The 56,122-nt window shown below is 68.9% G+C and carries 57 protein-coding genes and 1 tRNA gene; 48 read left to right on the top strand and 10 right to left on the bottom strand.

Going from position 1 to position 56,122, the window contains the following annotated elements:
• Positions 1 to 87: 87 nt before the first annotated feature.
• A complete protein-coding gene (locus ACIHCL_RS06590) occupies positions 88 to 1,530 on the top strand; it encodes an MFS transporter (protein ID WP_399857615.1) in 1,443 nt (480 codons plus the stop codon).
• A gap of 79 nt (positions 1,531 to 1,609) precedes the next feature.
• The gene (locus ACIHCL_RS06595; RefSeq protein ID WP_399857619.1) at positions 1,610 to 2,755 is read left to right on the top strand and encodes a UDP-N-acetylmuramate dehydrogenase; all 1,146 of its coding nucleotides are present in this window, start codon (positions 1,610 to 1,612) and stop codon (positions 2,753 to 2,755) included.
• 207 nt (positions 2,756 to 2,962) lie between these two features.
• On the opposite strand, the gene ACIHCL_RS06600 is transcribed toward ACIHCL_RS06595, so the two are convergent.
• Positions 2,963 to 3,985, bottom strand: a complete 1,023-nt coding sequence (locus ACIHCL_RS06600) for an adenosine deaminase (RefSeq protein ID WP_399857621.1) — start codon at positions 3,983 to 3,985, stop codon at positions 2,963 to 2,965.
• Between the two features lie 143 nt (positions 3,986 to 4,128).
• Complete coding sequence (locus tag ACIHCL_RS06605) at positions 4,129 to 5,355, bottom strand: pyridoxal phosphate-dependent aminotransferase (RefSeq protein WP_399857623.1); 1,227 nt, start codon at positions 5,353 to 5,355, stop codon at positions 4,129 to 4,131.
• Between the two features lie 248 nt (positions 5,356 to 5,603).
• Here ACIHCL_RS06605 and ACIHCL_RS06610 point away from each other — a divergent pair.
• The 14 genes from ACIHCL_RS06610 to tuf all read left to right on the top strand — a co-directional run bounded on the left by ACIHCL_RS06610 (position 5,604) and on the right by tuf (position 24,085).
• Positions 5,604 to 5,676 (top strand) — tRNA-Trp (locus ACIHCL_RS06610).
• Between the two features lie 106 nt (positions 5,677 to 5,782).
• Positions 5,783 to 6,070: a preprotein translocase subunit SecE gene (gene secE, locus ACIHCL_RS06615; RefSeq protein WP_399857626.1), complete on the top strand. Its 288-nt coding sequence runs from the start codon at positions 5,783 to 5,785 to the stop codon at positions 6,068 to 6,070.
• A gap of 73 nt (positions 6,071 to 6,143) precedes the next feature.
• Positions 6,144 to 7,004, top strand: coding sequence for a transcription termination/antitermination protein NusG (gene nusG / locus ACIHCL_RS06620; protein ID WP_399857629.1), 861 nt, complete (start codon positions 6,144 to 6,146; stop codon positions 7,002 to 7,004).
• A 174-nt stretch (positions 7,005 to 7,178) separates the two neighbouring features.
• Positions 7,179 to 7,613: a 50S ribosomal protein L11 gene (rplK, locus tag ACIHCL_RS06625; RefSeq protein WP_399857632.1), complete on the top strand. Its 435-nt coding sequence runs from the start codon at positions 7,179 to 7,181 to the stop codon at positions 7,611 to 7,613.
• Positions 7,614 to 7,693: 80 nt separating this feature from the next.
• Complete coding sequence (gene rplA / locus ACIHCL_RS06630) at positions 7,694 to 8,416, top strand: 50S ribosomal protein L1 (protein ID WP_399857634.1); 723 nt, start codon at positions 7,694 to 7,696, stop codon at positions 8,414 to 8,416.
• A gap of 177 nt (positions 8,417 to 8,593) precedes the next feature.
• A complete protein-coding gene (locus ACIHCL_RS06635; protein WP_399857636.1) occupies positions 8,594 to 9,460 on the top strand; it encodes a hypothetical protein in 867 nt (288 codons plus the stop codon).
• A 272-nt stretch (positions 9,461 to 9,732) separates the two neighbouring features.
• Entirely contained in the window at positions 9,733 to 10,263 is a 531-nt protein-coding gene (rplJ, locus tag ACIHCL_RS06640; protein ID WP_399857638.1) for a 50S ribosomal protein L10, read from the top strand.
• Positions 10,264 to 10,374: 111 nt separating this feature from the next.
• Entirely contained in the window at positions 10,375 to 10,761 is a 387-nt protein-coding gene (gene rplL / locus ACIHCL_RS06645) for a 50S ribosomal protein L7/L12 (RefSeq protein WP_399857641.1), read from the top strand.
• 602 nt (positions 10,762 to 11,363) lie between these two features.
• Positions 11,364 to 14,849 carry a DNA-directed RNA polymerase subunit beta gene (gene rpoB / locus ACIHCL_RS06650; protein ID WP_399857643.1) on the top strand — a complete coding sequence of 1,162 codons (3,486 nt, stop codon included), beginning with the start codon at positions 11,364 to 11,366 and terminating at the stop codon, positions 14,847 to 14,849.
• Between the two features lie 130 nt (positions 14,850 to 14,979).
• Positions 14,980 to 18,879, top strand: a complete 3,900-nt coding sequence (locus tag ACIHCL_RS06655) for a DNA-directed RNA polymerase subunit beta' (RefSeq protein ID WP_399857646.1) — start codon at positions 14,980 to 14,982, stop codon at positions 18,877 to 18,879.
• Between the two features lie 842 nt (positions 18,880 to 19,721).
• Entirely contained in the window at positions 19,722 to 20,093 is a 372-nt protein-coding gene (gene rpsL, locus ACIHCL_RS06660; RefSeq protein ID WP_003948652.1) for a 30S ribosomal protein S12, read from the top strand.
• A gap of 2 nt (positions 20,094 to 20,095) precedes the next feature.
• Positions 20,096 to 20,566: a 30S ribosomal protein S7 gene (gene rpsG / locus ACIHCL_RS06665; RefSeq protein ID WP_399857649.1), complete on the top strand. Its 471-nt coding sequence runs from the start codon at positions 20,096 to 20,098 to the stop codon at positions 20,564 to 20,566.
• 38 nt (positions 20,567 to 20,604) lie between these two features.
• Complete coding sequence (gene fusA, locus ACIHCL_RS06670) at positions 20,605 to 22,731, top strand: elongation factor G (RefSeq protein ID WP_399857652.1); 2,127 nt, start codon at positions 20,605 to 20,607, stop codon at positions 22,729 to 22,731.
• Between the two features lie 160 nt (positions 22,732 to 22,891).
• Positions 22,892 to 24,085 carry an elongation factor Tu gene (gene tuf, locus ACIHCL_RS06675; protein WP_399857655.1) on the top strand — a complete coding sequence of 398 codons (1,194 nt, stop codon included), beginning with the start codon at positions 22,892 to 22,894 and terminating at the stop codon, positions 24,083 to 24,085.
• A 657-nt stretch (positions 24,086 to 24,742) separates the two neighbouring features.
• On the opposite strand, the gene ACIHCL_RS06680 is transcribed toward tuf, so the two are convergent.
• The 4 genes from ACIHCL_RS06680 to ACIHCL_RS06695 form a co-directional block, all read right to left on the bottom strand.
• The gene (locus tag ACIHCL_RS06680; RefSeq protein ID WP_399857657.1) at positions 24,743 to 25,945 is read right to left on the bottom strand and encodes a hypothetical protein; all 1,203 of its coding nucleotides are present in this window, start codon (positions 25,943 to 25,945) and stop codon (positions 24,743 to 24,745) included.
• Positions 25,946 to 26,281: 336 nt separating this feature from the next.
• Entirely contained in the window at positions 26,282 to 27,325 is a 1,044-nt protein-coding gene (locus ACIHCL_RS06685) for a helix-turn-helix domain-containing protein (protein WP_399857659.1), read from the bottom strand.
• 412 nt (positions 27,326 to 27,737) lie between these two features.
• Entirely contained in the window at positions 27,738 to 30,170 is a 2,433-nt protein-coding gene (locus tag ACIHCL_RS06690) for a poly(A) polymerase (protein WP_399857662.1), read from the bottom strand.
• Between the two features lie 84 nt (positions 30,171 to 30,254).
• Positions 30,255 to 31,925, bottom strand: a complete 1,671-nt coding sequence (locus tag ACIHCL_RS06695; RefSeq protein ID WP_399857665.1) for an RNA ligase family protein — start codon at positions 31,923 to 31,925, stop codon at positions 30,255 to 30,257.
• A 746-nt stretch (positions 31,926 to 32,671) separates the two neighbouring features.
• Between ACIHCL_RS06695 and rpsJ the strand changes: the two genes are divergently transcribed.
• From rpsJ to rplO, 21 genes are all read left to right on the top strand, one after another.
• Entirely contained in the window at positions 32,672 to 32,980 is a 309-nt protein-coding gene (rpsJ, locus tag ACIHCL_RS06700) for a 30S ribosomal protein S10 (protein WP_003948644.1), read from the top strand.
• 13 nt (positions 32,981 to 32,993) lie between these two features.
• On the top strand, positions 32,994 to 33,638 hold the full coding sequence (gene rplC / locus ACIHCL_RS06705; RefSeq protein ID WP_399857668.1) for a 50S ribosomal protein L3: 645 nt from the start codon (positions 32,994 to 32,996) through the stop codon (positions 33,636 to 33,638).
• 7 nt (positions 33,639 to 33,645) lie between these two features.
• A complete protein-coding gene (gene rplD, locus ACIHCL_RS06710) occupies positions 33,646 to 34,296 on the top strand; it encodes a 50S ribosomal protein L4 (RefSeq protein ID WP_399857671.1) in 651 nt (216 codons plus the stop codon).
• Positions 34,296 to 34,619 (top strand): 50S ribosomal protein L23, encoded by a 324-nt coding sequence (gene rplW / locus ACIHCL_RS06715; RefSeq protein WP_399857673.1) that lies wholly within the window; start codon positions 34,296 to 34,298, stop codon positions 34,617 to 34,619. The genes rplD and rplW overlap by 1 nt, the downstream gene beginning before the upstream one ends.
• Positions 34,620 to 34,658: 39 nt before the next feature.
• Positions 34,659 to 35,495, top strand: coding sequence for a 50S ribosomal protein L2 (gene rplB, locus ACIHCL_RS06720; RefSeq protein WP_399857675.1), 837 nt, complete (start codon positions 34,659 to 34,661; stop codon positions 35,493 to 35,495).
• Between the two features lie 12 nt (positions 35,496 to 35,507).
• Entirely contained in the window at positions 35,508 to 35,789 is a 282-nt protein-coding gene (rpsS, locus tag ACIHCL_RS06725; protein ID WP_283853425.1) for a 30S ribosomal protein S19, read from the top strand.
• Positions 35,790 to 35,832: 43 nt separating this feature from the next.
• Positions 35,833 to 36,180 carry a 50S ribosomal protein L22 gene (gene rplV / locus ACIHCL_RS06730; protein ID WP_055536779.1) on the top strand — a complete coding sequence of 116 codons (348 nt, stop codon included), beginning with the start codon at positions 35,833 to 35,835 and terminating at the stop codon, positions 36,178 to 36,180.
• Positions 36,180 to 37,010, top strand: coding sequence for a 30S ribosomal protein S3 (gene rpsC / locus ACIHCL_RS06735; protein ID WP_399857679.1), 831 nt, complete (start codon positions 36,180 to 36,182; stop codon positions 37,008 to 37,010). The genes rplV and rpsC overlap by 1 nt, the downstream gene beginning before the upstream one ends.
• Before the next feature lie 5 nt (positions 37,011 to 37,015).
• On the top strand, positions 37,016 to 37,435 hold the full coding sequence (gene rplP, locus ACIHCL_RS06740) for a 50S ribosomal protein L16 (RefSeq protein ID WP_399857681.1): 420 nt from the start codon (positions 37,016 to 37,018) through the stop codon (positions 37,433 to 37,435).
• Positions 37,435 to 37,659, top strand: a complete 225-nt coding sequence (rpmC, locus tag ACIHCL_RS06745) for a 50S ribosomal protein L29 (RefSeq protein WP_015035581.1) — start codon at positions 37,435 to 37,437, stop codon at positions 37,657 to 37,659. The genes rplP and rpmC overlap by 1 nt, the downstream gene beginning before the upstream one ends.
• Complete coding sequence (rpsQ, locus tag ACIHCL_RS06750) at positions 37,659 to 37,943, top strand: 30S ribosomal protein S17 (protein ID WP_030977953.1); 285 nt, start codon at positions 37,659 to 37,661, stop codon at positions 37,941 to 37,943. Before rpmC ends, rpsQ begins: the two co-directional genes overlap by 1 nt.
• Before the next feature lie 106 nt (positions 37,944 to 38,049).
• Positions 38,050 to 38,418 carry a 50S ribosomal protein L14 gene (rplN, locus tag ACIHCL_RS06755; RefSeq protein ID WP_003966950.1) on the top strand — a complete coding sequence of 123 codons (369 nt, stop codon included), beginning with the start codon at positions 38,050 to 38,052 and terminating at the stop codon, positions 38,416 to 38,418.
• Positions 38,419 to 38,420: 2 nt separating this feature from the next.
• On the top strand, positions 38,421 to 38,744 hold the full coding sequence (gene rplX / locus ACIHCL_RS06760) for a 50S ribosomal protein L24 (RefSeq protein ID WP_073786786.1): 324 nt from the start codon (positions 38,421 to 38,423) through the stop codon (positions 38,742 to 38,744).
• Positions 38,744 to 39,301, top strand: coding sequence for a 50S ribosomal protein L5 (gene rplE, locus ACIHCL_RS06765; protein WP_006126888.1), 558 nt, complete (start codon positions 38,744 to 38,746; stop codon positions 39,299 to 39,301). The genes rplX and rplE overlap by 1 nt, the downstream gene beginning before the upstream one ends.
• A 2-nt stretch (positions 39,302 to 39,303) precedes the next feature.
• Complete coding sequence (locus tag ACIHCL_RS06770) at positions 39,304 to 39,489, top strand: type Z 30S ribosomal protein S14 (RefSeq protein WP_003956452.1); 186 nt, start codon at positions 39,304 to 39,306, stop codon at positions 39,487 to 39,489.
• A 225-nt stretch (positions 39,490 to 39,714) separates the two neighbouring features.
• Positions 39,715 to 40,113 (top strand): 30S ribosomal protein S8, encoded by a 399-nt coding sequence (gene rpsH, locus ACIHCL_RS06775; protein ID WP_399857685.1) that lies wholly within the window; start codon positions 39,715 to 39,717, stop codon positions 40,111 to 40,113.
• Between the two features lie 21 nt (positions 40,114 to 40,134).
• The gene (rplF, locus tag ACIHCL_RS06780; RefSeq protein WP_399857688.1) at positions 40,135 to 40,674 is read left to right on the top strand and encodes a 50S ribosomal protein L6; all 540 of its coding nucleotides are present in this window, start codon (positions 40,135 to 40,137) and stop codon (positions 40,672 to 40,674) included.
• A 2-nt stretch (positions 40,675 to 40,676) separates the two neighbouring features.
• Positions 40,677 to 41,060: a 50S ribosomal protein L18 gene (gene rplR / locus ACIHCL_RS06785; RefSeq protein WP_399857691.1), complete on the top strand. Its 384-nt coding sequence runs from the start codon at positions 40,677 to 40,679 to the stop codon at positions 41,058 to 41,060.
• Between the two features lie 47 nt (positions 41,061 to 41,107).
• Entirely contained in the window at positions 41,108 to 41,713 is a 606-nt protein-coding gene (rpsE, locus tag ACIHCL_RS06790) for a 30S ribosomal protein S5 (RefSeq protein WP_073786792.1), read from the top strand.
• The gene (gene rpmD / locus ACIHCL_RS06795) at positions 41,713 to 41,895 is read left to right on the top strand and encodes a 50S ribosomal protein L30 (RefSeq protein ID WP_005313525.1); all 183 of its coding nucleotides are present in this window, start codon (positions 41,713 to 41,715) and stop codon (positions 41,893 to 41,895) included. Before rpsE ends, rpmD begins: the two co-directional genes overlap by 1 nt.
• Before the next feature lies 1 nt (position 41,896).
• The gene (gene rplO, locus ACIHCL_RS06800) at positions 41,897 to 42,352 is read left to right on the top strand and encodes a 50S ribosomal protein L15 (RefSeq protein WP_399857694.1); all 456 of its coding nucleotides are present in this window, start codon (positions 41,897 to 41,899) and stop codon (positions 42,350 to 42,352) included.
• 168 nt (positions 42,353 to 42,520) lie between these two features.
• Here rplO and ACIHCL_RS06805 read toward each other — a convergent pair whose 3' ends face one another.
• The 3 genes from ACIHCL_RS06805 to ACIHCL_RS06815 all read right to left on the bottom strand — a co-directional run bounded on the left by ACIHCL_RS06805 (position 42,521) and on the right by ACIHCL_RS06815 (position 44,888).
• Positions 42,521 to 43,159: a response regulator transcription factor gene (locus ACIHCL_RS06805; protein WP_399857696.1), complete on the bottom strand. Its 639-nt coding sequence runs from the start codon at positions 43,157 to 43,159 to the stop codon at positions 42,521 to 42,523.
• Between the two features lie 376 nt (positions 43,160 to 43,535).
• Positions 43,536 to 44,162, bottom strand: a complete 627-nt coding sequence (locus ACIHCL_RS06810) for a hypothetical protein (RefSeq protein WP_399857699.1) — start codon at positions 44,160 to 44,162, stop codon at positions 43,536 to 43,538.
• Positions 44,163 to 44,423: 261 nt separating this feature from the next.
• On the bottom strand, positions 44,424 to 44,888 hold the full coding sequence (locus ACIHCL_RS06815; protein WP_399857701.1) for a hypothetical protein: 465 nt from the start codon (positions 44,886 to 44,888) through the stop codon (positions 44,424 to 44,426).
• A gap of 668 nt (positions 44,889 to 45,556) precedes the next feature.
• Between ACIHCL_RS06815 and secY the strand changes: the two genes are divergently transcribed.
• The 10 genes from secY (at position 45,557) to truA (ending at position 53,137) form a co-directional block, all read left to right on the top strand.
• Positions 45,557 to 46,870: a preprotein translocase subunit SecY gene (gene secY, locus ACIHCL_RS06820; RefSeq protein ID WP_399857704.1), complete on the top strand. Its 1,314-nt coding sequence runs from the start codon at positions 45,557 to 45,559 to the stop codon at positions 46,868 to 46,870.
• A complete protein-coding gene (locus ACIHCL_RS06825) occupies positions 46,870 to 47,526 on the top strand; it encodes an adenylate kinase (protein ID WP_399857707.1) in 657 nt (218 codons plus the stop codon). Before secY ends, ACIHCL_RS06825 begins: the two co-directional genes overlap by 1 nt.
• A 129-nt stretch (positions 47,527 to 47,655) precedes the next feature.
• Positions 47,656 to 48,492: a type I methionyl aminopeptidase gene (gene map, locus ACIHCL_RS06830; RefSeq protein ID WP_399857710.1), complete on the top strand. Its 837-nt coding sequence runs from the start codon at positions 47,656 to 47,658 to the stop codon at positions 48,490 to 48,492.
• Between the two features lie 355 nt (positions 48,493 to 48,847).
• Entirely contained in the window at positions 48,848 to 49,069 is a 222-nt protein-coding gene (infA, locus tag ACIHCL_RS06835) for a translation initiation factor IF-1 (protein ID WP_003956442.1), read from the top strand.
• A gap of 60 nt (positions 49,070 to 49,129) precedes the next feature.
• Positions 49,130 to 49,243 (top strand): 50S ribosomal protein L36, encoded by a 114-nt coding sequence (gene rpmJ / locus ACIHCL_RS06840; protein ID WP_003956441.1) that lies wholly within the window; start codon positions 49,130 to 49,132, stop codon positions 49,241 to 49,243.
• 195 nt (positions 49,244 to 49,438) lie between these two features.
• Entirely contained in the window at positions 49,439 to 49,819 is a 381-nt protein-coding gene (gene rpsM / locus ACIHCL_RS06845) for a 30S ribosomal protein S13 (protein WP_399857713.1), read from the top strand.
• 104 nt (positions 49,820 to 49,923) lie between these two features.
• Complete coding sequence (rpsK, locus tag ACIHCL_RS06850; protein WP_125496499.1) at positions 49,924 to 50,328, top strand: 30S ribosomal protein S11; 405 nt, start codon at positions 49,924 to 49,926, stop codon at positions 50,326 to 50,328.
• Between the two features lie 125 nt (positions 50,329 to 50,453).
• Positions 50,454 to 51,476 carry a DNA-directed RNA polymerase subunit alpha gene (locus ACIHCL_RS06855; protein ID WP_399857716.1) on the top strand — a complete coding sequence of 341 codons (1,023 nt, stop codon included), beginning with the start codon at positions 50,454 to 50,456 and terminating at the stop codon, positions 51,474 to 51,476.
• Positions 51,477 to 51,645: 169 nt separating this feature from the next.
• Positions 51,646 to 52,155, top strand: coding sequence for a 50S ribosomal protein L17 (gene rplQ / locus ACIHCL_RS06860; protein ID WP_399857719.1), 510 nt, complete (start codon positions 51,646 to 51,648; stop codon positions 52,153 to 52,155).
• A 97-nt stretch (positions 52,156 to 52,252) separates the two neighbouring features.
• Positions 52,253 to 53,137 carry a tRNA pseudouridine(38-40) synthase TruA gene (truA, locus tag ACIHCL_RS06865; protein ID WP_399857722.1) on the top strand — a complete coding sequence of 295 codons (885 nt, stop codon included), beginning with the start codon at positions 52,253 to 52,255 and terminating at the stop codon, positions 53,135 to 53,137.
• Positions 53,138 to 53,264: 127 nt separating this feature from the next.
• Here truA and ACIHCL_RS06870 read toward each other — a convergent pair whose 3' ends face one another.
• Complete coding sequence (locus tag ACIHCL_RS06870) at positions 53,265 to 54,116, bottom strand: hypothetical protein (RefSeq protein ID WP_399857725.1); 852 nt, start codon at positions 54,114 to 54,116, stop codon at positions 53,265 to 53,267.
• A 255-nt stretch (positions 54,117 to 54,371) separates the two neighbouring features.
• On the opposite strand from ACIHCL_RS06870, the gene ACIHCL_RS06875 reads away from it, so the two are divergent.
• Positions 54,372 to 55,991: an ATP-binding cassette domain-containing protein gene (locus ACIHCL_RS06875; protein ID WP_399857728.1), complete on the top strand. Its 1,620-nt coding sequence runs from the start codon at positions 54,372 to 54,374 to the stop codon at positions 55,989 to 55,991.
• Positions 55,992 to 56,122: the final 131 nt, after the last annotated feature.

A 56,122-nucleotide genomic window follows, 5' to 3' on the forward strand; every position in this document is an offset into this window, starting at 1 on the left:
GCGTCCGTTCGGTCCGGCCGGGGTGTGCCCGGTTTTCTGTCCAGAGAAGTTAGTAATTAATAACTAACCCATAGGGGGAGCAGCACAGTGAAGCAGCCCGTGACAGGCCGCTCGGGAGTGGTCTGGACCATCGTGGTCACCAGCGTCGCCGCCTTCATGGCGGCCCTCGACAACCTCGTCGTCACCACCGCCCTGCCCTCCATCCGGCGGAGCCTCGGCGGCGAACTGGCCGAACTCGAATGGACGGTGAACGCCTACACCCTCACCTTCGCCGCCCTGCTCATGTTCGGAGCGGCCCTCGGCGACCGGTTCGGGCGCCGTCGGCTCTTTCTCGTCGGGCTCGCCGTCTTCACCGCAGCCTCCGCCGCGGCCGCCCTGTCCTCGGGGATCGGTGAGCTGATCGCCTTCCGGGCCGTACAGGGCGCCGGCGCGGCCATCGTGATGCCGCTGACACTCACCCTCCTCACGGCCGCCGTGCCACCCGCCCGCCGGGGGGCCGCGCTCGGTGCCTTCAGCGCCGTCAGCGGACTGGCCGTGGCCGTCGGCCCGCTGGTCGGCGGCAGCCTCACCGAGCACCTGTCCTGGCAGTGGATCTTCTGGCTGAACGTCCCGGTCGGCCTGCTCCTGCTGCCGCTCGCGCGGCTGCGGCTCGCGGAGTCGTACGCGCCCGGCGCGCGGCTCGACATCCCCGGCACGCTCCTGGTCAGCGGCGGGCTCTTCGGCATCGTCCACGGTCTGGTCAACGCCAGCGCCGATGGCTGGACCAGCCCCGGCGTCCTCGGCTCCCTGCTCGCCGGTACCGCGCTCATCGGCGCGTTCATCCGCCACGGCTTCCGCGCGAAGCACCCGATGCTGCCCATGCGGCTCTTCCGCAGCCGCGCGTTCCTCGGGATCAACGCGGCGGGTCTGCTGATGTTCCTGGGCATGTTCGGGTCGATCTTCCTGCTCAGCCAGTACCTCCAGGCCGTGCTCGGATACTCCCCCACCGAGGCGGGCCTGCGGATGCTGCCGTGGACCGGGATGCCGATGCTGGTCGCGCCGATCGCGGGGATCCTCTCCGACCGGTTCGGCGGCCGTCCGGTGGTCGTCACGGGACTCACCCTCCAGGCCGCCGGCCTGGCCCTCTTCGCCCTGGTCATCGGGCCGGACGCCTCGTACGCCGCGCAACTGCCCGGTCTGATCGTCGGGGGCGTCGGCATGGCGCTGTACTTCGCGCCCGCCGCCGGACTCGTGATGTCGAGCGTCTCCCCGGCCGAGCAGGGCATCGCCTCCGGCGCCAACAACGCGCTGCGCGAGGTCGGCGGGGCCCTCGGCGTCGCGGTGCTGGCCTCGGTCTTCTCGGCACGGGGCGGGTACGAGTCCGCGCGCGCCTTCACGGACGGGACCGTTCCGGCGGTGTGGATCGGCTCGGGGGCGGTGGCGCTGGCCGCCCTCGTCGCGCTGCTGATCCCGAAGGGCGGCAGGACCCGGGCGCCGGAGCCCGGGACGGCCGAAGGCGCCGAGGGGGAGCGCGTGCCCGTCGCCGCCTGAGCGCGGCCCTTCCGCCCCGAGGGGCCCCGGGTCCCTCCCCAGTGCGCCGCAGGTCTCTCTCCGGCGCGCTCCCGGTCCCGTGGGCCCCGTCCGAGCGGCGGGCCCACGGGACCGGGAGCGGAGACACGCGCCCACGGCCTCCTCCGGGGCGGACCGTACTCTTGTCCCCGTGCAGGAACTCCACGACGCCCCTCTCGCCCCCCTGACCACCTTCCGGCTCGGCGGCCCCGCCGCCCGCCTCGTCACCGCGACGAGCGACGCCGAGGTGATCGAAGCCGTGCGCGAAGCCGACGGCGCCGGCACCCCGCTCCTCGTCATCGGTGGCGGCAGCAACCTGGTCATCGGCGACAAGGGCTTCGACGGCACCGCCCTGCGCATCGCGACCACCGGCTTCGCTCTGAACGGCACCGCGCTGGAGCTGGCCGCCGGAGAGGTCTGGACGGACGCCGTCGCCCGCACCGTCGAAGCCGGTCTCGCGGGCATCGAGTGCCTGGCCGGAATCCCAGGCTCCGCCGGGGCGACGCCGATCCAGAACGTCGGTGCCTACGGCCAGGAGGTGTCCTCCACGATCACGGAGGTCATCGCCTATGACCGGCAGGCCCGCGAAACGCTCACCCTTTCCAACGCCGAGTGCGCGTTCTCGTACCGCCACAGCCGTTTCAAGGCCGAACCCGACCGTTTCGTGGTGCTCCGCGTCCGTTTCGAACTGGAGGACGCGGGCGGCCTCTCCGCGCCCCTGCGGTATGCGGAGACGGCCCGTGCCATGGGCGTCGAACAGGGCGAGCGCGTAGCCGCCTCGGCAGCCCGCGAGACCGTGCTCAAGCTCCGCGCGGGCAAGGGCATGGTGCTGGATCCCGAGGACCACGACTCCTGGTCGGCCGGTTCCTTCTTCACCAACCCCATCCTGGAAGCGGCGGAGCACGAGGCGTTCCTCGCCCGCGTCCGCGACCGGCTCGGCCCCGACGTCACACCCCCCGCCTTCCACTCGGACGGCGGACGTGTCAAGACCTCCGCGGCCTGGCTCATCGACCGGGCCGGTTTCACCAAGGGATACGGCACGGGACCGGCCCGCATCTCCACCAAGCACACCCTCGCGCTCACCAACCGGGGCGACGCCACCACCGAGGACCTCCTCGCGCTCGCCCGCGAGGTCGTCGCCGGGGTGCGCGAGGCGTTCGGCGTCACGCTCGTCAACGAACCCGTCATGGTCGGTGTGAGTCTGTAGGACGCGTCCTCCAGGCGGGTAGGCCCGCATTCACCCACAGGGTGCGCGGGCACACGGCCAGGGCTCAGGGAACGCCACGACGGCGCATCACGCCTGGACGCCGCACACCATCACGCCGCGACACCATCACGCCGCGACACCAACACGCCGCGCCATCGTGATGCCGCGCCCCGCGGGACGCCGGGGCGCGGTGGCACGGGAACCCGTTCAGCCGGCCGGCTTCGCCAGCCAGTCGTCGATGCCCGCCAGCAGTTCCGCCCGGATCGGGGACGGGGCGGAGGAGCCGAGCACCGACTGCCGGGCGAGCTTCGCGAGCTCCTCGTCGGTGAACGCGTGGTGGCGCCGGGCGATGTCGTACTGGGCGGCCAGCCGGGAGCCGAAGAGCAGAGGGTCGTCCGCCCCCAGCGCCATCGGGACCCCGGCGTCGAACAGAGTGCGCAGGGGGACATCGGCGTGCTTCTCGTAGACGCCCAGGGCCACGTTCGACGCCGGGCACACCTCGCAGGTCACCCCGCTCTCCGCCAGCCGGCGGAGCAGCCGCGGGTCCTCGGCGGCCCGGACGCCGTGCCCGATCCGGGTGGCGTCCAGATCGTCCAGGCAGTCCCGCACGCTGGCGGGACCCGACAGCTCGCCGCCGTGCGGCGCGGCCAGCAGACCGCCGTCCCGGGCGATGGCGAAGGCCCGGTCGAAGTCGCGGGCCAGGCCGCGGCGTTCGTCGTTGGAGAGCCCGAAGCCGACCACGCCCCGGTCCGTGTACCGCACCGCCAGCCGGGCCAGCGTCCGGGCGTCCAGCGGGTGCTTCATGCGGTTGGCCGCGACCACCACGCGGATCGGCAGCCCGGTCTCGCGCGAGGCGGCGTCCACCGCGTCCAGGATGATTTCGAGGGCCGGGATCAGCCCGCCCAGCATCGGGGCGTACGACGTGGGGTCGACCTGGATCTCCAGCCAGCCGGAGCCGTCCGCGACGTCCTCCTGGGCCGTCTCGCGCACCAGCCGCCGGATGTCCTCGGGGGCCCTCAGGCAGGAACGGGCGATGTCGTAGAGCCGCTGGAAGCGGAACCAGCCGCGCTCGTCCGTGGCCCGCAGTCGGGGCGGCTTGCCGCTGGTCAGGGCCTCGGGCAGGCGCACGCCGTACTTGTCGGCCAGTTCCAGCAGGGTGGCGGGCCGCATCGACCCAGTGAAATGCAAGTGCAGGTGGGCCTTGGGCAACAGCCGTACATCACGCTCCATTCCAGGATCTTGCCGCATGCGTGGGGTCCGGCGGTAGCCGCATTCCCGATCGGGTTGCCGTTCGGACGGACGAACGACCCCGGCCAGAACGACGGACGACCCCCGGCCGGAACCGGGGGTCGTCCGTCGGATGCGCGACGCGCCTACGCCTTGGCCTCGGCCAGCAGCTTCTGGAGCCGCGAGACGCCCTCGACGAGGTCGTCGTCGCCCAGGGCGTACGAGAGGCGCAGGTAGCCCGGCGTGCCGAACGCCTCACCCGGCACGACCGCGACCTCGGCCTCGTCCAGGATGAGCGCGGCCAGCTCGACCGAGGTGGCCGGGCGCTTGCCGCGGATCTCCCTGCCGAGCAGTTCCTTCACCGAGGGGTACACGTAGAACGCGCCCTCGGGCTCCGGACACACCACGCCGTCGATCTCGTTGAGCATCCGGACGATGGTCCGGCGGCGCCGGTCGAAGGCGGTACGCATCTCGGCGACCGCGTCCAGGTCCCCCGAGACGGCGGCCAGCGCGGCCACCTGGGCGACGTTGGAGACGTTGGACGTGGCGTGCGACTGGAGGTTGGTCGCGGCCTTGACGACGTCCTTCGGGCCGATCAGCCAGCCCACCCGCCAGCCGGTCATCGCGTACGTCTTGGCCACGCCGTTGACCACGATGCACTTGTCGCGCAGTTCGGGCACGATCGCCGGCAGCGAGGTGAACTTCGCGTCCCCGTAGACCAGGTGCTCGTAGATCTCGTCGGTCAGCACCCACAGGCCGTGCTCGACGGCCCAGCGGCCGATCGCCTCGGCCTCGGCCTCGCCGTACACGGCGCCGGTCGGGTTGGACGGCGACACGAAGAGGACCACCTTGGTCTTCTCCGTACGGGCCGCCTCCAGCTGCTCCACGGAGACCCGGTAGCCGGTGGTCTCGTCGGCCACGACCTCCACCGGGACGCCGCCGGCCAGCCGGATCGACTCGGGGTAGGTGGTCCAGTACGGGGCCGGGACGATGACCTCGTCACCCGGGTCGAGGATCGCGGCGAACGCCTCGTAGATGGCCTGCTTGCCGCCGTTGGTCACCAGGATCCGGGAGGCGTCGACCTCATAGCCGGAGTCGCGCAGCGTCTTCTCCGCGATCGCGGCCTTGAGCTCGGGAAGACCGCCCGCCGGGGTGTAGCGGTGGTACTTCGGGTTGCGGCACGCCTCGATGGCGGCCTCGACGATGTAGCCGGGGGTCGGGAAGTCGGGCTCACCTGCGCCGAAGCCGATCACCGGACGGCCTGCGGCCTTGAGGGCCTTGGCCTTGGCGTCGACGGCGAGGGTGGCGGACTCGGAGATCGCGCCGACGCGGGCGGAGACCCTGCGCTCGGACGGAGAAGTTGCAGCGCTCATGCGCCCCATGGTCCCAGACCGCCCGGCCCGTCGGCGCGCGGGTTTCAGAGACCGGACGGGGCGCCTTCCAGGAGGTCGGAAGGGATTCCGGCGGCACGCGGACGACAGGCGACGACGCATGCGGCGGACTATCTGTTCGACGCCGGGCCGTTGAACACGTACACTCACCTGTCGTTGGCCTTCACCGGCCGTGCCGTTTCCCCTCCCGGAGCACCCGGGAAGATGCGGTAGGTTGGTGGAAACCACAAAGGGTCGTAGCTCAATTGGTAGAGCACTGGTCTCCAAAACCAGCGGTTGGGGGTTCAAGTCCCTCCGGCCCTGCTACACACTCCCCTGCCAGGAAGTGTGCGCATGTACGTACTTCAATGCACCACCGTGCGGCTCCACCGGGCGCGGCACGGCCACGACCCGGAATCAGGTGAGAAGAGTGACGGACGCCGTGGGCTCCATCGACATGCCTGATGCTGAGAATGAAGTACCCGAGTCGACGAAGAAGACCCGGAAGGGCGGCAAGCGCGGTAAGAAGGGCCCTCTGGGACGCCTCGCGCTCTTCTACCGCCAGATCATCGCCGAGCTGCGCAAGGTCGTCTGGCCGACTCGTTCCCAGTTGACGACGTACACCACTGTGGTGATCGTTTTCGTCGTCGTCATGATCGGCCTCGTGACCGTGATCGACTTCGGATTCCAGCGGGTCGTTCAGTACGTCTTCGGCTGATCCCGCGGAGGGCGCCTCATGGGCGCCCCTTTCGCATGTTCCACCCATATGTAGCCAGGAAGAAGCAGCCACCGTGTCTGACCCGAACCTGAACGACGCCGTCGAGCCGACGGCGGGCGCCTTCGAGTCCGCCGAGGACGAGCTCGACATCGTCGAGGCGGCTGACGCCGAGGAGCCGGACCAGGCCGAAGCTGCCGACGCCGCCGCAGGGGAGTCCGCCGAGCGGACCGCTCTGCACATCGAGGACGACGCCGCAGCCGAAGCGGGTTCCGAGAACGACGAGAGCGGTGCCGAAACCGCCGAGGAGGCGGCCCCGGTCGACCCCGTCGCGGCGCTGCGCGAGGAACTGCGCGGTCTGCCCGGCGAGTGGTACGTCATCCACACGTACGCCGGTTACGAGAAGCGCGTGAAGGCCAACCTGGAGCAGCGCGCCGTCTCGCTGAACGTCGAGGACTTCATCTACCAGGCCGAGGTGCCCGAGGAAGAGATCGTCCAGATCAAGAACGGCGAGCGCAAGAACGTCCGCCAGAACAAGCTCCCGGGCTACGTCCTGGTCCGCATGGACCTGACGAACGAGTCCTGGGGCGTCGTGCGCAACACCCCCGGTGTCACCGGCTTCGTGGGCAACGCCTACGACCCGTACCCGCTGACCCTGGACGAGATCGTCAAGATGCTCGCCCCGGAGGCCGAGGAGAAGGCCGCCCGCGAGGCCGCGGAGGCCGAGGGCAAGCCGGCACCGGCCCGCAAGGTCGAGGTGCAGGTGCTCGACTTCGAGGTGGGCGACTCGGTCACCGTCACCGACGGTCCGTTCGCCACGCTTCAGGCGACGATCAACGAGATCAACGCCGACTCGAAGAAGGTCAAGGGTCTCGTCGAGATCTTCGGCCGCGAGACCCCGGTCGAGCTCAGCTTCGACCAGATCCAGAAGAACTGACGGCTTCCGCGATTCTTCGGACATACGCCCACCGAGTAGGCCGGGCCGGTTTCGCGCCGGTCTGACCTGCTCGGTTTTTGGATGCGCAGCTATACCCGTTATCGTTGCGCGGTATGCCTCCATCCGGATGACCGGACAGAGGCGGAACACTCTCACTAGGACCCGGAGAGAGCAATGCCTCCCAAGAAGAAGAAGGTCACGGGGCTGATCAAGCTCCAGATCAACGCCGGTGCGGCCAACCCGGCCCCGCCGGTCGGCCCCGCGCTGGGTCAGCACGGCGTCAACATCATGGAGTTCTGCAAGGCCTACAACGCCGCGACCGAGTCGCAGCGTGGCATGGTCGTGCCGGTGGAGATCACGGTCTACGAGGACCGTTCCTTCACCTTCGTCACCAAGACTCCGCCGGCCGCGAAGCTGATCCTGAAGGCCGCGGGTGTGGAGAAGGGCTCCGGCGAGCCGCACAAGACCAAGGTCGCCAAGCTGACGGCCGCCCAGGTCCGCGAGATCGCCGCGACGAAGCTCCCCGACCTGAACGCCAACGACCTCGACGCCGCGTCGAAGATCATCGAAGGCACCGCCCGTTCCATGGGCATCTCGGTCGAAGGCTGACCAGCCCCTCACGTACGCAGTGGTAGGGCCGAGCGCTGGCCCGCACCACGACTCCACACCCTGAGAACACAGGAGCAGAAGTGAAGCGCAGCAAGAACCTCCGGGCTGCGGACGCCAAGGTCGACCGGTCGCGTACCTACGCGCCGCTCGTGGCCGTCCGTCTCGCCAAGGAGACCGCCACCACCAAGTTCGACGGCACCGTCGAGGTCGCGCTCCGTCTGGGCGTCGACCCGCGCAAGGCCGATCAGATGGTCCGCGGCACCGTGAACCTCCCGCACGGCACCGGCAAGACCGCCCGGGTCCTGGTCTTCGCGACCGGTGACCGTGCTGCGGCCGCGGAAGCCGCGGGCGCCGACATCGTCGGCGCCGACGAGCTCATCGACGAGGTGTCGAAGGGCCGTCTGGACTTCGACGCCGTCGTCGCCACCCCGGACCTCATGGGCAAGGTCGGCCGCCTCGGCCGCGTGCTCGGTCCGCGTGGTCTGATGCCGAACCCGAAGACCGGCACCGTCACCCCCGACGTCGCCAAGGCCGTCACCGACATCAAGGGCGGCAAGATCGAGTTCCGTGTCGACAAGCACTCGAACCTCCACTTCATCATCGGCAAGGTCTCCTTCGACGAGACCAAGCTGGTGGAGAACTACGGCGCGGCGCTGGAGGAGATCCTCCGTCTGAAGCCGTCCGCCGCCAAGGGCCGCTACATCAAGAAGGCGACCCTGACCACCACGATGGGCCCCGGCATCCCGCTGGACGCCAACCGCACCCGCAACCTCCTCGTGGAGGAGGACCCGGCCGCCGTCTGAGCCCTGTGCTCGGCAGTACGCCGCGTCCGTGCGACATCGACGGGCCCCGCAACCTTTTCAGGTGCGGGGCCCGTCCTCGTATCCGTGCACATGATGTTTCCGTACACACGATCAGGCTGTGTCGGAGCTGTGCGTTAGCGTGAGGGTCCGAGAGTCGAACGAGGGGTGGAAACGGACATGACGACCAGTACTGTGCGACGGGTGGGCCTGGCGGTGGCGGTGGCGGCGGCACTGACCTCCGTCACGTCCTGCAGCGGCGCCGCGAAGTTCGACCCGGTCGCCGCACTGCGTCAGGTGGCGAAGAAGACCGGCGGGGTCAACTCGGCGAAGATCGAGGGGACCACCGAGATGGGCACCCTCATGTCCATGAAGCAGACCGGAGTCGTCGACTGGTCCGACGGTCTGACCGGCACCATGGAGATCACGTACACCGGCGGCAGCATGGCGGACGCCATGAAGCAGACCGGCGGTAGCGGCACGATGGAGGCCCGCTACTACAAGGACGGCTACGCCGTGAACATGGGCGACGGCTTCGCCGAGCAGTCCGGCGGCAAGCACTGGATCAGCTACGACTACGCCGATCTCGCCGAGCTCGCGGGCGCCTCCGGCGAGGCGATGAAGCAGCAGATGCAGAACGCCACGCCCAACCAGGGTGTGCAGTCCCTGCTGGCCTCCGGCGATGTGAAGAAGGTCGGCGAGGAGGACGTGCGCGGAGTCCGCACCACGCACTACTCCGGCACGCTCGACGTCGCCGAGATGACCGAGAAGAACTCCGCCCTCGACGCCGACCAGCTCGCCGAGCTGAAGAAGCAGCTGAACGAGGTGGGCATCACCACGGAGCAGGTCGACATCTGGGTCGACGAGAACGACCTGCTGGTCAAGAAGACCGAGCGCGCCAAGCTGAAGACCGGCGAGATGAACTCGACCGTCTACTACAGCGACTACGGCACGAAGGTCTCCGTGGAGAAGCCGGCGGCCGGTGACACGATCAAGTTCACCGAGCTCATGCAGCAGCAGCAGAAGGGCGGCGCACCCACGAGCTGACCGTCCGTACCCTCGCGGGGACGGGCGGATTTGCCCGGTGCGACACCGGTCGCGTACTCTCTCACAGAAGCCAAAGACCGCTGGTCGTTGCCGTGTCCTCGCAAGGGGGACGGTGGCCGAAGGATCCGTCGAGTACGGACGACCCGCGCAGGTGACTGTGGAGAGCTCCCGGATTTTTTCGGTCGAGCTACGCCCTGGCGCCAGCGCCGGGGCGTTCGTCTTTCCCGGCCCCTTCTGAGCGGTCCTCATCACCCGGAAGGAGGCCGACCCTCATGGCAAGGCCCGACAAGGCTGCCGCGGTAGCCGAGCTGACGGACCAGTTCCGCAGCTCGAACGCCGCCGTGCTGACCGAGTACCGGGGTCTCACCGTGGCCCAGCTCAAGGAGCTGCGCCGTTCGCTCGGTGAGAACGCCCAGTACGCCGTGGTGAAGAACACGCTGACCAAGATTGCGGCCAACGAGGCCGGGATCGACTCGCTCGACGACCTGTTCGCGGGTCCGACGGCGGTCGCCTTCATCACCGGTGACCCGGTGGAGTCGGCAAAGGGTCTTCGTGACTTCGCCAAGGAGAACCCCAACCTCGTCATCAAGGGCGGTGTCCTTGACGGCAAGGCGCTGTCCGCCGACGAGATCAAGAAGCTCGCGGACCTCGAGTCCCGCGAGGTTCTGCTCGCCAAGCTGGCGGGCGCCTTCAAGGGCAAGCAGACCCAGGCTGCTCAGGTCTTCCAGGCGCTCCCGTCGAAGCTCGTCCGCACCGTGGACGCGCTGCGCGCCAAGCAGGACGAGCAGGGCGGTGCCGAGTAACTCGGCTCGCACATTGACCGCTGCCCGAGGCTGCGGTCAGAGCGGGCCGCACGTATGCCCGCCAGACATGTACATCCGGCACCAGCCGAATTAGTGGAAGGATCGCCCATCATGGCGAAGCTCAGCCAGGAAGACCTGCTCGCGCAGTTCGAGGAGATGACCCTCATCGAGCTCTCCGAGTTCGTGAAGGCCTTCGAGGAGAAGTTCGACGTCACCGCTGCCGCCGCCGCGGTCGCCGTCGCGGCCCCGGGCGCCCCGGGTGCCCCGGCCGAGGCCGCCGAGGAGAAGGACGAGTTCGACGTCATCCTCACCGGCGCCGGCGACAAGAAGATCCAGGTCATCAAGGTCGTGCGCGAGCTGACCTCCCTGGGTCTGAAGGAGGCCAAGGACCTCGTCGACGGTGCCCCGAAGCCCGTCCTCGAGAAGGTCAACAAGGAGGCCGCGGACAAGGCTGCCGAGGCCCTCAAGGGTGCCGGCGCCGCTGTCGAGGTCAAGTGACCCCGGGAGTCGGCAGACTCCTTTCGGTGCTCGCGCCGTAACGGTGCGGAGACCGCATGACGAAGGGCGATCACCCGTCGGGGTGGTCGCCCTTCGGCGTACCCGAGCCGCCGCCTTGCTCTTCCGGCGTTGACGAGTATGGTGATCATCGCCGTTGCCTCGCGGGGACGGCCGCCCGTCGTCGGAAGGCCGCCGGGGCGCGACCCCCGGCAAGGGGCCTTGACGAACGGCACGCGGCGCGCGATTCTCAGGACGCGTCAGCACATCGATCCGAATCCGAGGCATGGATCGTGGCCGAAGCGGGCAGTAAAGAAGAGCGCAGCACGCGCGGGACCAATAGGTGTTGAGAACAACTGGTGCGAGCAACGTGGGTTTCTGAGAACCCTCACTGGACATCAGTGTGCCGTTTGGCTACACTGTCCCTTTGCGCTGCCTGTTAGCTGCCCCCTGCCCGTCACCAGGGGCATGCCCTCGCTTGAGCACCGACGATCAATTGTCTCTGACCTGGCCTTTTCCGACCGGAGTCAGGAACCGACCGTTTCGGCGTCCGGCGGGGGACCGGTACGCGCGTAGTGAGTCCGAGCCCTCGGAAGGACCCCCTCTTGGCCGCCTCGCGCAACGCCTCGACCGCGAATACGAACAACGGTGCCAGCACCGCCCCGCTGCGCATCTCCTTTGCAAAGATCAGGGAGCCCCTCGAGGTTCCGAACCTCCTCGCGCTGCAGACCGAGAGCTTCGACTGGCTCCTCGGCAACGCCGCCTGGAAGGCTCGCGTCGAGGCTGCTCTGGAGAGTGGACAAGACGTCCCCACCAAGTCCGGACTGGAGGAAATCTTCGAGGAGATCTCCCCGATCGAGGACTTCTCCGGGTCGATGTCGCTGACGTTCCGCGACCACCGCTTCGAGCCCCCGAAGAACTCGATCGACGAGTGCAAGGAGCGCGACTTCACGTACGCCGCCCCGCTCTTCGTCACGGCGGAGTTCACCAACAACGAGACCGGTGAGATCAAGTCCCAGACGGTCTTCATGGGCGACTTCCCGCTCATGACGAACAAGGGCACCTTCGTCATCAACGGCACCGAGCGCGTCGTCGTCTCGCAGCTCGTCCGTTCGCCGGGTGTCTACTTCGACTCGTCCATCGACAAGACGTCCGACAAGGACATCTTCTCCGCCAAGATCATCCCCTCCCGGGGTGCCTGGCTGGAGATGGAGATCGACAAGCGTGACATGGTCGGTGTCCGCATCGACCGCAAGCGCAAGCAGTCCGTCACCGTCCTGCTGAAGGCGCTCGGCTGGACCACCGAGCAGATCCTCCAGGAGTTCGGCGAGTACGAGTCCATGCGCGCCACCCTGGAGAAGGACCACACCCAGGGCCAGGACGACGCGCTGCTCGACATCTACCGCAAGCTCCGTCCGGGCGAGCCGCCCACGCGCGAGGCCGCCCAGACGCTGCTGGAGAACCTCTACTTCAACCCGAAGCGCTACGACCTCGCGAAGGTCGGCCGCTACAAGGTCAACAAGAAGCTCGGCGCCGACGAGCCGCTGGACGCCGGCGTGCTCACCACCGACGACGTCATCGCCACCATCAAGTACCTGGTGCAGCTGCACGCCGGTGAGACCGAGACGATCGGGGAGTCCGGCCGCACGATCGTCGTCGAGACCGACGACATCGACCACTTCGGCAACCGCCGCCTGCGCAACGTCGGCGAGCTCATCCAGAACCAGGTCCGCACGGGTCTGGCCCGTATGGAGCGCGTCGTGCGCGAGCGCATGACGACCCAGGACGTCGAGGCGATCACGCCGCAGACCCTGATCAACATCCGGCCGGTCGTCGCCTCCATCAAGGAGTTCTTCGGCACCAGCCAGCTGTCCCAGTTCATGGACCAGAACAACCCGCTGTCCGGGCTGACGCACAAGCGCCGTCTGTCCGCGCTCGGCCCGGGTGGTCTCTCCCGTGAGCGGGCCGGCTTCGAGGTCCGTGACGTGCACCCGTCCCACTACGGACGCATGTGCCCGATCGAGACCCCCGAAGGCCCGAACATCGGTCTGATCGGTTCGCTCGCCTCGTACGGCCGGGTGAACGCGTTCGGCTTCATCGAGACGCCGTACCGCAAGGTCGTCGACGGTCAGGTCACCGACGAGGTCGACTACATCACCGCCGACGAGGAGGACCGCTTCGTCATCGCGCAGGCGAACGCGACCCTCTCCGAGGAGCTGCGCTTCGTCGAGCCCCGCGTCCTGGTCCGCCGCCGCGGCGGCGAGGTCGACTACGTGCCGCCGGCCGAGGTCGACTACATGGACGTCTCGCCGCGCCAGATGGTGTCCGTCGCGACCGCGATGATCCCCTTCCTGGAGCACGACGACGCCAACCGCGCCCTCATGGGGGCGAACATGATGCGGCAGGCGGTGCCGCTCATCAAGTCCGAGGCCCCGCTCGTCGGCACCGGCATGGAGTACCGCTGCGCCACCGACGCCGGTGACGTGCTGAAGGCCGAGAAGGACGGTGTGGTCCAGGAGGTCTCCGCGGACTACATCACCGTGACGAACGACGACGGCACGTACACCACGTACCGCATCGCCAAGTTCATGCGCTCCAACCAGGGCACCTCGGTCAACCAGAAGGTCATCGTCTCCGAGGGCGACCGGGTCGTCGCCGACCAGGTCCTCGCCGACGGCCCGGCCACCGAGAACGGCGAGATGGCCCTGGGCAAGAACCTGCTCGTGGCGTTCATGCCGTGGGAGGGTCACAACTACGAGGACGCGATCATCCTGTCGCAGCGCCTCGTGCAGGACGACGTCCTCTCCTCGATCCACATCGAGGAGCACGAGGTCGACGCCCGTGACACCAAGCTCGGCCCCGAGGAGATCACCCGGGACATCCCGAACGTCTCCGAGGAGGTCCTCGCCGACCTCGACGAGCGCGGCATCATCCGCATCGGTGCCGAGGTCGTCGCCGGCGACATCCTCGTCGGTAAGGTCACGCCCAAGGGCGAGACCGAGCTGACCCCCGAGGAGCGCCTGCTCCGCGCGATCTTCGGTGAGAAGGCGCGCGAGGTCCGCGACACCTCGCTGAAGGTGCCGCACGGCGAGATCGGCAAGGTCATCGGCGTCCGCGTCTTCGACCGCGAGGAGGGCGACGAGCTGCCGCCGGGCGTGAACCAGCTGGTCCGCGTCTACGTCGCGCAGAAGCGCAAGATCACCGACGGTGACAAGCTCGCCGGCCGCCACGGCAACAAGGGCGTCATCTCGAAGATCCTGCCGATCGAGGACATGCCGTTCCTGGAGGACGGCACCCCCGTCGACATCATCCTCAACCCGCTGGGCGTCCCGTCCCGAATGAACCCGGGACAGGTCCTGGAGATCCACCTCGGCTGGCTCGCCAGCCGCGGCTGGGACGTCTCCGGCCTCGCCGACGAGTGGGCCAAGCGCCTGCAGTCCATCGGCGCCGACCGGGTCGCCCCCGGCACCAACGTCGCCACCCCCGTCTTCGACGGTGCGCGCGAGGACGAGATCTCCGGCCTCTTCGACGCCACGATCCCGAACCGCGACGGCGACCGCCTGGTGCAGCCCTCCGGCAAGGCCAAGCTGTTCGACGGCCGCTCCGGCGAGCCGTTCCCGGACCCGGTCTCGGTCGGCTACATGTACATCCTCAAGCTGCACCACCTCGTCGACGACAAGCTGCACGCGCGTTCGACGGGTCCGTACTCGATGATCACCCAGCAGCCGCTGGGTGGTAAGGCGCAGTTCGGTGGTCAGCGCTTCGGTGAGATGGAGGTGTGGGCCCTTGAGGCTTACGGCGCCGCATACGCCCTCCAGGAGCTCCTGACGATCAAGTCCGACGACGTGACCGGCCGCGTGAAGGTCTACGAGGCCATCGTCAAGGGCGAGAACATCCCCGAGCCCGGCATCCCCGAGTCCTTCAAGGTGCTCATCAAGGAAATGCAGTCGCTCTGCCTCAACGTGGAGGTGCTGTCCTCCGACGGCATGTCCATCGAGATGCGCGACACGGACGAGGACGTCTTCCGCGCGGCGGAGGAGCTCGGTATCGACCTGTCCCGGCGCGAGCCGAGCAGCGTCGAAGAGGTCTGACGGGTTGGCCGGCCGGACCCCTCGTGTCCGGCCGGCTCTCCCCGGACCCGTTCAGACCATTGCTGAAGTGCCCCATATTTCTCGCCTGACGCGAGGGGGCTCGAACCCCCGAAAGAGGGATTGACGACAAGTGCTCGACGTCAACTTCTTCGACGAGCTGCGGATCGGCCTCGCCACCGCGGACGACATCCGGACCTGGTCGCACGGCGAAGTGAAGAAGCCGGAGACCATCAACTACCGCACGCTCAAGCCCGAAAAGGACGGACTCTTCTGCGAGAAGATCTTCGGTCCGACCCGGGACTGGGAGTGCTACTGCGGCAAGTACAAGCGTGTCCGCTTCAAGGGCATCATCTGTGAGCGCTGCGGCGTCGAGGTCACGCGCGCCAAGGTGCGCCGCGAGCGCATGGGCCACATCGAGCTCGCCGCTCCCGTCACCCACATCTGGTACTTCAAGGGCGTCCCGTCGCGCCTGGGCTACCTGCTCGACCTGGCGCCGAAGGACCTGGAGAAGGTCATCTACTTCGCCGCGTACATGATCACGTACGTGGACGAGGAGCGCCGTACCCGCGACCTGCCCTCGCTGGAGGCGCACGTCTCCGTCGAGCGCCAGCAGATCGAGAACCGCCGCGATGCCGATCTGGAGGCCCGCGCCAAGAAGCTCGAGACCGACCTGGCCGAGCTGGAGGCCGAGGGCGCCAAGGCCGACGCGCGCCGCAAGGTGCGCGAGGGCGCCGAGCGCGAGATGAAGCAGCTGCGCGATCGCGCGCAGCGCGAGATCGACCGCCTCGACGAGGTGTGGAACCGCTTCAAGAACCTCAAGGTCCAGGACCTGGAGGGCGACGAGCTGCTCTACCGCGAGCTGCGCGACCGCTTCGGCACGTACTTCGACGGCTGCATGGGCGCCGCCGCCCTGCAGAAGCGCCTGGAGTCCTTCGACCTGGACGAAGAGGCCGAGAGGCTCCGCGAGATCATCCGTACCGGCAAGGGCCAGAAGAAGACCCGTGCGCTCAAGCGCCTCAAGGTCGTCTCCGCGTTCCTGCAGACCAGCAACAAGCCCAAGGGCATGGTGCTCGACTGCGTGCCGGTCATCCCGCCGGACCTGCGTCCGATGGTGCAGCTGGACGGTGGCCGCTTCGCGACCTCCGACCTGAACGACCTGTACCGCCGTGTGATCAACCGCAACAACCGTCTGAAGCGGCTTCTCGACCTCGGCGCGCCCGAGATCATCGTCAACAACGAGAAGCGCATGCTTCAGGAGGCCGTTGACGCCCTCTTCGACAACGGCCGCCGCGGTCGCCCGGTCACGGGTCCCGGCAACCGCCCGCTGAAGTCCCTCAGCGACATGCTCAAGGGCAAGCAGGGCCGCTTCCGCCAGAACCTGCTCGGCAAGCGCGTCGACTACTCGGCGCGTTCCGTGATCGTCGTCGGCCCGCAGCTCAAGCTGCACCAGTGCGGTCTGCCGAAGGCCATGGCGCTGGAGCTCTTCAAGCCGTTCGTGATGAAGCGCCTGGTCGACCTGAACCACGCGCAGAACATCAAGTCGGCCAAACGCATGGTCGAGCGCGGTCGCACCGTGGTGTACGACGTCCTCGAAGAGGTCATCGCCGAGCACCCGGTGCTGCTGAACCGTGCGCCCACGCTGCACCGCCTCGGCATCCAGGCCTTCGAGCCGCAGCTGGTCGAGGGCAAGGCCATCCAGATCCACCCGCTCGTCTGCACCGCGTTCAACGCGGACTTCGACGGTGACCAGATGGCCGTCCACCTGCCGCTCTCCGCGGAGGCGCAGGCCGAGGCCCGCATCCTGATGCTGTCCTCGAACAACATCCTCAAGCCGGCCGACGGCCGTCCGGTCACCATGCCGACCCAGGACATGGTGCTGGGCCTGTTCTTCCTCACCACGGACGGGGAGGAGCGCGACGTCCTCGGACAGGGCCGTTCCTTCGGCTCCACGGCCGAGGCGATCATGGCCTTCGACGCCCGCGAGCTGTCGCTCCAGTCGCAGATCGACATCCGCTTCCCGGTGGGCACCATCCCGCCGCGCGGCTGGGTGCCGCCGGTCGCCGAGGAGGGCGAGCCGGAGTTCCAGCCGGGCGACTCCTTCCGGCTGAGCACGACCCTGGGCCGCGCGCTCTTCAACGAGCTGCTGCCCGAGGACTACCCGTTCGTCGACTACTCGGTCGGCAAGAAGCAGCTCTCCGAGATCGTCAACGACCTCGCCGAGCGCTACCCCAAGGTCATCGTGGCGGCGACGCTCGACAACCTGAAGGCGGCGGGCTTCTACTGGGCGACCCGTTCCGGTGTCACCGTGGCCATCTCCGACGTCATCGTGCCCGAGGCGAAGAAGGCGATCGTCCACGGCTACGAGGCGCAGGACGAGAAGGTCCAGAAGCAGTACGAGCGCGGTCTGATCACCAAGGACGAGCGCACGCAGGAGCTCATCGCGATCTGGACCAAGGCGACCAACGAGGTCGCCGAGGCCATGACCGAGAACTTCCCCAAGACCAACCCCATCTTCATGATGGTGAACTCGGGTGCCCGAGGGAACATGATGCAGATGCGGCAGATCGCGGGTATGCGTGGTCTGGTGTCGAACGCGAAGAACGAGACGATCCCGCGTCCGATCAAGGCGTCCTTCCGCGAGGGCCTGTCCGTGCTGGAGTACTTCATCGCCACGCACGGTGCCCGTAAGGGTCTGGCGGACACCGCCCTGCGTACCGCCGACTCGGGTTACCTGACCCGTCGTCTGGTGGACGTCTCGCAGGACGTGATCATTCGCGAGGAGGACTGCGGCACCGACCGCGGCCTGAAGCTGCGGATCGCCGACAGGGAGGCCGACGGCGTGCTCCGCAAGACGGAGAACGTCGAGACCTCGGTCTACGCCCGCATGCTCGCCGAGGACGTCGTCGTCGACGGCAAGGTCATCGCGCCGGCCAATGTGGACCTCGGTGACGTCCTGATCGACCAGCTGGTCGCCGCGGGCGTCGAGACGGTGAAGACCCGCTCGGTCCTGACCTGCGAGTCCGCGGTCGGCACCTGTGCCTTCTGCTACGGGCGCTCGCTCGCCACCGGCAAGCTGGTCGACATCGGCGAGGCGGTCGGCATCATCGCCGCCCAGTCCATCGGTGAGCCCGGTACCCAGCTGACGATGCGTACCTTCCACACCGGTGGTGTGGCCGGTGACGACATCACCCAGGGTCTGCCGCGTGTCGTCGAGCTCTTCGAGGCCCGTACGCCCAAGGGTGTCGCCCCGATCTCGGAGGCGGCCGGCCGCGTCCGCATCGAGGAGACGGAGAAGACCAAGAAGCTCGTCGTCACCCCGGACGACGGCAGCGACGAGACGGCCTTCCCGATCTCGAAGCGTGCCCGTCTGCTGGTGGGCGAGGGCGACCACGTCGAGGTGGGCCAGAAGCTCACCGTGGGTGCCACCAACCCGCACGACGTGCTCCGCATCCTCGGCCAGCGCGCGGTCCAGGTCCACCTGGTCGGCGAGGTCCAGAAGGTCTACAACTCGCAGGGCGTGTCGATCCACGACAAGCACATCGAGATCATCATCCGGCAGATGCTCCGCCGCGTGACGATCATCGAGTCCGGCGACGCGGAACTGCTGCCGGGCGAGCTCGTCGAGCGTTCGCGGTTCGAGACCGAGAACCGTCGTGTGGTCACCGAGGGCGGTCACCCCGCCTCCGGCCGTCCGCAGCTGATGGGTATCACCAAGGCCTCGCTGGCGACGGAGTCCTGGCTGTCGGCCGCCTCCTTCCAGGAGACGACCCGAGTCCTGACGGACGCGGCGATCAACGCCAAGTCCGACAGCCTCATCGGCCTCAAGGAGAACGTCATCATCGGTAAGCTCATCCCGGCCGGTACGGGCCTGTCCCGCTACCGCAACATCCGGGTGGAGCCGACCGAGGAGGCCAAGGCCGCGATGTACTCGGCCGTCGGCTACGACGACATCGACTACTCGCCGTTCGGTACGGGCTCCGGCCAGGCCGTTCCGCTGGAGGACTACGACTACGGTCCGTACAACCAGTAAGAGGCGAGTCGCCTGAACGACCGGAGGGCGGTCATCCCGTTTGCGCGGGGTGGCCGCCCTCCGGCGTGTCGGGGCGGCGGCGCTGTCGATGCCGCGGGGGACGGGAGGGCGCCGCCCCGACCGCGCCGGCCATCGCCTCGGTGACGCCGCGGAGCGCGTACCCCATCGCCCCGTACGTGAGCCGCTCTCTCCCGGGGGCCTTCCCGGCGAGGCGGCCGGAAGAGGCGCGGAAGGCCGTCGCGTGATTGAGCCGAACCGGTTCCCGCACGCTCCGGGCACGATCGCATGATGCGGGCTCTTCGGCGGGCTTCCCGGAATTCCTCGGCTCCTGTCCGCCCGGTTCGTCCGGCACCGATACCCGTGACCCGGATGCCTCATGGAAAGAGCGGAATTCATCTGTGGGATTCCCTTCCGCCCCCTTCCGGACGCGCTCGCCCGGAAGGGAAGATCCAATCGGCCGAAGGGCCGGGAGGCCCTTCCGTTGATTCGGAACCCTCTTGAACGGAATGGGCTGAGCCCCGCGCAAGCGCCTGTCCGGGCCCACCATTGCGCTCTGTGAAGATTCGACCCCGTTGGATGAGCGAATGGCCCCCGGCGGGTCGGTGAGACGCATTTGTTTTGACCGGAGTCGACGAGGTAGGTACGCTCAGACCTTGTGCCTGGGGTGTGCCTAGGACTCGTGTGCGTGTCTTCAGCCGCATATCGATTCCGTCGATGGCCGCCGCAATCTGCGCCTGTCCTGTCCTTGCGGCAGTGGCCTGCAGGATTCGACACACCCGACCGCGTGGGTCGGTGACGTTCCAGGTTAGTTTGACGATCGGCACACAGAAACCGGAGAAGTAGTGCCTACGATCCAGCAGCTGGTCCGTAAGGGCCGGCAGGACAAGGTCGAAAAGAACAAGACGCCCGCTCTCGAGGGTTCGCCCCAGCGTCGTGGCGTCTGCACGCGTGTGTTCACGACCACCCCGAAGAAGCCGAACTCGGCACTCCGTAAGGTCGCGCGTGTGCGTCTGACCTCCGGTATCGAGGTCACGGCCTACATCCCGGGTGAGGGACACAACCTGCAGGAGCACTCCATCGTGCTCGTGCGTGGTGGCCGTGTGAAGGACCTGCCGGGTGTTCGTTACAAGATCATCCGCGGTTCGCTCGACACCCAGGGTGTCAAGAACCGCAAGCAGGCCCGCAGCCGCTACGGCGCCAAGAAGGAGAAGTAAGAATGCCTCGTAAGGGCCCCGCCCCGAAGCGCCCGGTCATCGTCGACCCGGTCTACGGTTCTCCTCTTGTCACCTCGCTGATCAACAAGATCCTGCTCAACGGCAAGCGTTCCACCGCCGAGCGGATCGTGTACGGCGCCATGGAGGGTCTCCGCGAGAAGACCGGCAACGACCCGGTCATCACGCTGAAGCGCGCGCTTGAGAACGTCAAGCCCTCGCTGGAGGTCAAGTCCCGCCGCGTCGGTGGCGCCACCTACCAGGTGCCGATCGAGGTCAAGCCCGGCCGTGCCTCCACGCTCGCGCTGCGCTGGCTCGTGGGTTACTCCCGCGCCCGTCGTGAGAAGACCATGACCGAGCGCCTCATGAACGAGCTGCTCGACGCGTCCAACGGTCTTGGCGCGGCTGTCAAGAAGCGCGAGGACACCCACAAGATGGCCGAGTCCAACAAGGCCTTCGCGCACTACCGCTGGTAGTCGCTACCCACATCGAGACCGAGAGAAGATTGAGCCTTATGGCCACCACTTCGCTTGACCTGGCCAAGGTCCGCAACATTGGGATCATGGCCCACATCGACGCGGGCAAGACGACCACCACCGAGCGGATCCTGTTCTACACCGGCGTTTCGTACAAGATCGGCGAGACCCACGAGGGTTCCGCCACGATGGACTGGATGGAGCAGGAGCAGGAGCGCGGCATCACGATCACGTCCGCCGCGACGACCTGCCACTGGCCGCTCGGCGATGTTGACCACACCATCAACATCATCGACACGCCGGGTCACGTCGACTTCACCGTCGAGGTGGAGCGTTCGCTCCGCGTCCTCGACGGCGCCGTCACCGTGTTCGACGGTGTGGCGGGCGTCGAGCCGCAGTCCGAGACCGTGTGGCGCCAGGCGGACCGCTACGGCGTTCCGCGTATCTGCTTCGTCAACAAGCTCGACCGCACCGGCGCCGACTTCCTGCGCTGCGTCGGCATGATCACGGACCGCCTCGGTGCGACCCCGATCGTGATGCAGCTCCCGATCGGTGCCGAGGCCGACTTCACGGGTGTCGTCGACCTCGTGACGATGAAGGCGCTCGTCTACCCCGTGGAAGCGACCAAGGGCGAGGCGTACGACGTCGTCGACATCCCGGCCGAGCTCGCCGAGGCCGCCGAGGAGTGGCGCGGCAAGCTCGTGGAGTCCGTCGCCGAGTACGACGAAGAGGTCATGGAGCTCTACCTGGAGGGCCAGGAGCCCACCGAGGAGCAGCTCCACGCCGCGGTCCGCCGCATCACCATCAACTCGGGCAAGGACGCCGAGACGACCGTCACCCCGGTGTTCTGCGGTACGGCGTTCAAGAACAAGGGCGTCCAGCCCCTGCTCGACGCTGTCGTGCGCTACCTGCCCTCCCCCCTGGACGTCGAGGCCATCGAGGGCCACGACGTCAAGGACCCCGAGGTCGCCATCGAGCGCAGGCCGTCCGACGAGGAGCCCCTCGCGGCGCTGGCGTTCAAGATCATGAGCGACCCGCACCTCGGCAAGCTCACCTTCGTCCGGGTCTACTCGGGCCGCCTGGAGTCCGGCACGCAGGTGCTGAACTCCGTCAAGGGCAAGAAGGAGCGCATCGGCAAGATCTACCGCATGCACGCGAACAAGCGTGAGGAGATCGCCTCGGTGGGCGCCGGCGACATCATCGCCGTCATGGGCCTGAAGCAGACCACCACCGGTGAGACGCTCTGCGACGACAAGTCGCCGGTGATCCTGGAGTCCATGGACTTCCCGGCGCCGGTCATCCAGGTCGCCATCGAGCCCAAGTCCAAGGGCGACCAGGAGAAGCTGGGTGTCGCCATCCAGCGCCTCTCCGAGGAGGACCCGTCCTTCCAGGTGCACTCCGACGAGGAGACCGGCCAGACCATCATCGGTGGTATGGGCGAGCTGCACCTCGAAGTGCTCGTCGACCGCATGAAGCGCGAGTTCCGCGTCGAGGCGAACGTCGGCAAGCCGCAGGTCGCGTACCGCGAGACCATCCGCAAGGCGGTCGAGCGCGTCGACTACACCCACAAGAAGCAGACCGGTGGTACCGGTCAGTTCGCCAAGGTGCAGATCGCGATCGAGCCGATCGAGAGCGGCGAGGCCTCGTACGAGTTCGTCAACAAGGTCACCGGCGGTCGTGTCCCCAAGGAGTACATCCCCTCGGTGGACGCGGGCGCGCAGGAGGCCATGCAGTTCGGCATCCTGGCCGGCTACGAGATGACGGGCGTCCGCGTGACGCTGCTCGACGGTGGCTACCACGAGGTCGACTCCTCGGAGCTGGCCTTCAAGATCGCCGGTTCGCAGGCCTTCAAGGAGGCCGCGCGCAAGGCGTCCCCCGTACTCCTTGAGCCGATGATGGCCGTCGAGGTCACCACGCCCGAGGACTACATGGGTGATGTCATCGGTGACATCAACTCCCGACGTGGCCAGATCCAGGCCATGGAGGAGCGCCACGGCGCTCGCGTCGTGAAGGGCCTCGTGCCCCTTTCGGAGATGTTCGGCTACGTCGGAGACCTCCGTAGCAAGACCTCGGGTCGCGCAAGCTACTCGATGCAGTTCGACTCCTACGCCGAGGTTCCGCGGAACGTCGCCGAGGAGATCATCGCGAAGGCCAAGGGCGAGTAACTCTCTCGAGTTCACGCTTTAGGCTTGTCACCGGAGCTCAGTGGGGTATTCCGCGCATAGCGCAAGCAATGCGTCGAATACCCCCGGCCCCGGCATCCCAGCAAAGATCACCTGGCGCCGATGAAGCAAGGCGTACAGAACCACTCCACAGGAGGACCCAGTGGCGAAGGCGAAGTTCGAGCGGACTAAGCCGCACGTCAACATCGGCACCATCGGTCACATCGACCACGGTAAGACGACCCTCACGGCCGCCATTACCAAGGTGCTGCACGACGCGTACCCGGAGCTCAACCAGGCCTCGGCGTTCGACATGATCGACAAGGCTCCCGAAGAGCGCCAGCGCGGTATCACCATCTCGATCTCGCACGTCGAGTACCAGACGGAGCAGCGCCACTACGCTCACGTGGACTGCCCGGGTCACGCTGACTACATCAAGAACATGATCACCGGTGCGGCGCAGATGGACGGCGCCATCCTCGTGGTCGCCGCCACCGACGGCCCGATGCCGCAGACCAAGGAGCACGTGCTCCTGGCCCGCCAGGTCGGCGTTCCGTACATCGTCGTCGCCCTGAACAAGGCCGACATGGTGGACGACGAGGAGATCCTGGAGCTCGTCGAGCTCGAGGTGCGTGAGCTCCTCTCCGAGTACGAGTTCCCGGGCGACGACGTTCCGGTCGTCAAGGTCTCCGCGCTCAAGGCCCTTGAGGGCGACAAGGAGTGGGGCCAGACCGTCCTCGACCTGATGAAGGCCGTCGACGAGGCGATCCCGCAGCCCGAGCGCGACGTCGACAAGCCGTTCCTGATGCCGATCGAGGACGTCTTCACGATCACCGGTCGTGGCACCGTCGTCACCGGTCGTATCGAGCGTGGTGTCCTCAAGGTCAACGAGACCGTCGACATCGTCGGTATCCGTCCGGAGAAGACCACCACCACGGTCACCGGCATCGAGATGTTCCGCAAGCTGCTCGACGAGGGCCAGGCCGGTGAGAACGTCGGTCTCCTCCTCCGTGGCATCAAGCGCGAGGACGTCGAGCGCGGCCAGGTCATCATCAAGCCGGGTTCGGTCACGCCGCACACCGACTTCGAGGCCCAGGCCTACATCCTGTCGAAGGACGAGGGTGGCCGCCACACCCCGTTCTTCAACAACTACCGCCCGCAGTTCTACTTCCGTACCACGGACGTGACCGGCGTCGTGACCCTCCCCGAGGGCACCGAGATGGTCATGCCGGGCGACAACACCACCATGTCCGTCCAGCTGATCCAGCCGGTCGCCATGGAGGAGGGCCTGAAGTTCGCCATCCGTGAGGGTGGCCGGACCGTGGGCGCCGGCCAGGTCACCAAGATCGTCAAGTAAGTACTTCACGTACTTGACTGTCTGACCTGGTTGCTCCGCACCGAGCACCAAGAAGGGCCCCCGGCCCGCCGCGCAAGCGGTGGACCGGGGGCCCTTCGGTGTTGCGGGTCCGCAGGTCAGGGGCGCCAGAGCCAGGGGTGGGCGTCGACGCCCAGGGCCGCGACCACCGGGTGGCCGTCCTCGCCGACGCGCAGGGCCGGGGCGTCGAGGGGGACGGGGCCGTGCTTCCGTACCGAGACGCCGCGGGGCGTACGGAGCTGGACCAGGCCCTTGCCGGTGCGTCCGAGCAGGACGGGGGAGTGGGCCGGGCCGGCCGCGGCGACGGGGCCGTAGCCGCTGAAGCCGCAGGGCGCGGCGCGGCAACGCGGACGAGGCGGCGGGCCGGGGCGGGTCCGCGGGGTGATCGGTCGGGTGCCGCTCCGCCATGCGCCGACCTGGTACGCGCCGATCCGGTACGCGTCGATCCATCACGCCGTGCTCCGTCCGCCCTCTGCGCAGCGGCCTGCCGACGGGCCCGGTGCTGCGTACCGGTTCACGCAGGTCGCGGGGGTATCACCGCTGCTGCGGCGGGATAGACGGAGATCGCACGGGGTGGGTTGCCTGGATCGTCCGGGCCCTGGCCGGCCTGGGCCCGCGTCACGGCCTCGGGACGGCGGGTCAGGTGCGGGTGACCGTGCCGCATTCCTCCCTGTCGGGGTCGGTGGACAGGGGTGCGCCGCGGTCGTACGGGTCCGATGCCGAGCCCGTGGCATCCGGGGCGGGGGCGTCGTCGGGGAACTGCGGGTGGACGTAGCCGTCGTACACGTCGCAGGCCGAGTTGTAGAGCCGGTAGTCGAGTTCCGTCACGGCGGGCTTGCCCGCCGTCACCCGGTAACGTGCGGGGTCGTACAGCACCAATGTCAACTGCCTGCGCACCAGCGAGCGTTCGAGCGAGTCCGACGACACCTTGCGTACGGGATAGACGAAGCTGTAGTCGGCGTGCACCTCGACCGAGCCGGGTTCACCCGCCTCGAAGGTCATCCGGCCCCGGGTCTTGACCACGTCGCCCACGAGCCGGACCTCCCGGGGGTCGAAGCGGGTGAACAGCGCCAGCGGGTCATGGTCCTTGGTGGGGCGCTTCAGCGCCTTTCGGAACTCGTCCTGGATGTCCTTCTGGCGGGGTTCGAGGAGGTCGAGCGCCGCCTCGGGCGATTCCCCGCGCAGGGTGGCCGGGGTGAGGTTCGCTCCCACCAGGAGCTTCTTCATCGTGGCCAGGGCGTGCGCCACCTGCTGCTCGCTCATCCCGCCGACCGCCTTCGCCGGGGGCACCTCGATGCCGTCCGCGCCGTCGGCCCAGCGGAGCGCGGGCGAGCCCCGGAACGGTTCGGCGAGCGTGGGGCGGTCGGGCGTCGGCCCATCGGCGGGCGCCGACGTGGGGCGGGCGGTCTCCGGGGGCAGCGGGGACGGAGGCGCGGCGCTGTCGGAATCCTGCCATGGCAGATGGTCCGTCAGCAGGCTCGGCCGTACCGCCACCAGGGCCAGGGCCGCCACAAGAACGACGGCCAGGACCGACGTGAAGCCGCTCCGCTTCCGCCCGCCGCCCCGCTGCTGCCACTCGGGTCCGGTCCGCCAGCCCTCCGGCTGCCAGGCGCCTGCCACCGGGGGCTTCTTCCGCCATGGCAGTTTCCTGCCACGAGACCGGGAGGCGGCCTCCTCGTCCAGCTCCCGCAAGCGGGCGGTGACCATGCGGGCCCGCGCGGACGGCTCCTTGGGTGCCCCTTGCCGCCCCGCCCCGCTCTCCGCCTGCCGCAGGAACTCCGCCCACTCCTCGTCGGAGGGCGTGTCGCCGCCCTCGGGCGGCGGCGCCGCAGTGCTGCTCATGAATTCCCGCTCCCTGATGCCGATGAATGCTCCGCCGGGCTTCGGCCCTCGACGTCGGTCGGTCGCGGGGCCGGTGGGGGAGCGGTGGGGCGGGTGAGGCGAGGGTTGGTGGGGGTGGTGCCGTGACCACTGCTGCGCCCGGGTTGACGAACAGGAGTTCTACCTTTCGGCTGTCATCGCTGTCCAGCGCGCTGGGGCCCGGAGGAGGTCGGGCAATCGAGGCTCCGACGCGCCCGCCTCCGCGAGGGCGGCGAGCAGGGCCGGCCGCTCGGCTGAGAGCCGTACCGCAGCGCGGCACCACGCCTGTCGTCGAGGGCGGAGCGGCCGGTGGTCTCGTCAGGCTGCTCTGTGCGGGGCTGCCTGCTTGGTGGGGCGGTCGCGGCAGTCGCGGCAGCGACCGGGGTCGGCGGCGCGGAAGGCGCGGTCGCAGGTGTCGCAGTTCTGGAGCGGGGTGATGACGACGCCGTGGCGGGGCGGGGTGAGCTCTGCGGCGCCGGGGAGTGGGGGTGGCAGGAGTGCGGTGATCCGGTGGCGGAGGAGCCTGGCCGGGTGTTTCAGGGGGTTGGGGAGGTCGGCGGTGAGCGTGTGGCGGATCGCGTCGGGGTGGGCGTCGCGTTCGAGCCAGGTGGCGACGCCGGGGGCGAGGGCGGCGACATCGCTTCCGGAGAGGGTGAGCCCGGGTGCGTGGCGGCGGAGGTCGGCGAGGAGCGCGGTGGCCGTGCGCTGAAGCTCCGGAGTGAACTTCTGCGGCTGGGGCAGCGGCGGAGGCGGTGTGGTGCGCGCGGCGGAGGTGGGGTGCGGCTGCGGTGCGGAGGCCGGGGGTGTTGCGGGGGCGACGCCGGGTGCGGGTGCCGGGGCGGGGATGACGGCGGTGGAGGGGCCGGGGTGTGGTTCGGGTGCGGACGTGGGGGCCGGTGGGGGTGCGGACGCGGGTGCCGGTGTGGGCGTGGGCCGTGGGGCCGGCTTGCCGGGAGCGGTCCGGGGTCGAGGGACCGTGAGGGAGTGGGCGGTGGCGCCGGGCTGGTTGTACGAGACGGTGCGGGTGACGATACGGCCGTCGGCGAGGCGTACGCGGCTGCGGTGGAGGTAGCCGTGGGCTTCGAGCTCGCGCAGGGCGGCGGCGATGCGGGTCTCGCTCTCGGGGAAGCGTTCGGCGAGGCGCTTGATGCCGATCCTGACTCCGGCGGGGAGCGACTGGATGTGGGTGGCGAGCCCGATCGCGGTGAGGGAGAGGCCGCGGTGCTGGGCGAGGTGGTTGCCGATGACGGTGTAGCCCGCGGCATGCCGGAAGTTGACGTGGATGACGCCGGACGACGGTGCCCTGTCTCCGGGTACGGGGGGCGGGGGGCACGGGGGCGCGGTAACCTGCGGGGTATCCATCAGGAAGGTCTCTTCTTCCTCGGTGGTCAGGCCCCCGGCTGAGAGTGCGAGTCTCGTCGGGGGCCGTCGCGTTTCTGGGGTTGTCGCGGCGAGCATAAGCCAGCGAACACGCGTGAAATCCAGCCCAGTTGCCCTGTGTCACCCGCGCGAGTGATGAGTATGGGACGGGGTCGGGTGTGGGTGGGGAGGGTGTTTTCCCAGGTTCTTTCAAAGCCTTATGCGTCGTGGAGCACGGGGACGCGGCTCACCGCGTCGTGGGTTTCCGCGACCCGGTGGAGCGGTCGCGGTACGAGGTCGCTTTCGGCCCGGATCATCCTGCGATGGGACGGGCGAGCCTGGCGCCTCGACGGACGGGGGAGGGCGGAACGGTGAACTCCCGGACGGTCCGCCGGTCTCACTGCTGATCCGGTGCTCACCGCAGAGCCGGCGCCTCGCTCGCGCGGGTGAGGTGGGCCTCGGGCAGCCCGCGCAGCAGCTCGCCGCCGATCTCCGCCAGGCGGGCCGCGTCGGGCGGGGTGCGGCCCAGGCCGATCGCGTACCGCACCTGGGACGCGTCGGCGCCGCACGGGCGGGGCCAGGCGTGGGCGTCCGGCGCGCCCGCCTCCGCGAGGGCGGCGAGCAGGGCCAGGATCCGGCCCCGGAAGCGGCCCTCGCCCTCGCCCCGCCGTACGGAGACGAGCGCCCAGGCGGTGTGCCGTCGGTGCAGGGGCGGCCGGGCGCGGAGCAGGGCGCGCGGCACGGGGGCGGTGTCGGGGGCGGACTCCAGGATCTCCCAGGCGCGGAACAACTCCTCGGCGACGAGGTCGCGGCTCGCCGCCGAGACCTGCGTGGTGCAGGAACGCACGGGGGCGGTCGGGGTCAGCACGGTCAGCGGCTGCTGAACAGCGCCTGGGCTCCCCTTGATCTCCCCGACGCCGACCGGGTGGTCCCAGTCCCGGACCGCCCAGGTCGCGAAGAAGTGCCGGAGCAGGGGGAGCGGCGGCAGGTCGCCCGAGTCGTGCGCGGTACGGGCCGCGAGGACCGACCAGGCCAGGCCCGGCAGCCCGCCGCACGGGGCGGAGTCCAGGCCGCGCGCCCGCGCCCACGCCTTGACCTCGCGGGCCAGTCCGGCGAACGCGGCCCGGTGCGGGTCCGCCGCCGCGAGCACCGCGTCCGCGTCGCTCACCGCGCTGAGCGCCCTGGCCGCCGTGCCGCCCAGTTCGGCGCGGCGGTCCACCGCCTTGGCCGGCGGAAGAGCCCCGGTCGGGACGGTCACCAGGTCCACCCGCAGACCGCCGACGCCGAAGCGCAGACCGGGCACCCGGGCGCCGGTCACTTCGCGTACGTCGAAGGCGTCCGGCAGTGCAGCGACCAGCCGTTCCCGTACGGCGGCACCCGACAGGCCCCTGTCGCCTGCCCTGTTCCCGTCGCGCGCCGCCTCCCCGTCGCCCACAGCGTCCCCGTCGCCCGGCAGCGCCGCGACCAGGTCCACATCCGCGCCGGGCAGCGCACAGCCCATCCGGCGCGAGCCCACCAGGTGGACCCGGGCCTCCGGCAGGGCGGCCGTCACCCGGCGGACGACCTCGGCCGCCAACGCTTCGTCGGCGGCCAACGCCTCGTCGGTCGGCCGTTCCTCGTCGACCGCCTCGTCGGCCTCGTCAGCCGCTGAACGCTCGTCGTCCCGGGCCGCCCCTGTGGCCAGCTCGACCCGCACCCCGAAGTGGTCCGAGACGTACAGCCCGTCCGGGGTCGGCACATCGCCCAGCAGCACCGCCGACGTCGGGCGCCACCGCTCCGAGCGGACCAGGACCCGGTCCAGCCGGGAGGCCCGGCCCGACAGCGAGGCGACGGCGGCCAGCGGGTTGACCGACGGGTCGAAGGTCGGCGTGCGGTCCGCCGCGCCGTGCACCCGGCTCCAGGCGTCCGCCATGCCCAGCCGCTGCTGCGGGGTGTCCCCGCCGTCGTTGAAGTCGCCGAGCAGCAGTACCTCGCCCTCGACGGCCGCCAACCCCGTGGCCAGATCGGTCAGTTCGGCGTCCCGGCGGTCCGCGCCGTTCGGCGAGTGGTCGCTGCTGAGATGGGTGACCGCGACCGTGACCGGCCCCGCCCCGCTCTCCACCACGACGGCGGCGACCGCCTTGTGCGGGCCCAGTTCGTGCAGCCCCGCCTCCCGCACCGGGAGCCTGCTGAGCAGCAGCAGACCACAGTCGGCGACGTCCCGGCCGCCCGGATCGGCCCAGAACGTGTACCGCTCGCGGAGCCAGGCGGCGTCCAGCAGCAGGGCGAGCAGGGCGGGCTCGGCCTCCTGGAGCGCGATGACGTCCGCATCCGCCGCGCGCAGGGCGTCCAGCAGCAGCGGGCGGCGCCGGGCGGTCTCGATGCGGTCGCTGTCGTAGCGGTCCCAGAGGGTGTTCCAGGTCAGCACCGTCAGGGGGCCCGTGGATGCCAGGGGGCCCGTTGAGGGGGACGAGGGGAGCGGCGCCGCGTTCCCCTCAACCGGCGTCCCCTCCACCGGTGCCCCCTCCACCGGCGCTCGCTCCACCGGCGCCCAGGAACCCCGGGGAGCGGAGTACGCGTGCGGCGTGCGGGAGGTGAAGTACGGGGACGGCAGGCGACGCGGGGCGCGCACTCGCCCGGCGTCCGTCGCGTCGACCCGGTCCACCCCCGCCGCCCGGTCCCAGACCACCTCGCCGTCCGCCTCGATGAACAGCACCCGGTGCCAGGGGATCTCGCCGCCGGGCGTGAACCGGGGGAGTGGCACCCGCTTCGGCTCCCTCCCGCGCTGTGCCACGCCCATCACGAAGCGCGCCGGATCGAACCGGGCGTCCCAGCGGACCCGGTGGTAGATCTCCTCGCTGGTGCGCATGCGTGCTCCGTTCCCTTCCTCGTTCTCCCGCCGGACCGTCGTTCTTCTGCCCCACCGCCGATACGCGGCTGCGCGGCTATGCGGCTACGCGCGGTCCTCCACCATCCCGCTCGCGCCGACGTACCAGGTGCGGTGCGCCTGGCCCGGGTACGGGGGCACGTACCGGCGCAGCTGCGCGGCCAGCACCTCCGGCGGTACGGGGTGGGCGCGGCGGCCGTTGCGGCGGACCAGTTCCACCCCTTCGACCACGGTCACGGCGTGGGTGAGCAGCGCGTCCCGCCGCCGGGCCACCGCGTGCACCAGGGAGCGCTGGTGCCCGTTGAGCGAGGTGGCGTCCCAGACGACCGTGCCGCCCGCCGCGAGCGCGGCGTCCAGCCGGTCCAGGCCCTCGCGCAGCACATCACCGTTGGCCCGCTGGTCGGCGCGCGGGCCCCGCGCCTCACGCAGGTCGTCCAGCGACAGATACGCGTCCATGTCCGGCAGACCCCGAGCGAAGGTGCTCTTGCCGCCGCCGGACGGGCCGACCAGATGGACCAGGCGCGGGAAGTCCCCGCCGCGCCACCGCCAGGTCGCGGCGACCGCTTCGTCGGCGGTGGTGATCCGGCCCAGGGCGTACGCCTCGCGGGCCTGCGCCCGGCAGCGGTCGGCGGCCACCGGGTCCAGGTCCGTGAACGCTTCGTCCAGTCCGGCGGGTTCCCGTACGTCCTGGGCGTGCAGCGCCGACCACTCCACCTGCTCGCGCTCCTCGTCGCTCCCCGCGACGGCGGCGGCCAGCGCGTGCAGCACCTCCAGATCGGCGGCGAACGACATCCGGGCCAGGCCGGTGCGGCGTTCCTCGTCCGGGTACGGACGGTGCAGTGCGGGGTGCAGTCCGACGAGGTCGGCGACGCGGCGGGCCACCGGCATGCCCAGCGTCCGCGCCAGCGCGGGCGCCAGTTCCGCCCGCCGACCGTGGTGCAGCAGCGCGGCCAGCACGCCGGTCAGCCGGTCGTCGCCGGTCCGGCCCAGTGCGTCCAGGGCGTCGGCCGTCGCGGCGGCGGCGCCGGCGTCCCACGCGGACGCCCCCGACGCCTCGGCCAGCGCCGCCGCGTCCACGGGCGCCCCGGAGCGTACGGCCCAGAGGGCCGCCGCCGGAGCGAGGCCGTTCTCCACCACGGCGGAGTGCATCCAGTGCGTATCGGTCCGTACATGGCCGGGCCGCACCCACTTCGCCACCAGGCGCCCGAAGTCCGCTGCGTCGAAGCCGTCGACGGGGCGCACCACGTACCCCTCCTGCCGCGTGGTGTCCGGCCTCAGCGCCCGCAGGGCCTTCTCGGCGCGGGCGTCGAACACCCCGCGCCACAGCACGCGCGGCACCGGTATCCCCAGGCCGCGCAGGAAGACCACCGTCCGGTCCCAGTCCAGGCAGCGTTCCCCGTCCCAGACGGAGAACCCGTAGAACCAGCTCTCCAGATCGTCGTACGGGAGGGAGTGGCGGGCGAACATGTTCTCGCCGCACACCCGCCACCCGGCCGGGATGCGGGAGCCGATCCGGCCCTGGAGCGCCTTCACCCAGCCCCGCGAGGGGTGGTGGGCGGAGTCGAGGGAGCGGGCGTGCAGGCCGTCCGCGTAGAGCGTGGTGTTCTCGCCGTCCAGCTTCTCGGTCACGACGACCTCGCGTCCGGCCAGCCCGGAGAGGCCCGTGATCCGTACGTCGTCCGAGGTCGCTCCGGGGGACCAGGGCAGGTGACCGGTGCGCGGATAGTGCGTACGCATGAGGAGAGCCCCTGGTGACGGCGGGATGGCGGCATGGCGGAACGGCGGGGTCGCGACATCGAGGGACGGCGAGAGGGCGGGAACGCGGCATCAAGGGACGATGGCGGCGGGAACGGGTGTCCGGCCGGTCACTGTAGGGGCGGGAAGGGTCGGCGCTCGACCGGTTTTACGCCGGAACGGCCCGATGCCGCGCACCGAAAACGCCCCGCCCGTCGGCCCGGCCCCCACACCGGAACGGCCCAGCCCGGCACCGCGCCGCGCGGCCGTCGCGATGGCCCGCCGTCGGGGCCCGGAGTCGTCCGTCGCGGACGCCCGGCACGACGTCCGGGGCGCGTCCGCGTTTGACCGAACGGGCGCGCGGGGTAGGATCCTCGGCCCGATTGGCCAGGCTCATGGCCTGTATGGCACACTGCTCAGGTTGCTCGGTTGAGTGTCAATGCTGCGCGCCTCCCGCCGGGAGGACTGGAAGCGAGTCCCACAGTACTCGTCGACCCCCTGCGGGTCGGACGTACGGGAATCTTCCGGGAAGCGTCAGTGGGGCGCCGACCAGGCACCCGGTGGGTCTCACCCCCGACGCTCCTGACGGAGCACAGCGCGGCCCTTGGGTCCGCACCCCCTCAGTTACGAGAGGTTCCCCAGGGAATTCCACGTAGAGGGGTTGCGACACGCCCGACCGCGTGGGTCGGAGAAGGAAACGGAACCACCGGGTTCCAGAGCGTTAGCGAGAGACAGGACTACTAGTAGCCATGGCGGGACAGAAGATCCGCATCCGGCTCAAGGCCTACGACCACGAGGTCATCGACTCCTCGGCGAAGAAGATCGTCGAGACGGTGACCCGCACGGGTGCGTCGGTCGCAGGCCCGGTGCCGCTGCCCACTGAGAAGAACGTGTACTGCGTCATCAAGTCGCCGCACAAGTACAAGGACTCGCGCGAGCACTTCGAGATGCGCACGCACAAGCGCCTCATCGACATCCTCGACCCCACGCCGAAGACGGTTGACTCGCTGATGCGTCTCGACCTGCCGGCGGGCGTCGACATCGAGATCAAGCTCTGAGGTGACGCGCGAGATGGCTAAGAACATCAAGGGCATCCTGGGCGAGAAGCTCGGCATGACGCAGGTCTGGGACGAGAACAACCGGGTCGTTCCGGTGACCGTCGTCAAGGCCGGCCCGAACGTCGTGACCCAGGTCCGTACGAACGACACCGACGGCTACGAGTCGGTCCAGATCGCCTTCGGCGAGATCGACCCGCGCAAGGTGAACAAGCCCCTCAAGGGCCACTTCGCCAAGGCCGACGTCACCCCGCGCCGCCACCTGGTGGAGCTCCGCACCGCCGACGCCTCCGAGTACACGCTCGGCCAGGAGATCACCGCCGAGGTCTTCGAGGCCGGCGTGAAGGTCGACGTCACCGGCAAGAGCAAGGGCAAGGGCTTCGCCGGTGCCATGAAGCGCCACAACTTCCACGGTGGCAAGGCCTCCCACGGTGCCCACCGCGTGCACCGCATGCCCGGCTCGATCGGTGGCTGCGCCACCCCGGGTCGTGTCTTCAAGGGCACGCGCATGGCCGGCCGCATGGGCAACGAGCGCGTCACCACCCAGAACCTGACCGTTCACGCCGTTGACGCGGAGAAGGGTCTGCTCCTCATCAAGGGAGCCGTCCCCGGTCCGAACGGCGGCCTCGTCCTGGTCCGTACCGCGGCCAAGGGGGCCTGAGGAACCGATGAGCACCATTGACATCCTTTCGCCGGCAGGCGACAAGGCCGGGACCGTCGAGCTCCCCGCGGAGATCTTCGACGCGAAGACCAGCGTTCCGCTGATCCACCAGGTCGTTGTCGCACAGCTGGCGGCTGCCCGTCAGGGCACGCACAAGACCAAGAGCCGCGGCGAGGTCCGCGGTGGTGGCAAGAAGCCGTACCGCCAGAAGGGCACCGGCCGCGCCCGCCAGGGCTCGACCCGTGCGCCGCAGTTCGCCGGCGGTGGCGTCGTCCACGGCCCCGTGCCGCGTGACTACTCGCAGCGGACCCCGAAGAAGATGAAGGCCGCCGCCCTGCGCGGTGCCCTCTCGGACCGGGCCCGTCACTCCCGTGTCCACGTCGTCACCGGCGTGGTCGACGGGACCGTCTCCACCAAGGGCGCCAAGACGCTGTTCGGCAAGATCACGGAGCGCAAGAACCTGCTCCTGGTCGCCGAGCGGTCCGACGAGGCCACGTGGCTGTCCGCCCGCAACCTGCCCCAGGTGCACATCCTGGAGCCGGGCCAGCTGAACACGTACGACGTGATCGTCTCCGATGACGTGGTCTTCACCCAGGCGGCTTTCGAGTCCTTCGTGTCTGGCCCCCAGACCGCTGAGACCGAAGGGAGCGACGCCTGATGAGCGAGGCGACCGTTACCAGCAAGACCTTCACGGACCCGCGTGACATCCTCGTCAAGCCGGTCGTGTCGGAGAAGAGCTACGCGCTGCTCGACGAGAACAAGTACACGTTCGTCGTCGCGCCGGGCTCCAACAAGACCCAGATCAAGCAGGCCGTGGAAGCGGTCTTCTCGGTCAAGGTCACCGGGGTCAACACGATCAACCGGCAGGGCAAGCGCAAGCGCACCCGCACCGGTTTCGGCAAGCGCGCCGACACCAAGCGCGCCATCGTGACCCTCGCCGAGGGCGACCGTATCGACATCTTCGGCGGTCCGACCGCCTGAGGGCGGTCTGACCGTCCGGAATCGGACGAGGACTGAGAAATGGGTATCCGCAAGTACAAGCCGACGACCCCGGGCCGTCGTGGCTCCAGCGTCGCCGACTTTGTCGAGATCACGCGGTCCACGCCGGAGAAGTCGCTGGTCCGCCCTCTGCACAACAAGGGCGGCCGTAACAACGCCGGTCGTGTGACCGTTCGCCACCAGGGTGGTGGCCACAAGCGCGCCTACCGCGTGATCGACTTCCGTCGTCACGACAAGGACGGCGTGCCGGCCAAGGTCGCGCACATCGAGTACGACCCCAACCGCACCGCGCGCATCGCACTCCTGCACTACGCGGACGGCGAGAAGCGCTACATCATCGCGCCGCGCGGCCTCGTGCAGGGCGACCGGGTCGAGAACGGCCCCGCCGCCGACATCAAGCCCGGCAACAACCTGGCGCTGCGCAACATCCCGGTCGGTACGACCATCCACGCCATCGAGCTGCGGCCCGGCGGCGGCGCGAAGTTCGCCCGTTCCGCGGGTGCCTCCGTGCAGCTGCTGGCGAAGGAGGGCACCATGGCCCACCTCCGCATGCCGTCGGGCGAGATCCGTCTGGTCGACGCCCGCTGCCGCGCCACCATCGGCGAGGTCGGCAACGCCGAGCAGTCGAACATCAACTGGGGCAAGGCCGGCCGCATGCGCTGGAAGGGCGTGCGCCCGAGCGTCCGCGGTGTTGCGATGAACCCGGTTGACCACCCGCACGGTGGTGGTGAGGGCAAGACCTCCGGTGGTCGCCACCCGGTCTCGCCGTGGGGTCAGAAGGAGGGTCGTACTCGTTCTCCCAAGAAGGCGAGCAACAAGTACATCGTCCGCCGCCGCAAGACGAACAAGAAGCGCTAGGAGCGGGTTTAGATGCCGCGCAGTCTCAAGAAGGGGCCCTTCGTCGACGGCCACCTCATCAAGAAGGTGGACGCGCAGAACGAGGCAGGCACCAAGAACGTCATCAAGACCTGGTCCCGCCGCTCGATGATCGTCCCGGCGATGCTGGGCCACACCATCGCGGTGCACAACGGCAAGATCCACGTCCCGGTGTTCGTCACCGAGTCGATGGTCGGCCACAAGCTCGGCGAGTTCTCGCCGACTCGCACCTTCCGCGGCCACGTCAAGGACGACCGGAAGTCGAAGCGCCGCTGACCGCGGAGTGGAACGACTGATGACTTACACCGAAGGGACAACCATGGAAGCCAGGGCCCAGGCGCGGTACATCCGCGTCACGCCCATGAAGGCCCGCCGCGTGGTGGACCTCATCCGTGGCATGGACGCCACGGAGGCTCAGGCGGTCCTGCGTTTCGCCCCGCAGGCCGCGAGCGTGCCGGTTGGCAAGGTGCTGGACAGCGCCATCGCCAACGCCGCACACAACTACGACCACACGGACGCCACGTCGCTGTTCATCAGCGAGGCGTACGTGGACGAGGGCCCGACCCTGAAGCGGTTCCGTCCGCGCGCCCAGGGCCGTGCCTACCGGATCCGTAAGCGGACCAGCCACATCACCGTGGTCGTCAGCAGCAAGGAAGGAACCCGGTAATGGGCCAGAAGGTAAACCCGCACGGGTTCCGGCTCGGGGTTACCACGGACTTCAAGTCCCGCTGGTACGCCGACAAGCTGTACAAGGACTACGTCAAGGAAGACGTCGCCATTCGTCGCATGATGACGAAGGGCATGGAGCGGGCCGGCATCTCCAAGGTGGAGATCGAGCGCACCCGCGACCGCGTCCGCGTTGACATCCACACCGCCCGCCCGGGCATCGTCATCGGCCGCCGCGGCGCCGAGGCCGACCGCATCCGCGGCGAGCTGGAGAAGCTCACCGGCAAGCAGGTCCAGCTGAACATCCTCGAGGTCAAGAACCCCGAGGTGGACGCCCAGCTGGTGGCCCAGGCCGTCGCCGAGCAGCTGTCCTCCCGCGTCTCCTTCCGTCGTGCCATGCGCAAGAGCATGCAGAGCTCGATGAAGGCCGGCGCCAAGGGCATCAAGATCCAGTGCGGTGGCCGCCTCGGTGGCGCCGAGATGTCCCGCTCGGAGTTCTACCGCGAGGGCCGTGTGCCCCTGCACACGCTCCGCGCGAACGTCGACTACGGCTTCTTCGAGGCCAAGACGACCTTCGGCCGCATCGGTGTGAAGGTCTGGATCTACAAGGGCGACGTCAAGAACATCGCCGAGGTCCGCGCCGAGAACGCCGCTGCCCGTGCCGGCAACCGTCCGGCCCGTGGCGCCGACCGTCCGGCCGGTCGCGGCCGTGGCGGCGAGCGCGGTCGCGGTCGCAAGCCGCAGCAGCAGTCGGCCCCGGCCGAGGCCCCCAAGGCCGAGGCTCCCGCCGCTGCCGCTCCGGCCGCCGAAAGCACCGGAACGGAGGCCTGACCGAAATGCTGATCCCCCGTAGGGTCAAGCACCGCAAGCAGCACCACCCGAAGCGCAGCGGTATGTCCAAGGGTGGTACGCAGGTTGCGTTCGGCGAGTACGGCATCCAGGCGCTGACCCCGGCGTACGTGACGAACCGCCAGATCGAGGCGGCTCGTATCGCGATGACCCGCCACATCAAGCGTGGCGGCAAGGTCTGGATCAACATCTACCCGGACCGCCCCCTGACGAAGAAGCCCGCCGAGACCCGCATGGGTTCCGGTAAGGGTTCTCCCGAGTGGTGGGTCGCGAACGTCAAGCCGGGTCGGGTGATGTTCGAACTGTCCTACCCGAACGAGAAGATTGCTCGTGAGGCGCTCATCCGCGCTGCTCACAAGCTTCCGATGAAGTGCCGCATCGTCCGGCGCGAGGCAGGTGAGGCGTGATGTCGGCCGGAACCAAGGCGTCCGAGCTGCGCGAGCTGGGCAACGAGGAGCTGCTCAACAAGCTCCGCGAGGCCAAGGAAGAGCTGTTCAACCTCCGCTTCCAGGCGGCGACCGGGCAGCTTGAGAACCACGGCCGGCTCAAGTCCGTCCGTAAGGACATCGCCCGGATCTACACCCTGATGCGCGAGCGTGAGCTGGGCATCGAGACGGTGGAGAGCGCCTGATGAGCGAGAAGACTGTGACTGAGACCAACACCGACCGCGGCTTCCGCAAGACCCGTGAGGGTCTTGTCGTCAGCGACAAGATGGACAAGACCGTCGTCGTCGCCGTCGAAGACCGCGTGAAGCACGCTCTGTACGGCAAGGTCATCCGCCGTACGAACAAGCTGAAGGCCCACGACGAGCAGAACGCCGCGGGCGTCGGCGACCGTGTCCTCCTCATGGAGACCCGGCCGCTGTCCGCGACGAAGCGCTGGCGCGTCGTCGAGATCCTCGAGAAGGCCAAGTAATTCCTGAGGGGCATCCCCCTCAGGCGAGTTCCGCCAGGCTCGGTGGGGTCCGCTCCGGAGACGGGGCGGCCCCCGCCGGGAACCGGCAGACGATCAGGAGATAGACGTGATCCAGCAGGAGTCGCGACTTCGCGTCGCCGACAACACGGGTGCCAAGGAGATCCTCACCATCCGTGTTCTCGGTGGTTCGGGTCGCCGCTACGCGGGCATCGGTGACGTCATCGTCGCCACCGTCAAGGACGCGATCCCCGGTGGCAACGTGAAGAAGGGTGACGTCGTCAAGGCCGTCATCGTTCGCACCGTCAAGGAGCGTCGTCGTCAGGATGGCTCGTACATCCGCTTCGACGAGAACGCCGCCGTCATTCTGAAGAACGACGGCGACCCCCGCGGCACCCGCATCTTCGGCCCGGTGGGCCGGGAACTGCGCGAGAAGAAGTTCATGAAGATCATCTCGCTCGCGCCGGAGGTGCTGTAAACATGAAGATCAAGAAGGGCGACCTGGTCCAGGTCATCACCGGTAAGGACAAGGGCAAGCAGGGCAAGGTCATCGTGGCCTACCCGGCTCAGGACCGTGTCCTCGTCGAGGGTGTCAACCGGGTCAAGAAGCACACCAAGGCCGGTCAGACGGCTCGCGGTTCGCAGACCGGCGGCATCGTCACCACCGAGGCCCCGATTCACGTCAGCAACGTGCAGCTGGTCGTGGAGAAGGACGGCAAGAAGGTCGTCACCCGCGTCGGCTACCGCTTTGACGACGAGGGCAACAAGATCCGCGTTGCCAAGCGGACCGGTGAGGACATCTGATGACTGCCACCACTGCGCCGCGTCTCAAGACGCGCTACCGCGAGGAAATCGCCGGCAAGCTGCGTGAGGAGTTCTCCTACGAGAACGTCATGCAGGTTCCCGGCCTGGTCAAGATCGTGGTCAACATGGGTGTGGGCGACGCCGCCCGCGACTCCAAGCTGATCGACGGCGCCGTGCGCGACCTCACCACGATCACCGGTCAGAAGCCGGCCGTCACCAAGGCCCGCAAGTCCATCGCGCAGTTCAAGCTGCGCGAGGGGCAGCCGATCGGCTGCCACGTCACCCTCCGCGGTGACCGGATGTGGGAGTTCCTGGACCGTACGCTGTCGCTCGCGCTGCCGCGTATCCGCGACTTCCGCGGTCTGTCGCCGAAGCAGTTCGACGGCCGTGGCAACTACACCTTCGGTCTCACGGAGCAGGTCATGTTCCACGAGATCGACCAGGACAAGATCGACCGGGTCCGGGGCATGGACATCACCGTGGTGACCACGGCGACCAACGACGACGAGGGTCGTGCCCTCCTTCGTCACCTCGGCTTCCCGTTCAAGGAGAACTGACCGTGGCGAAGAAGGCTCTGATCGCTAAGGCCGCCCGCAAGCCGAAGTTCGGCGTTCGCGCGTACACGCGCTGCCAGCGCTGCGGCCGGCCCCACTCCGTCTACCGCAAGTTCGGCCTGTGCCGCGTGTGCCTTCGTGAGATGGCTCACCGCGGCGAGCTGCCGGGCGTGACCAAGAGCTCCTGGTAATTCCCTTCCGCCCCCAGGGCGTTGGGAATTGCACGGAAGCTCTCGGTAAGTATCTGGTCGGCGGGAGCCCCGCCTCGCATGCCGTAGGCTTGCGGGGTTGGGCGCCTGCCGCCCATGACCGACTTACTACGCCGTAGGTCCCCGCACCGCACCCGTCCCGCCTCTGAGCGGGGAGAGGGATGGCGCATACAGGAAACCCCGGCGAGAGAGGCCGAAGGCCAATTCATGACCATGACTGATCCGATCGCAGACATGCTCACGCGTCTGCGGAACGCGAACTCGGCGTACCACGACACGGTGTCGATGCCGCACAGCAAGATCAAGTCGCACATCGCGGAGATCCTCCAGCAGGAGGGCTTCATCACCGGCTGGAAGGTCGAGGACGCCGAGGTCGGCAAGAACCTCGTCCTGGAGCTGAAGTTCGGCCCGAGCCGCGAGCGTTCGATCGCCGGCATCAAGCGGATCTCGAAGCCGGGTCTGCGTGTCTACGCAAAGTCCACCAACCTGCCGAAGGTCCTCGGCGGCCTGGGCGTGGCGATCATCTCCACGTCCCACGGTCTCCTGACCGGCCAGCAGGCGCAGAAGAAGGGCGTAGGTGGGGAAGTCCTCGCCTACGTCTGGTAGTCGGGAACGGAGGAATAGCTCATGTCGCGTATCGGCAAGCTCCCCATCCAGGTTCCCGCCGGTGTGGACGTCACCATCGACGGCCGTACGGTCGCCGTGAAGGGCCCCAAGGGCACCCTCACGCACACCGTCGCGGCGCCGATCGAGGTCACCAAGGGTGAGGACGGCGTCGTGAACGTCACCCGCCCGAACGACGAGCGTCAGAACAAGGCCCTCCACGGCCTGTCCCGCACGCTGGTGGCGAACATGATCACCGGTGTGACCCAGGGATACACCAAGGCGCTCGAGATCAGCGGTGTCGGTTACCGCGTCCAGGCGAAGGGCTCCAACCTGGAGTTCTCCCTCGGATACAGCCACCCGATCGTCATCGAGGCGCCGGAAGGCATCACCTTCAAGGTCGACTCCCCGACCAAGCTGTCGGTCGAGGGCATCGACAAGCAGAAGGTGGGCGAGGTCGCGGCCAACATCCGCAAGCTGCGCAAGCCCGACCCGTACAAGGCGAAGGGCGTCAAGTACGCCGGCGAGGTCATCCGCCGCAAGGTCGGAAAGGCTGGTAAGTAGCCATGGCATACGGCGTGAAGATCGCCAAGGGCGACGCCTACAAGCGTGCCGCCCGCAAGCGTCGCCACATCCGTGTCCGCAAGCACATCTCGGGTACGCCGGAGCGTCCCCGTCTGGTCGTGACGCGGTCCAACCGCCACATGGTGGCCCAGGTCATCGACGACATCGCGGGCCACACGGTCGCGTCGGCGTCGACCCTGGACGTCTCCATCCGCGGTGGCGAGGGCGACAAGAGCACCCAGGCCAAGCACGTCGGCGCGCTGGTCGCTGAGCGCGCCAAGGCCGCCGGCGTCGAGGCTGTCGTGTTCGACCGCGGCGGCAACCAGTACGCCGGGCGGATTGCCGCTCTGGCTGACGCCGCCCGTGAAGCCGGGCTGAAGTTCTGAGCCCCGGTTCCTACGCACAGCGGACGTAACAGAGAGAGGTAAATCCAATGGCTGGACCCCAGCGCCGCGGCAGCGGTGCCGGTGGCGGCGAGCGGCGGGACCGGAAGGGCCGTGACGGCGGCGCAGCTGCCGCCGAGAAGACCGCGTACGTCGAGCGTGTCGTCGCGATCAACCGTGTCGCCAAGGTTGTGAAGGGTGGTCGTCGCTTCAGCTTCACCGCGCTGGTCGTGGTGGGCGACGGTGACGGCACCGTCGGTGTCGGCTACGGCAAGGCCAAGGAAGTTCCCGCGGCCATCGCCAAGGGCGTCGAGGAGGCCAAGAAGAACTTCTTCAAGGTCCCCCGCATCCAGGGCACCATCCCGCACCCGATCCAGGGCGAGAAGGCCGCGGGCGTCGTCCTGCTCAAGCCTGCTTCCCCCGGTACCGGTGTGATCGCCGGTGGCCCGGTGCGCGCCGTCCTGGAGTGCGCCGGCGTTCACGACATCCTGTCGAAGTCGCTCGGCTCCGACAACCAGATCAACATCGTGCACGCGACCGTGGCAGCGCTCAAGGGCCTGCAGCGTCCCGAGGAGATCGCGGCCCGCCGCGGTCTGCCGCTCGAGGACGTCGCCCCTGCGGCTCTGCTTCGTGCGCGTGCCGGGGCGGGTGTGTGATGGCCCGCCTCAAGATCACGCAGACGAAGTCGTACATCGGCAGCAAGCAGAACCACCGTGACACCCTGCGTTCGCTCGGGCTCAAGCGCCTGAACGACGTGGTCGTCAAGGAGGACCGCCCCGAGTTCCGCGGCATGGTGCACACCGTCCGCCACCTCGTGACGGTCGAGGAGGTCGACTGACATGGCGGAGAACAAGCCGCTGAAGGCCCATGACCTCCGGCCTGCCCCGGGTGCCAAGACCGCCAAGACCCGTGTGGGCCGTGGTGAGGCGTCCAAGGGTAAGACCGCCGGTCGTGGCACCAAGGGCACCAAGGCCCGCTACCAGGTTCCGGAGCGCTTCGAGGGTGGGCAGATGCCCCTCCACATGCGTCTCCCGAAGCTCAAGGGCTTCAAGAACCCGTTCCGCACCGAGTACCAGGTCGTGAACCTGGACCGTCTCGCGGCCCTCTACCCCGAGGGTGGCGAGGTCACCGTGGCCGACCTGGTCGCCAAGGGTGCGGTGCGCAACAACCACCTCGTCAAGGTCCTCGGCCAGGGCGAGATCTCCGTGGCGCTGCAGGTGACGGTCGATGCCGTCTCCGGCTCCGCCAAGGAGAAGATCGCCGCCGCCGGCGGCAGCGTCACCGAGCTCGTCTGAGCGGAGCGACACTTCGGGCCCGGCCGGCCACCTCGCAGGAGGTGGCCGGCCGGGCTCTTTTCGTTGTCCTGGAAGCTGTCTGTTCTGGAAGCCAGTGAGTCGTTCCGGGGTTCCGGTGGGTGGGCTCGTCGTGCCGGGCGGTCGAAGCGGTGCGTCCTGCGCGATCGGTCAGAGGGCGCGTACGGGCAACCCGCGCGCCCTCAGACACGCCTGCAGTCGGCTCTCCACGTTCAGCTTCTCCAGCACCCGTGTCACATACACCTTGATGGTGGCTTCCTTGACCCCCAGCGCGCGGGCGATGCGACGGTTGCTGAACCCGTCGGCCAGGAGGTCGAGCACCTCGCGTTCCCGGGGTGAGAGGTCGGGGAAGAGCACCCGGCGGTGCACCAGTTCATCGGTCGCGGCCCTGGGATAGCAGACATATCCCGCGTGTACGGTGCGGATCGCCCGCTCGAATTCCTCGGGTGCGGCATTGCTCAGCAGTGCGCCGGACAGTCCCGCCGCCACCAGTTCGGGAGTGAGCCCGAAGCACGGACCGGTGATTCCGAAGAGGAGCACCGCATGGTGTCCGGAACGGAGGATCTGCTCGAACAAGGACGGGTTGTGGTCCGGGGAAGCGGTGCCGGCGCCCACCAGCACGAGGTTCGGAGCGTGCTCCTCCAGCGTGGAGAGAGCACGGCCGCCCGGAGTGGTGGTGACGACCTGAGTGCCGGAGAAGGCGTTGACCACATGATGGGTCCCCACTCTGGCCATCGGATCGTCATCGACGACGACCACGGTGATCTGCTTCGAGTTCTTCAAGTCCATGCCCCCATGACTGAACGATCGCAGCGTGAAACGGCGCCACTCCATGACTGGTCATGATCACGGAGTGCCACCGGGGTCACGGTAGGGACAGGACGAAGAATCGTCCACTTGTTTGAATATTTCCTGCTGTGGGCATAGCCGCCCGCTCGAACGTCCGGGAGGTGAGCGAGCCATGGGCCGGTGAGGCCGTCCGATGGGAGCGGTGGCGGCGGTGTTGGGGAGACGGCGTGCCGCGGAGGGTGTCATTCCGTCATGGGGACATAGGTGCGGTCGTGGTGGCAGACCGTCATTCCGTCATGCGGGCCTGTGCGCGGTCGTGGTGGCAGACCGTCATTCCGTCATGGGGCATGTGTGCGGTCGCCGTGTCGGGCCGTCATCAGCCGTGCGGCGCACAAGTCTTCCAGTCATCGCGCCATCCGGGGAACTCCCGCACATCCCCGACTTTTCCGTTCTGGATGGTGCCGGCCAGTTCGCCCGTGGGACCTATTATTTTCACGGTCCGATCGGGGAAATCTCCGCCGTGGTCGGTGTATTCCGTCGTCACGAGGGATTCGGTCGTGGACCATGTGTATTCCCCGTCTCCGTTCCGCCGTGCGTCCCCGGGGATACGGGAAGGGCCGAAGAACTGCTCGGTGACGGATTCCGGCGTCGAGGGCGTGGGCGGCGGCATCGCGTCGGAGATTTCCTTGCAGCTCGTCCAGTCGCGGATTTTCACGGATTCAGGGGAGTCGGCGGTCCAGTAGCGCTCTTCCAGGGGCTGGTCCGCGGAACTCGTCAGGAATCTGAGCCGACTCACCTTGTCGCCCTTGTGCGCGGCGAATACGACGATGTCGCGGGGAGCGGGATCCTCCTCCGAGAGGCCGGTGGCGGAGAAGGTGGCGGATTCGGAGAAGGCGATCCGTGTCACGCCGGGAGCGTCCCCGCCTCCTTCGTCCGCCGTCGAACAGGCGGTGCAGGCGGCAGCGAGGAGCGTGCCGAGACCCGCCAGGATCTTCTTGTTCACGCATCGTCCTTTCGTTCCGGCGCGGGGCGGGACCGGCCGGCCGGGCTCTTCGATGGGGCGGGGCGGCCCCCGGCTCTGGGTGAGGCGTGCGCCTTTCGGCCGGTGACCTCGACGGACGCGATCCGGGGCGGGGCGCGCGACGAACGGCCCCGGCCGGGCGGCCTTTCTGTGCCGCCCGGCCGGGAACAACTGATCAGCCCTGTCGGTGGCCCGGTCCGGCGCGGCTCGGGGACGCCGGGCCGGGGCACGTGGCTGGGGGCGTCAGCAGGTGAAGCGGTTGGAGGGCCCGTTGCCGTAGCCGACGTTCGTACCGTTCTTGGGGTTGACCACGCCGGACATCCGGTAGTTGTGGTTCCCCTGGCCGGTGCAGTTCCACTTCAGGTTGGTGGCCTTCCTGTTGCCCACCCAGGAGTCGCTCTTGAGAGCGGTCCAGCCGTGCCAGCGGTGGTACTGCAGCGTCGCGATGAGCGCGTGGGCGTTGCAGTTGTTCACGGTCTTGTAGGTGCCCAGCGCGTAGAAAGGGGCCGGTCCGTAGGTCTTCCCGGGCTTACCGAGCCACAGGGTGCAGAGGGCCGCCTTGGCTGCCATCGTGTTGTCCGTGGTGGCTTCTGCGGTCACGGCCGTCGATTCGGCGGCAGTTTCTCCGGCCGCCTGTGCGGTGGCCCCGCCGGCGAGGGTCAGGGCTGCTGCGGTGGCTATTCCTACGGTCAATGACCTGTACTTCATGTGATTCCCCTCCGTGCAACATTTCCGGAAGCTCCGATCACCGGCGCTTCCCGGCTCAATTCTGTGGTGCGGGAATGATTTCTGTCACTGCTCTCATAGGTGCAATTGATCATCAACTTAAGTTGATGGTGATGTTCCCGCGATGGCCGAGAAATGGGGGATTTCCCGGGACGGGGGCTCCGGACGGGCCCGTCGCCCACGCCGCCGAGGGAAATGGAGGAGCGCCGTCCGGATGGGGTGCCGGGGCCCGCGGGAAGGGGGAGAGGAGCGGGGCGGAGCCCGCCGGGCCGGGTTCGGTGTGTTCGCCCAGCACCCCGTCGCCGCCCCTCGCACGTCCGGGCCGGCCCGCCGACGCGCCGTCGCTGTGGTAGGTGAGCGGGGGAGGCGGCGAACGGGGAAGCGTCCCGGCCGGGGGTCGGACCGTCGCCGGGAGGCCCACCGCCGCCCGCCCGTGCCGGAATGGTGTGGGTTCAGGGCGTTTCCGTGCTCCCCGACAGGTGTGACAGGCCGTGCCGGGTGCACGGCGCATGTTTCCCGTGCAATATCCGGACGGGTAGGCTGGCGCCGTTAATCTTCGGGCAGCCTCCTACCATGTAGGGCTGTCCTGGTATCCGAACCCACCAGACCCGTCGCCTCTGACGCATTGCGCGGGGGTCGCAGGAGGCACCGTGTTCACCGCGTTCGCCCGAGCGTTCAAGACGCCCGACCTGCGCAAGAAGCTGCTCTTCACGCTGGGCATCATCGTGATCTACCGGCTCGGGGCCCACGTCCCGGTTCCCGGAGTGGACTACGCGAAGGTCCAGATGTGCATCGACAACGCCGGTGCGGGCGGGCTGCTCGGTCTGATGCAGATGTTCAGCGGTGGCGCACTGCTCCAGATCACCATCTTCGCGCTCGGCATCATGCCTTACATCACGGCCAGCATCATTCTCCAGCTGCTGACCGTGGTGATCCCCCGGCTCGAAGCGCTCAAGAAGGAGGGGCAGACGGGCCAGGCCAAGATCACGCAGTACACGCGTTATCTGACCATCGCGCTCGCCGTCCTCCAGGGCACGGGCCTGGTGGCCACCGCCACCAGCGGCGCGCTGTTCAGCGGCTGCCCCGTCGCCGAGCAGATCGTGCCGAACCAGTCGGTCTTCACCACCGTCATCATGGTGCTGACGATGACCGCGGGCACCGCGACCGTGATGTGGCTCGGTGAGCTCATCACCGACCGCGGCATCGGCAACGGCATGTCGATCCTGATGTTCATCTCGATCGCCGCCGGCTTCCCGGGCGCCCTGTGGACCATCAAGACCACCGGCAAGCTCGCCGACGGCTGGATCGAGTTCGGCACCGTCATCCTGATCGGCTTCGTGATGGTCGGGCTCGTCGTCTTCGTCGAGCAGGCCCAGCGCCGCATTCCGGTGCAGTACGCGAAGCGCATGATCGGCCGCAGGTCGTACGGCGGCACCTCGACATACATCCCGCTGAAGGTGAACCAGGCGGGTGTGATCCCCGTCATCTTCGCTTCTTCGCTGCTCTACATTCCGGCCCTGATCGTGCAGTTCTCCAACTCCAACGCGGCCTGGGCGACCTGGATCCGGGACAACTTCGTCAAGGGCGACCACCCGTACTACATCACCGCGTACTTCCTCCTGATCGTCTTCTTCGCCTTCTTCTACGTGGCGATTTCGTTCAACCCCCAGGAAGTCGCCGACAACATGAAGAAGTATGGTGGGTTCATCCCGGGTATCCGGGCTGGTCGACCTACTGCCGAGTACCTGAGCTACGTGCTCAACAGGATCACTTGGCCGGGCTCGCTGTATCTGGGCCTGATCGCTCTGGTGCCGACAATGGCGTTGGCAGGCTTCGGCGGTGCCAATCAGAACTTCCCGTTCGGCGGGACGAGCATCCTGATCATCGTGGGTGTGGGTCTGGAGACCGTGAAGCAGATCGAAAGTCAGCTCCAGCAGCGCAATTACGAAGGGTTCCTCCGCTGATGCGAATCGTCCTCGTCGGACCGCCCGGTGCCGGCAAGGGTACGCAGGCTGCGTTCCTTGCCAAGAATCTGTCGATTCCGCAGATCTCCACGGGTGATCTGTTCCGCGCCAACATCAGTCAGGGCACGGACCTGGGCAAGCAGGCCCGCGCCTACATGGACGCGGGGCAGCTGGTTCCGGACGAGGTCACCATCGGGATGGCCAAGGACCGCATGTCCCAGCCGGACGCAGAGAACGGCTTCCTGCTGGACGGCTTCCCGCGGAACGTGGGACAGGCCGAGGCCCTCGACGCCATGCTCAAGGACGAGGGCACCGAGCTGGACGCGGTCCTGGACCTGGAGGTCCCCGAGGACGAGGTGGTCAAGCGCATCGCGGGCCGCCGGATCTGCCGGAACGACGGTTCGCACGTCTTCCACGTCGCGTACAACCCGCCGGCGATCGAGGGCGTCTGCGACGTCTGCGGCGGTGAGCTGTACCAGCGCGACGACGACAGCGAGGAGACGGTCCGCACCCGGCTGGAGGTCTACCACACGCAGACCGAGCCGATCATCGACTACTACCGGGCACAGAACCTGGTGGTCACCATCTCCGCGCTCGGCAAGGTCACCGATGTGACCGAGCGCGCGATGGAGGCGCTGAAGTCCGACAAGGACTGAGCAAGACCCCGCAGTACGCAGTATTCGTGCAGTCGGCCGCGACGCCCTCGGGCGCCGCGGCCGACTGCGTGCGCCGTATCGTTGAGTACGCCGCACCCGTCCCCCAACGATGCAGAGAGGCGCCGCAGCATGGTGCAGATCAAGACCCCGGAGCAGATCGCCAAGATGCGTGAGGCGGGCCTCGTGGTCGCTGCCATTCACGCGGCCACCCGGGAGGCGGCGGTCCCCGGCGCCACCACGGCGGATCTGGACCGGGTGGCCCGCAAGGTGATCGCCGACCACGGCGCGAAGTCGAACTTCCTGGGGTACGGCGGGTTCCCCGCGACCATCTGCACCTCGGTCAACGAGGTCGTCGTCCATGGCATCCCGGACGACAAGACCGTCCTGAAGGACGGCGACATCATCTCCATCGACGCCGGCGCGATCGTCGACGGCTGGCACGGCGACGCCGCGTACACCGCCTTCGTGGGCACCGGTCACGCACCGGAGCTGGTCGAGCTCTCCCGGGTGACCGAGGAGTCCATGTGGGCCGGTATCGCCGCGATGAGGGTGAACAACCGCCTCGTCGACATCTCGAAGGCGATCGAGTCCTACATCCGGCGCCAGCCCCGCCCCGCCACCGGCAAGTACGGGATCATCGAGGACTACGGCGGCCACGGCATCGGCACCGAGATGCACATGGACCCGCACCTGCTGAACTACGTCGCGCGCAAGCGCGGCAAGGGCATCCGGCTGGTGCCCGGCGTCTGTCTGGCGATCGAGCCGATGGTCTCGCTCGGGACGGCGAAGACCGAGGTGCTCCAGGACGACTGGACCGTGATCACGACGGACGGCACCTGGTCCTCGCACTGGGAGCACTCGATCGCCCTCACCGAGGAGGGCCCGCTGGTGCTGACCGCCCCGGACTGCGGGCGGGCGAAGCTGGCCCAGTACGGCATCGAGGTCGCGCCGGACCCGCTGGGCTGACCTCCGCGTCCGGCGCGTGCACGGGCGCCCGAGGCGGCCTCGCACCGGCCGGTCGGTGCTCCGCGCCGTGGCCTCGCCCCCGTCCGATCGGGGGAACGTGCGGCGGCCCGTCGCGGGGGGCCGGTTCCCGTCCGGACGGTCCGGCACGCCGGGCTCCTCCGGGGTGGGAGGGTGATGGGGCGATTCGACCTCCTTGCGGAGGTATAAGGATCTACTCCCGTGGGCAAACTTGACGGATTCGTCTTTTGGGGTCCGCTGGCGTAGACTGACGCGTCGGCTCTCGTGCATCCGTGTGTCCACATGTCCACATCCGATGCCGGAAGCCGGTCAAGGTAGCCGATTCGAAGGGCGAAGCGTGGCCAAGAAGCAAGGTGCCATCGAAATTGAGGGCACCGTGATCGAGTCCCTCCCGAACGCCATGTTCAAGGTGGAGCTCCAGAACGGTCACAAGGTCCTCGCGCACATCAGCGGCAAGATGCGGATGCACTACATCCGTATCCTTCCGGATGACCGGGTCGTCGTGGAGCTGTCTCCCTACGACCTGACGCGTGGCCGGATCGTCTACCGCTACAAGTAGATCTCGCCCGCACCGCGCTCCACCGCGGTGATGGCACCGACCCGGAGAACCTGACATCCCATGAAGGTCAAGCCGAGCGTCAAGAAGATCTGCGACAAGTGCAAGGTGATCCGCCGCCACGGCCGGGTCATGGTCATCTGCGACAACCTGCGCCACAAGCAGCGCCAGGGCTGACGCACGACCGCCTGCATCTCGCAGCACTTCGCGCGACGCACGCAACAACGTACATACGCAGAGTCCGTCCAAGCTTCGGCTGACGGCACCTCCGGCGGGGGCCGGGGACCCGGACGTACCACCTCTCGACACGAGGGGTCGGCGGTCGGGAGCGGCTCTGTGGAAGACCCCCGACACGACAACTGGAGCCATTGAATGGCACGCGTTTCAGGTGTTGACATCCCGCGCGACAAGCGCGTGGAGGTCGCCCTCACCTACGTCTTCGGCATCGGGCGCACCCGGTCCAAGGAGATCCTCTCCGCCACCGACGTGAACCCGAACACCCGTGTTCGCGACCTGGCCGAAGAGGAACTGGTCAAGATCCGCGAGTACGTGGACGCCAACCTCCGCACCGAGGGTGACCTCCGCCGCGAGGTCCAGGCCGACATCCGCCGCAAGGTCGAGATCGGCTGCTACCAGGGTCTGCGTCACCGCCGCGGTCTCCCGGTCCACGGCCAGCGCACCAGCACGAACGCTCGTACCCGCAAGGGCCCGCGTCGCGCGATCGCCGGCAAGAAGAAGCCGGGCAAGAAGTAGTCCTCAGCGGACGCACTGCGGTCGCCGGGACCACCGGGACCCGCAGCAGCCAGCGGTCTTCGCTGTAGGACCGATCACCTCCCCTCTCCATCTGGAGTCAAGACATGCCCCCCAAGGGACGTCAGGGCGCAACCAAGAAGGTGCGTCGCAAGGAAAAGAAGAACGTCGCTCACGGCCACGCGCACATCAAGAGCACGTTCAACAACACGATCGTCTCGATCACGGACCCCTCGGGCAACGTGATCTCCTGGGCCTCGGCCGGCCACGTCGGCTTCAAGGGCTCGCGCAAGTCCACCCCCTTCGCCGCGCAGATGGCCGCCGAGTCGGCCGCCCGCCGCGCGCAGGAGCACGGCATGCGCAAGGTCGACGTCTTCGTGAAGGGTCCCGGCTCCGGCCGTGAGACCGCGATCCGCTCGCTCCAGGCCACCGGCCTGGAGGTCGGCTCGATCCAGGACGTCACCCCCACCCCGCACAACGGATGCCGGCCGCCCAAGCGCCGTCGCGTCTGAGGTCTGCGCGGAAGTAGGCACCACGGGTCCGGGCGGTATGGCCCCTCTTCGGGGCGTACCGCCCGTACCCTTGTCAGTACCTGGGGGCGTCAAATAGTGGGCGCCCACGACTGAAGGAACACAACATGCTTATCGCTCAGCGCCCGTCGCTGACCGAAGAGGTCGTTGACGAGTTCCGCTCGCGGTTCGTGATCGAGCCGCTGGAGCCGGGCTTCGGATACACCCTCGGCAACTCCCTCCGCCGCACGCTTCTCTCCTCGATCCCCGGTGCCGCCGTCACCAGCATCCGGATCGACGGGGTCCTGCACGAGTTCACCACCGTGCCGGGCGTCAAGGAGGACGTGACCGACCTCATCCTCAACATCAAGCAGCTGGTCGTCTCCTCGGAGCACGACGAGCCGGTCGTGATGTACCTGCGCAAGCAGGGCCCGGGCCTGGTCACCGCCGCCGACATCGCCCCGCCGGCCGGCGTCGAGGTCCACAACCCGGACCTGGTCCTGGCCACGCTGAACAGCAAGGGCAAGCTGGAGATGGAGCTGACCGTCGAGCGCGGTCGCGGCTACGTCTCCGCCGTCCAGAACAAGCAGGCGGGCCAGGAGATCGGCCGTGTCCCGGTCGACTCCATCTACTCGCCGGTGCTCAAGGTCACGTACAAGGTCGAGGCGACCCGTGTCGAGCAGCGCACCGACTTCGACAAGCTGATCGTCGACGTCGAGACCAAGCAGGCCATGCGGCCGCGCGACGCCATGGCGTCGGCGGGCAAGACCCTGGTCGAGCTGTTCGGCCTGGCGCGCGAGCTCAACATCGACGCCGAGGGCATCGACATGGGCCCGTCCCCGACGGACGCCGCGCTCGCCGCCGATCTGGCCCTGCCGATCGAGGAACTGGAGCTCACGGTCCGTTCCTACAACTGCCTCAAGCGCGAGGGCATCCACTCGGTGGGCGAGCTGGTGGCCCGCTCCGAGGCCGACCTGCTCGACATCCGCAACTTCGGTGCGAAGTCGATCGACGAGGTCAAGGCGAAGCTGGCCGGCATGGGCCTGGCGCTCAAAGACAGCCCTCCCGGATTCGACCCGACGGCCGCCGCGGACGCCTTCGGTGCCGATGACGACGCGGACGCCGGTTTCGCGGAGACCGAGCAGTACTGAGCTGCCTCCGGTCCGAGGCGCCCGGGATCCACGGGTGCCCGGACCGGGGTTCGGGCCCTGGCCCTCATCGCCGGAAGGGGCCTGATCTGAATCTCCCGCGTGGCGTCCGCCGCGCGGGAACTGACACCGGTACCTGACACGGCCGGTGCAGCACACAAGGAGAAGAACCATGCCGAAGCCCGCCAAGGGTGCCCGTCTGGGCGGCAGCGCCGCGCACGAGAAGCTGCTTCTGAACAACCTCGCGAAGGCGCTGTTCGAGCACGGCCGCATCACGACGACCGAGGCCAAGGCCCGCCGCCTGCGTCCGGTCGCCGAGCGCTTCATCACCAAGGCGAAGAAGGGCGACATCCACAACCGTCGCCTGGTGCTGCAGTCGATCACGGACAAGAGCGTCGTCCACACGCTCTTCACCGAGATCGCCCCGCGGTACGAGAACCGCCCCGGTGGTTACACCCGCATCACCAAGATCGGTCCCCGTCGCGGCGACAACGCCCCGATGGCCGTGATCGAGCTGGTCGAGGCGCTGACCGTGGCCCAGCAGGCCACCGGTGAGGCCGAGGCCGCCACGAAGCGGGCGGTCAAGGAGGAGGCCCTCAAGAAGGAGGCCGCCCCCGAGGCCGTCGAGGACGCCAAGCCGGCCGACGCCGAGTCCGCCGACACGGAGTCCAAGGACGCCTGAGCGTTCTGAGACCGCTGGACGGGCCCGCATCACCCTTCGGGGCGGTGCGGGCCCGTTCCGTGGGCAGGGGCAGAAAGAGATCTGTGGGTGAGTGACGGTGGGTGACGAGGTGGAGCCCGGATTCGTACGGTTGCGGCTGGACCTGGCGTACGACGGCAGGGAATTCTCCGGCTGGGCGAAACAGACCGGGCGGCGGACCGTCCAGGGCGAGATCGAGGACGCGCTGCGGACCGTGACCCGTTCGACACGGACGTACGACCTGACCGTGGCCGGACGCACGGACGCGGGGGTGCACGCGCGGGGGCAGGTCGCCCATGTGGACCTGCCGGACGAGGTGTGGGCCGAGCACGGCGACAAGCTGCTGCGGCGGATGGCCGGACGGATGGCGCCCGATGTGCGGATCTGGCGGATCGCCGAGGCCCCGTCCGGGTTCAACGCCCGCTTCTCGGCACTGTGGCGTCGCTACGCGTACCGGGTCTGCGACCGTCCCGGCGGGGTGGATCCGCTGTTGCGCGGTCATGTCCTCTGGCACGACAGGCCGTTGGACGTCGACGCCATGAACGAGGCGGCGGCGCGGATGACCGGCGAGCGCGACTTCGCGGCGTACTGCAAGAAGCGCGACGGCGCCACGACCATCCGCACGCTCCAGAAGCTGAGCTGGGTGCGGGACGAGGCGTCGGGCATCCTGACGGCGACCGTGCAGGCCGACGCGTTCTGTCACAACATGGTGCGGGCGCTGATCGGCGCGGCGCTCTTCGTCGGGGACGGGCGTCGTTCTCCCGAGTGGCCCGCCCGGGTGCTGGCGGCACGGGTACGGAACCCCGGGGTGCACGTGGTGCGCCCGCACGGCCTGACGCTGGAGGAGGTCGCCTACCCGGCCGATGCGTTGCTGGCTGCCCGGGCCGCGGAGGCGCGCAACGTGCGCACGCTCCCCGGGGCGGACGGCACCAACGGCGCCGGGGGCGACGCGGGCTGCTGCTGAGAGCGGTGCGGGCCGGGGCCTCCAACCGGTGCCGGGCCGGGGGAGCGGACCGGTCCCGCTGGTCGGCCTGGGCCCTCGGCCCGTCCGTTGGGGCGGCGGTGGCGAGGGGTGTGCTCTTCGAACCGCCTCAGCCGGTCTCGGCGGTGGCCGCGGCGGAGGCCTGGAGCTCGCCGCGGTGGTGGATCTGGCGGAACGTGAAGTTCCTCAGGTCGTCGCCGGCGGTGTAGGCGTCCTTGTCGTCCGTGGTGACGTTCCTGCCGCTGGTGAAGCCGGTGAGGGAGAAGTAGGCGTAGCGGCCGTAGGAGTTGGAGGTGCGACGGCAGACCGCTCCGGCGGGGCAGAAGGCCGGTACGCCGGAACCGCCGAGCACGGCGACACCGCCGGTGGACTGCTGTGCCGCGCGTCTGGCCCGGGCCTCGGTGGGGAAGACGGCGATGCCGACGGTGACGGCGACGCCGTCCTTGCTGTAGGTGGCCCGGATGAGCTGCTCACAGCCGTTGGAGGTGAGGACAGGGCCCAGGCCGCCCTTGGTGGGGGCGGCGCAGTCCTCCGTCCGGTGGGTCGCGCCCTTGACGTAGACGCGGTCGCCCATCGTCAGCGTCCTGCCGGGGAAGAACGCGTCGGTGGTGATGGGCGCCTTGTCCTTCCCGGCGTCGGATATGTAGTCCTTCGGGTCCGGCGGGGGCGGCGGGGCCACCGAGGAGAAGGACGGCTCGGGCCCGGTGGTCTCGTCGGGCAGGTCGGCCGGCGCCGGGAGGTGACTCGCGTTCTTGCCGGGGGTGGCGGTGTCACCCTTGCCGGACCTGACGACCGCGGTGGCCACGATCGCGCCCACCGCGGCGGTGGCGAGGACGCCGCCGCTGATCAGCAGCCACTTCCTGCGGCGACCCCGCGCCGCGGACGCGTCGGCGAGCGCTGCCCAGTCCGGAGTCGGTGCGCCCCCGGGCCCCCAGGAGGGCCCCCCTTGCCCATAGCTCATGCGGCGCATCCTAGTGCCGCATCAGGCAACGTTCGCCCCGTCGCGACGTCCGGCACGCCCTCTTGCCGCACCGGCCGAAAACCCGAGTACGTCCAGTACCAGGGTTTCCGGCCGGCACACCGAGAGCACGCACCGGACGCGCTCCTTGACGGGCAAACGTCGCCTGCCCTGGCACTGGTACCGCTCGTCCTGGAGCGGCGGGGCCGGAAGATAATCCGGTTGGGCCGATATCGCGCAGCCGTGACAATGCTGCGCATGGGACATCTAGAAGCGGGCCACCTGGAGTACTACCTGCCGGACGGGCGGGTGCTGCTCGCCGACGTCTCGTTCCGGGTGGCGGACGGGGCCGTGGTCGCCCTGGTCGGTGCCAACGGCGCCGGGAAGACCACGCTGCTCAGGCTGCTCTCCGGGGAGCTCCAGCCGCACGGCGGTTCGGTGTCGGTGAGCGGCGGGCTCGGGGTGATGCCGCAGTTCGTGGGGTCGGTCCGGGACGAGCGCACGGTACGGGACCTGCTGGTCTCCGTGGCCCAGCCCCGCATCCGGGAGGCCGCGCTGACCGTCGACCGGGCCGAGGAGCTGATCCTCACCGTGGACGACGAGGCCGCGCAGATGGCATACGCGCAGGCCCTGAGCGACTGGGCGGAGGCGCGCGGCTACGAGGCCGAGACGGTCTGGGACATGTGCACCACGGCCGCGCTCGGCGTCCCGTACGAGAAGGCGCAGTGGCGCGAGGTGCGCACGCTGTCCGGCGGGGAGCAGAAGCGGCTGGTGCTGGAGGCGCTGCTGCGCGGGCCGGACGAGGTGCTGCTGCTCGACGAGCCGGACAACTACCTCGACGTCCCCGGCAAGCGCTGGCTGGAGGAGCGGCTGAAGGAGACCCGCAAGACGGTCCTCTTCGTCTCCCACGACCGCGAACTGCTGTCCCGCGCCGCCGAGAAGATCGTCAGCGTGGAGCCGAGTCCGGCGGGCAGCGATGTGTGGGTGCACGGCGGCGGTTTCGACACGTACCACCAGGCGCGCAAGGACCGGCTCGCCCGGTTCGAGGAGCTGATGCGTCGTTGGAAGGAGGAGCACGCCCGGCTGAAGGCGCTGCTTCTGCGGCTGCGCCAGCAGGCGTCGAACAGCGACGACATGGCGTCCCGCTACCGGGCGATGCAGACCCGTTTCAAGAAGTTCGAGGAGGCGGGCCCGCCGCCGGAGCCGCCGCGCGAGCAGGACATCAGGATGCGGCTGCGCGGCGGACGGACCGGCGTGCGGGCGGTGACCTGCGAGGGCCTGGAGCTGACCGGGCTGATGAAACCGTTCGACCTGGAGGTCTTCTACGGGGAGCGGGTCGCCGTCCTCGGTTCGAACGGCTCCGGGAAATCGCACTTCCTTCGGCTGCTCGCGGGCGAGCCGGTGGCACACACAGGCAACTGGAAGCTGGGGGCGCGGGTGGTGCCGGGGCACTTCGCGCAGACGCACGCCCACCCGGAGCTGTTGAGGCGCACGCTCGTGGACATCCTGTGGACGGAGCACGCCAAGGACCGGGGCGGGGCGATGTCGGTGCTGCGCCGGTACGAACTGGAGCGGCAGGGCGACCAGCCGTTCGAGAAGCTGTCCGGCGGGCAGCAGGCCCGGTTCCAGATCCTGCTGCTGGAGCTGGCCGGGACGACCGCGCTGCTGCTGGACGAGCCGACGGACAACCTGGACCTGGAATCGGCCGAGGCCCTGCAGGCGGGTCTGGAGGCGTACGAGGGGACGGTGCTGGCCGTCACGCACGACCGGTGGTTCGCGCGGTCCTTCGACCGGTACCTGGTGTTCGGCTCGAACGGTGTCGTGCGGGAGTCGAAGGAGCCGGTCTGGGACGAGCGGCGGGTCGAGCGGGCGCGGTGAGCCGGGCCGTTCGCGCGGTGGGAGGCGGGCGGCAGGGGTGTCACCGCCTCCCGTAGGGGGGCCGGGGGGCGGCGGCGGTGCGGGGGAGCGGGGAGGCGGCGACGGTGGCGCTCGCGCGGCCCGGCGGTCCA

Source organism: Streptomyces sp. NPDC052042, assembly GCF_044548345.1.
Lineage (GTDB): Bacteria > Actinomycetota > Actinomycetes > Streptomycetales > Streptomycetaceae > Streptomyces.

Excerpts from the sequence above, each read along its gene's own strand:
- ACIHCL_RS06600 (WP_399857621.1), bottom strand. The coding sequence starts at position 3,985 with ATGGAGCGTGATGTACGGCTGTTGCCCAAGGCCCACCTGCACTTGCAT.
- ACIHCL_RS06605 (WP_399857623.1), bottom strand. The coding sequence starts at position 5,355 with ATGAGCGCTGCAACTTCTCCGTCCGAGCGCAGGGTCTCCGCCCGCGTC.
- rplK (WP_399857632.1), top strand. The coding sequence starts at position 7,179 with ATGCCTCCCAAGAAGAAGAAGGTCACGGGGCTGATCAAGCTCCAGATC.
- ACIHCL_RS06635 (WP_399857636.1), top strand. The coding sequence starts at position 8,594 with ATGACGACCAGTACTGTGCGACGGGTGGGCCTGGCGGTGGCGGTGGCG.
- rplJ (WP_399857638.1), top strand. The coding sequence starts at position 9,733 with ATGGCAAGGCCCGACAAGGCTGCCGCGGTAGCCGAGCTGACGGACCAG.
- rplL (WP_399857641.1), top strand. The coding sequence starts at position 10,375 with ATGGCGAAGCTCAGCCAGGAAGACCTGCTCGCGCAGTTCGAGGAGATG.
- rpsG (WP_399857649.1), top strand. The coding sequence starts at position 20,096 with ATGCCTCGTAAGGGCCCCGCCCCGAAGCGCCCGGTCATCGTCGACCCG.
- fusA (WP_399857652.1), top strand. The coding sequence starts at position 20,605 with ATGGCCACCACTTCGCTTGACCTGGCCAAGGTCCGCAACATTGGGATC.
- ACIHCL_RS06680 (WP_399857657.1), bottom strand. The coding sequence starts at position 25,945 with ATGAGCAGCACTGCGGCGCCGCCGCCCGAGGGCGGCGACACGCCCTCC.
- ACIHCL_RS06685 (WP_399857659.1), bottom strand. The coding sequence starts at position 27,325 with ATGGATACCCCGCAGGTTACCGCGCCCCCGTGCCCCCCGCCCCCCGTA.
- ACIHCL_RS06690 (WP_399857662.1), bottom strand. The coding sequence starts at position 30,170 with ATGCGCACCAGCGAGGAGATCTACCACCGGGTCCGCTGGGACGCCCGG.
- ACIHCL_RS06695 (WP_399857665.1), bottom strand. The coding sequence starts at position 31,925 with ATGCGTACGCACTATCCGCGCACCGGTCACCTGCCCTGGTCCCCCGGA.
- rpsJ (WP_003948644.1), top strand. The coding sequence starts at position 32,672 with ATGGCGGGACAGAAGATCCGCATCCGGCTCAAGGCCTACGACCACGAG.
- rplC (WP_399857668.1), top strand. The coding sequence starts at position 32,994 with ATGGCTAAGAACATCAAGGGCATCCTGGGCGAGAAGCTCGGCATGACG.
- rplD (WP_399857671.1), top strand. The coding sequence starts at position 33,646 with ATGAGCACCATTGACATCCTTTCGCCGGCAGGCGACAAGGCCGGGACC.
- rplW (WP_399857673.1), top strand. The coding sequence starts at position 34,296 with ATGAGCGAGGCGACCGTTACCAGCAAGACCTTCACGGACCCGCGTGAC.
- rplB (WP_399857675.1), top strand. The coding sequence starts at position 34,659 with ATGGGTATCCGCAAGTACAAGCCGACGACCCCGGGCCGTCGTGGCTCC.
- rpsS (WP_283853425.1), top strand. The coding sequence starts at position 35,508 with ATGCCGCGCAGTCTCAAGAAGGGGCCCTTCGTCGACGGCCACCTCATC.
- rplV (WP_055536779.1), top strand. The coding sequence starts at position 35,833 with ATGGAAGCCAGGGCCCAGGCGCGGTACATCCGCGTCACGCCCATGAAG.
- rpsC (WP_399857679.1), top strand. The coding sequence starts at position 36,180 with ATGGGCCAGAAGGTAAACCCGCACGGGTTCCGGCTCGGGGTTACCACG.
- rplP (WP_399857681.1), top strand. The coding sequence starts at position 37,016 with ATGCTGATCCCCCGTAGGGTCAAGCACCGCAAGCAGCACCACCCGAAG.
- rpmC (WP_015035581.1), top strand. The coding sequence starts at position 37,435 with ATGTCGGCCGGAACCAAGGCGTCCGAGCTGCGCGAGCTGGGCAACGAG.
- rpsQ (WP_030977953.1), top strand. The coding sequence starts at position 37,659 with ATGAGCGAGAAGACTGTGACTGAGACCAACACCGACCGCGGCTTCCGC.
- rplX (WP_073786786.1), top strand. The coding sequence starts at position 38,421 with ATGAAGATCAAGAAGGGCGACCTGGTCCAGGTCATCACCGGTAAGGAC.
- rplE (WP_006126888.1), top strand. The coding sequence starts at position 38,744 with ATGACTGCCACCACTGCGCCGCGTCTCAAGACGCGCTACCGCGAGGAA.
- rpsH (WP_399857685.1), top strand. The coding sequence starts at position 39,715 with ATGACCATGACTGATCCGATCGCAGACATGCTCACGCGTCTGCGGAAC.
- rplF (WP_399857688.1), top strand. The coding sequence starts at position 40,135 with ATGTCGCGTATCGGCAAGCTCCCCATCCAGGTTCCCGCCGGTGTGGAC.
- rplR (WP_399857691.1), top strand. The coding sequence starts at position 40,677 with ATGGCATACGGCGTGAAGATCGCCAAGGGCGACGCCTACAAGCGTGCC.
- rpsE (WP_073786792.1), top strand. The coding sequence starts at position 41,108 with ATGGCTGGACCCCAGCGCCGCGGCAGCGGTGCCGGTGGCGGCGAGCGG.
- rpmD (WP_005313525.1), top strand. The coding sequence starts at position 41,713 with ATGGCCCGCCTCAAGATCACGCAGACGAAGTCGTACATCGGCAGCAAG.
- rplO (WP_399857694.1), top strand. The coding sequence starts at position 41,897 with ATGGCGGAGAACAAGCCGCTGAAGGCCCATGACCTCCGGCCTGCCCCG.
- ACIHCL_RS06805 (WP_399857696.1), bottom strand. The coding sequence starts at position 43,159 with ATGGACTTGAAGAACTCGAAGCAGATCACCGTGGTCGTCGTCGATGAC.
- ACIHCL_RS06815 (WP_399857701.1), bottom strand. The coding sequence starts at position 44,888 with ATGAAGTACAGGTCATTGACCGTAGGAATAGCCACCGCAGCAGCCCTG.
- ACIHCL_RS06825 (WP_399857707.1), top strand. The coding sequence starts at position 46,870 with ATGCGAATCGTCCTCGTCGGACCGCCCGGTGCCGGCAAGGGTACGCAG.
- map (WP_399857710.1), top strand. The coding sequence starts at position 47,656 with ATGGTGCAGATCAAGACCCCGGAGCAGATCGCCAAGATGCGTGAGGCG.
- rpmJ (WP_003956441.1), top strand. The coding sequence starts at position 49,130 with ATGAAGGTCAAGCCGAGCGTCAAGAAGATCTGCGACAAGTGCAAGGTG.
- rpsM (WP_399857713.1), top strand. The coding sequence starts at position 49,439 with ATGGCACGCGTTTCAGGTGTTGACATCCCGCGCGACAAGCGCGTGGAG.
- rpsK (WP_125496499.1), top strand. The coding sequence starts at position 49,924 with ATGCCCCCCAAGGGACGTCAGGGCGCAACCAAGAAGGTGCGTCGCAAG.
- ACIHCL_RS06855 (WP_399857716.1), top strand. The coding sequence starts at position 50,454 with ATGCTTATCGCTCAGCGCCCGTCGCTGACCGAAGAGGTCGTTGACGAG.
- rplQ (WP_399857719.1), top strand. The coding sequence starts at position 51,646 with ATGCCGAAGCCCGCCAAGGGTGCCCGTCTGGGCGGCAGCGCCGCGCAC.
- ACIHCL_RS06870 (WP_399857725.1), bottom strand. The coding sequence starts at position 54,116 with ATGAGCTATGGGCAAGGGGGGCCCTCCTGGGGGCCCGGGGGCGCACCG.
- ACIHCL_RS06875 (WP_399857728.1), top strand. The coding sequence starts at position 54,372 with ATGGGACATCTAGAAGCGGGCCACCTGGAGTACTACCTGCCGGACGGG.